The 55,563-nt window shown below is 56.9% G+C and carries 58 protein-coding genes (2 of these 58 only partly in view); 20 read left to right on the forward strand and 38 right to left on the reverse strand.

The window, feature by feature from the left end:
• From EGO56_RS11240 to exaC, 16 genes are all read right to left on the reverse strand, one after another.
• Positions 1 to 407 carry the 5' end (the start) of a hypothetical protein gene (locus EGO56_RS11240; protein ID WP_095707332.1) on the reverse strand. 571 nt of this gene lie to the left of the window's left edge, so 407 of the gene's 978 nt are visible here — the first part of the coding sequence; its start codon is at positions 405 to 407; the stop codon falls past the left edge of the window.
• Positions 408 to 417: 10 nt separating this feature from the next.
• Positions 418 to 1,209: a PP2C family protein-serine/threonine phosphatase gene (locus EGO56_RS11245; RefSeq protein ID WP_013357582.1), complete on the reverse strand. Its 792-nt coding sequence runs from the start codon at positions 1,207 to 1,209 to the stop codon at positions 418 to 420.
• The gene (gene tagH, locus EGO56_RS11250; protein ID WP_135909140.1) at positions 1,206 to 3,068 is read right to left on the reverse strand and encodes a type VI secretion system-associated FHA domain protein TagH; all 1,863 of its coding nucleotides are present in this window, start codon (positions 3,066 to 3,068) and stop codon (positions 1,206 to 1,208) included. Before tagH ends, EGO56_RS11245 begins: the two co-directional genes overlap by 4 nt.
• Before the next feature lie 390 nt (positions 3,069 to 3,458).
• Positions 3,459 to 3,857, reverse strand: coding sequence for a lysozyme inhibitor LprI family protein (locus EGO56_RS11255; protein ID WP_135909142.1), 399 nt, complete (start codon positions 3,855 to 3,857; stop codon positions 3,459 to 3,461).
• A gap of 11 nt (positions 3,858 to 3,868) precedes the next feature.
• Positions 3,869 to 4,750, reverse strand: a complete 882-nt coding sequence (locus EGO56_RS11260) for a pesticin C-terminus-like muramidase (protein ID WP_033732339.1) — start codon at positions 4,748 to 4,750, stop codon at positions 3,869 to 3,871.
• Between the two features lie 124 nt (positions 4,751 to 4,874).
• Positions 4,875 to 5,357 carry an Hcp family type VI secretion system effector gene (locus tag EGO56_RS11265; RefSeq protein ID WP_033732338.1) on the reverse strand — a complete coding sequence of 161 codons (483 nt, stop codon included), beginning with the start codon at positions 5,355 to 5,357 and terminating at the stop codon, positions 4,875 to 4,877.
• A 542-nt stretch (positions 5,358 to 5,899) separates the two neighbouring features.
• Positions 5,900 to 7,399: a type VI secretion system contractile sheath large subunit gene (gene tssC / locus EGO56_RS11275; RefSeq protein WP_013357575.1), complete on the reverse strand. Its 1,500-nt coding sequence runs from the start codon at positions 7,397 to 7,399 to the stop codon at positions 5,900 to 5,902.
• Complete coding sequence (tssB, locus tag EGO56_RS11280) at positions 7,396 to 7,929, reverse strand: type VI secretion system contractile sheath small subunit (protein ID WP_013357574.1); 534 nt, start codon at positions 7,927 to 7,929, stop codon at positions 7,396 to 7,398. The genes tssC and tssB overlap by 4 nt, the downstream gene beginning before the upstream one ends.
• A gap of 79 nt (positions 7,930 to 8,008) precedes the next feature.
• A complete protein-coding gene (gene tssA, locus EGO56_RS11285) occupies positions 8,009 to 9,025 on the reverse strand; it encodes a type VI secretion system protein TssA (RefSeq protein WP_167493451.1) in 1,017 nt (338 codons plus the stop codon).
• 16 nt (positions 9,026 to 9,041) lie between these two features.
• Positions 9,042 to 9,758, reverse strand: coding sequence for a type VI secretion system-associated protein TagF (tagF, locus tag EGO56_RS11290; protein ID WP_013357572.1), 717 nt, complete (start codon positions 9,756 to 9,758; stop codon positions 9,042 to 9,044).
• A 14-nt stretch (positions 9,759 to 9,772) separates the two neighbouring features.
• On the reverse strand, positions 9,773 to 13,402 hold the full coding sequence (gene tssM, locus EGO56_RS11295) for a type VI secretion system membrane subunit TssM (protein WP_135909149.1): 3,630 nt from the start codon (positions 13,400 to 13,402) through the stop codon (positions 9,773 to 9,775).
• A gap of 3 nt (positions 13,403 to 13,405) precedes the next feature.
• Positions 13,406 to 14,644 carry a DotU family type VI secretion system protein gene (locus EGO56_RS11300; RefSeq protein WP_013357570.1) on the reverse strand — a complete coding sequence of 413 codons (1,239 nt, stop codon included), beginning with the start codon at positions 14,642 to 14,644 and terminating at the stop codon, positions 13,406 to 13,408.
• A 17-nt stretch (positions 14,645 to 14,661) separates the two neighbouring features.
• Positions 14,662 to 16,002 carry a type VI secretion system baseplate subunit TssK gene (tssK, locus tag EGO56_RS11305; RefSeq protein WP_135910569.1) on the reverse strand — a complete coding sequence of 447 codons (1,341 nt, stop codon included), beginning with the start codon at positions 16,000 to 16,002 and terminating at the stop codon, positions 14,662 to 14,664.
• A gap of 5 nt (positions 16,003 to 16,007) precedes the next feature.
• The gene (gene tssJ, locus EGO56_RS11310; protein WP_110331750.1) at positions 16,008 to 16,505 is read right to left on the reverse strand and encodes a type VI secretion system lipoprotein TssJ; all 498 of its coding nucleotides are present in this window, start codon (positions 16,503 to 16,505) and stop codon (positions 16,008 to 16,010) included.
• Positions 16,506 to 16,528: 23 nt separating this feature from the next.
• Positions 16,529 to 17,128, reverse strand: a complete 600-nt coding sequence (locus EGO56_RS11315) for an SH3 domain-containing protein (protein WP_135909151.1) — start codon at positions 17,126 to 17,128, stop codon at positions 16,529 to 16,531.
• Between the two features lie 1,047 nt (positions 17,129 to 18,175).
• Positions 18,176 to 19,696, reverse strand: coding sequence for an acetaldehyde dehydrogenase ExaC (gene exaC / locus EGO56_RS11320; RefSeq protein ID WP_135909153.1), 1,521 nt, complete (start codon positions 19,694 to 19,696; stop codon positions 18,176 to 18,178).
• 233 nt (positions 19,697 to 19,929) lie between these two features.
• Here exaC and EGO56_RS11325 point away from each other — a divergent pair, with 233 nt between their 5' ends.
• A complete protein-coding gene (locus tag EGO56_RS11325) occupies positions 19,930 to 20,493 on the forward strand; it encodes a class I SAM-dependent methyltransferase (protein ID WP_135909155.1) in 564 nt (187 codons plus the stop codon).
• Here the strand turns inward: EGO56_RS11325 and EGO56_RS11330 are convergent.
• The gene (locus EGO56_RS11330) at positions 20,481 to 21,206 is read right to left on the reverse strand and encodes a glutamine amidotransferase (RefSeq protein ID WP_135909157.1); all 726 of its coding nucleotides are present in this window, start codon (positions 21,204 to 21,206) and stop codon (positions 20,481 to 20,483) included. The genes EGO56_RS11325 and EGO56_RS11330 overlap by 13 nt on opposite strands.
• A 172-nt stretch (positions 21,207 to 21,378) precedes the next feature.
• Here EGO56_RS11330 and EGO56_RS11335 point away from each other — a divergent pair, with 172 nt between their 5' ends.
• The 3 genes from EGO56_RS11335 to EGO56_RS11345 all read left to right on the forward strand — a co-directional run bounded on the left by EGO56_RS11335 (position 21,379) and on the right by EGO56_RS11345 (position 24,228).
• Positions 21,379 to 22,263, forward strand: a complete 885-nt coding sequence (locus tag EGO56_RS11335) for a DMT family transporter (RefSeq protein ID WP_013357563.1) — start codon at positions 21,379 to 21,381, stop codon at positions 22,261 to 22,263.
• A gap of 46 nt (positions 22,264 to 22,309) precedes the next feature.
• A complete protein-coding gene (locus tag EGO56_RS11340) occupies positions 22,310 to 23,689 on the forward strand; it encodes a CoA transferase (protein ID WP_135909159.1) in 1,380 nt (459 codons plus the stop codon).
• Positions 23,690 to 23,862: 173 nt separating this feature from the next.
• Complete coding sequence (locus EGO56_RS11345) at positions 23,863 to 24,228, forward strand: helix-turn-helix domain-containing protein (protein ID WP_135909161.1); 366 nt, start codon at positions 23,863 to 23,865, stop codon at positions 24,226 to 24,228.
• 114 nt (positions 24,229 to 24,342) lie between these two features.
• Here EGO56_RS11345 and EGO56_RS11350 read toward each other — a convergent pair whose 3' ends face one another.
• The 3 genes from EGO56_RS11350 to ghrA are packed head-to-tail and all read right to left on the reverse strand — an operon-like array spanning position 24,343 to position 26,656.
• Positions 24,343 to 24,909, reverse strand: a complete 567-nt coding sequence (locus tag EGO56_RS11350; protein ID WP_135909163.1) for a TorD/DmsD family molecular chaperone — start codon at positions 24,907 to 24,909, stop codon at positions 24,343 to 24,345.
• 28 nt (positions 24,910 to 24,937) lie between these two features.
• Positions 24,938 to 25,675 carry a phosphatase gene (locus EGO56_RS11355; protein WP_033732325.1) on the reverse strand — a complete coding sequence of 246 codons (738 nt, stop codon included), beginning with the start codon at positions 25,673 to 25,675 and terminating at the stop codon, positions 24,938 to 24,940.
• Positions 25,676 to 25,714: 39 nt separating this feature from the next.
• Positions 25,715 to 26,656 carry a glyoxylate/hydroxypyruvate reductase GhrA gene (ghrA, locus tag EGO56_RS11360; RefSeq protein ID WP_135909165.1) on the reverse strand — a complete coding sequence of 314 codons (942 nt, stop codon included), beginning with the start codon at positions 26,654 to 26,656 and terminating at the stop codon, positions 25,715 to 25,717.
• Between the two features lie 210 nt (positions 26,657 to 26,866).
• Between ghrA and treA the strand changes: the two genes are divergently transcribed.
• Both treA and EGO56_RS11370 read left to right on the forward strand, forming a co-directional pair.
• Positions 26,867 to 28,552 (forward strand): alpha,alpha-trehalase TreA, encoded by a 1,686-nt coding sequence (gene treA, locus EGO56_RS11365; protein WP_135909167.1) that lies wholly within the window; start codon positions 26,867 to 26,869, stop codon positions 28,550 to 28,552.
• A 191-nt stretch (positions 28,553 to 28,743) separates the two neighbouring features.
• On the forward strand, positions 28,744 to 30,843 hold the full coding sequence (locus EGO56_RS11370; RefSeq protein ID WP_135909169.1) for a TonB-dependent siderophore receptor: 2,100 nt from the start codon (positions 28,744 to 28,746) through the stop codon (positions 30,841 to 30,843).
• Positions 30,844 to 30,909: 66 nt separating this feature from the next.
• On the opposite strand, the gene EGO56_RS11375 is transcribed toward EGO56_RS11370, so the two are convergent.
• Complete coding sequence (locus EGO56_RS11375) at positions 30,910 to 31,158, reverse strand: GlsB/YeaQ/YmgE family stress response membrane protein (RefSeq protein WP_013357556.1); 249 nt, start codon at positions 31,156 to 31,158, stop codon at positions 30,910 to 30,912.
• 209 nt (positions 31,159 to 31,367) lie between these two features.
• Here EGO56_RS11375 and EGO56_RS11380 point away from each other — a divergent pair, with 209 nt between their 5' ends.
• Together EGO56_RS11380 and EGO56_RS11385 are read left to right on the forward strand one after the other, a co-directional pair.
• Positions 31,368 to 32,102, forward strand: coding sequence for a flagellar brake protein (locus EGO56_RS11380; RefSeq protein ID WP_135909171.1), 735 nt, complete (start codon positions 31,368 to 31,370; stop codon positions 32,100 to 32,102).
• 96 nt (positions 32,103 to 32,198) lie between these two features.
• Positions 32,199 to 33,329 carry a mechanosensitive ion channel family protein gene (locus EGO56_RS11385; protein WP_135909172.1) on the forward strand — a complete coding sequence of 377 codons (1,131 nt, stop codon included), beginning with the start codon at positions 32,199 to 32,201 and terminating at the stop codon, positions 33,327 to 33,329.
• A 116-nt stretch (positions 33,330 to 33,445) separates the two neighbouring features.
• Here the strand turns inward: EGO56_RS11385 and EGO56_RS11390 are convergent, their stop codons facing one another.
• The 8 genes from EGO56_RS11390 to EGO56_RS11425 form a co-directional block, all read right to left on the reverse strand.
• The gene (locus tag EGO56_RS11390) at positions 33,446 to 34,864 is read right to left on the reverse strand and encodes an L-fucose/L-arabinose isomerase family protein (protein ID WP_135909174.1); all 1,419 of its coding nucleotides are present in this window, start codon (positions 34,862 to 34,864) and stop codon (positions 33,446 to 33,448) included.
• A 20-nt stretch (positions 34,865 to 34,884) separates the two neighbouring features.
• Complete coding sequence (locus tag EGO56_RS11395; protein WP_135909176.1) at positions 34,885 to 36,372, reverse strand: FGGY family carbohydrate kinase; 1,488 nt, start codon at positions 36,370 to 36,372, stop codon at positions 34,885 to 34,887.
• Between the two features lie 2 nt (positions 36,373 to 36,374).
• On the reverse strand, positions 36,375 to 37,319 hold the full coding sequence (locus EGO56_RS11400) for a transketolase family protein (RefSeq protein ID WP_135909178.1): 945 nt from the start codon (positions 37,317 to 37,319) through the stop codon (positions 36,375 to 36,377).
• Positions 37,312 to 38,142: a transketolase gene (locus EGO56_RS11405; protein WP_033732315.1), complete on the reverse strand. Its 831-nt coding sequence runs from the start codon at positions 38,140 to 38,142 to the stop codon at positions 37,312 to 37,314. Before EGO56_RS11405 ends, EGO56_RS11400 begins: the two co-directional genes overlap by 8 nt.
• A 183-nt stretch (positions 38,143 to 38,325) precedes the next feature.
• Positions 38,326 to 39,432 carry an ABC transporter permease gene (locus EGO56_RS11410; protein WP_013357549.1) on the reverse strand — a complete coding sequence of 369 codons (1,107 nt, stop codon included), beginning with the start codon at positions 39,430 to 39,432 and terminating at the stop codon, positions 38,326 to 38,328.
• 2 nt (positions 39,433 to 39,434) lie between these two features.
• Entirely contained in the window at positions 39,435 to 40,949 is a 1,515-nt protein-coding gene (locus EGO56_RS11415; protein ID WP_135909180.1) for a sugar ABC transporter ATP-binding protein, read from the reverse strand.
• Positions 40,949 to 41,548 carry a DUF2291 family protein gene (locus EGO56_RS11420; protein ID WP_135909182.1) on the reverse strand — a complete coding sequence of 200 codons (600 nt, stop codon included), beginning with the start codon at positions 41,546 to 41,548 and terminating at the stop codon, positions 40,949 to 40,951. Before EGO56_RS11420 ends, EGO56_RS11415 begins: the two co-directional genes overlap by 1 nt.
• Before the next feature lie 2 nt (positions 41,549 to 41,550).
• Complete coding sequence (locus EGO56_RS11425) at positions 41,551 to 42,492, reverse strand: D-ribose ABC transporter substrate-binding protein (RefSeq protein WP_135909184.1); 942 nt, start codon at positions 42,490 to 42,492, stop codon at positions 41,551 to 41,553.
• A 183-nt stretch (positions 42,493 to 42,675) separates the two neighbouring features.
• Between EGO56_RS11425 and EGO56_RS11430 the strand changes: the two genes are divergently transcribed.
• Positions 42,676 to 43,632 (forward strand): sugar-binding transcriptional regulator, encoded by a 957-nt coding sequence (locus EGO56_RS11430; RefSeq protein WP_135909186.1) that lies wholly within the window; start codon positions 42,676 to 42,678, stop codon positions 43,630 to 43,632.
• A 10-nt stretch (positions 43,633 to 43,642) separates the two neighbouring features.
• Here the strand turns inward: EGO56_RS11430 and emtA are convergent, their stop codons facing one another.
• Positions 43,643 to 44,272 (reverse strand): membrane-bound lytic murein transglycosylase EmtA, encoded by a 630-nt coding sequence (gene emtA, locus EGO56_RS11435; RefSeq protein WP_098050908.1) that lies wholly within the window; start codon positions 44,270 to 44,272, stop codon positions 43,643 to 43,645.
• 166 nt (positions 44,273 to 44,438) lie between these two features.
• On the opposite strand from emtA, the gene ldcA reads away from it, so the two are divergent.
• The gene (gene ldcA, locus EGO56_RS11440) at positions 44,439 to 45,362 is read left to right on the forward strand and encodes a muramoyltetrapeptide carboxypeptidase (protein WP_135910570.1); all 924 of its coding nucleotides are present in this window, start codon (positions 44,439 to 44,441) and stop codon (positions 45,360 to 45,362) included.
• A 22-nt stretch (positions 45,363 to 45,384) separates the two neighbouring features.
• On the forward strand, positions 45,385 to 46,047 hold the full coding sequence (locus tag EGO56_RS11445) for an MBL fold metallo-hydrolase (protein WP_033782762.1): 663 nt from the start codon (positions 45,385 to 45,387) through the stop codon (positions 46,045 to 46,047).
• Here EGO56_RS11445 and EGO56_RS11450 read toward each other — a convergent pair whose 3' ends face one another.
• The 3 genes from EGO56_RS11450 to EGO56_RS11460 form a co-directional block, all read right to left on the reverse strand.
• Positions 46,048 to 46,461, reverse strand: a complete 414-nt coding sequence (locus EGO56_RS11450; RefSeq protein ID WP_135909188.1) for a GNAT family N-acetyltransferase — start codon at positions 46,459 to 46,461, stop codon at positions 46,048 to 46,050.
• Positions 46,462 to 46,475: 14 nt separating this feature from the next.
• The gene (locus EGO56_RS11455) at positions 46,476 to 46,859 is read right to left on the reverse strand and encodes a hypothetical protein (protein WP_135909190.1); all 384 of its coding nucleotides are present in this window, start codon (positions 46,857 to 46,859) and stop codon (positions 46,476 to 46,478) included.
• Positions 46,860 to 47,045: 186 nt separating this feature from the next.
• Entirely contained in the window at positions 47,046 to 47,225 is a 180-nt protein-coding gene (locus EGO56_RS11460) for a hypothetical protein (RefSeq protein WP_013357539.1), read from the reverse strand.
• 214 nt (positions 47,226 to 47,439) lie between these two features.
• Here EGO56_RS11460 and EGO56_RS11465 point away from each other — a divergent pair, with 214 nt between their 5' ends.
• The 3 genes from EGO56_RS11465 to EGO56_RS11475 all read left to right on the forward strand — a co-directional run bounded on the left by EGO56_RS11465 (position 47,440) and on the right by EGO56_RS11475 (position 49,422).
• Positions 47,440 to 47,769 (forward strand): hypothetical protein, encoded by a 330-nt coding sequence (locus EGO56_RS11465; RefSeq protein ID WP_135909192.1) that lies wholly within the window; start codon positions 47,440 to 47,442, stop codon positions 47,767 to 47,769.
• A gap of 61 nt (positions 47,770 to 47,830) precedes the next feature.
• The gene (locus EGO56_RS11470; protein ID WP_135909193.1) at positions 47,831 to 48,388 is read left to right on the forward strand and encodes a hypothetical protein; all 558 of its coding nucleotides are present in this window, start codon (positions 47,831 to 47,833) and stop codon (positions 48,386 to 48,388) included.
• 23 nt (positions 48,389 to 48,411) lie between these two features.
• The gene (locus EGO56_RS11475; RefSeq protein ID WP_135909195.1) at positions 48,412 to 49,422 is read left to right on the forward strand and encodes a Ppx/GppA phosphatase family protein; all 1,011 of its coding nucleotides are present in this window, start codon (positions 48,412 to 48,414) and stop codon (positions 49,420 to 49,422) included.
• Between the two features lie 19 nt (positions 49,423 to 49,441).
• On the opposite strand, the gene EGO56_RS11480 is transcribed toward EGO56_RS11475, so the two are convergent.
• On the reverse strand, positions 49,442 to 49,654 hold the full coding sequence (locus tag EGO56_RS11480; protein ID WP_013357535.1) for a DUF2767 family protein: 213 nt from the start codon (positions 49,652 to 49,654) through the stop codon (positions 49,442 to 49,444).
• Between the two features lie 180 nt (positions 49,655 to 49,834).
• Here EGO56_RS11480 and EGO56_RS11485 point away from each other — a divergent pair, with 180 nt between their 5' ends.
• The 4 genes from EGO56_RS11485 to EGO56_RS11495 all read left to right on the forward strand — a co-directional run bounded on the left by EGO56_RS11485 (position 49,835) and on the right by EGO56_RS11495 (position 52,165).
• Entirely contained in the window at positions 49,835 to 50,083 is a 249-nt protein-coding gene (locus tag EGO56_RS11485; RefSeq protein ID WP_013357534.1) for an ElaB/YgaM/YqjD family protein, read from the forward strand.
• Between the two features lie 163 nt (positions 50,084 to 50,246).
• Complete coding sequence (locus tag EGO56_RS22300) at positions 50,247 to 50,417, forward strand: hypothetical protein (RefSeq protein WP_013357533.1); 171 nt, start codon at positions 50,247 to 50,249, stop codon at positions 50,415 to 50,417.
• Positions 50,418 to 50,774: 357 nt separating this feature from the next.
• Positions 50,775 to 51,836, forward strand: a complete 1,062-nt coding sequence (locus EGO56_RS11490) for a glycosyltransferase family 9 protein (protein WP_135909197.1) — start codon at positions 50,775 to 50,777, stop codon at positions 51,834 to 51,836.
• Positions 51,836 to 52,165 carry a DUF1493 family protein gene (locus tag EGO56_RS11495; protein WP_135909199.1) on the forward strand — a complete coding sequence of 110 codons (330 nt, stop codon included), beginning with the start codon at positions 51,836 to 51,838 and terminating at the stop codon, positions 52,163 to 52,165. Before EGO56_RS11490 ends, EGO56_RS11495 begins: the two co-directional genes overlap by 1 nt.
• Here the strand turns inward: EGO56_RS11495 and EGO56_RS11500 are convergent.
• From EGO56_RS11500 to EGO56_RS11510, 3 genes are all read right to left on the reverse strand, one after another.
• A complete protein-coding gene (locus EGO56_RS11500; RefSeq protein WP_135909201.1) occupies positions 52,159 to 53,169 on the reverse strand; it encodes a glycosyltransferase family 9 protein in 1,011 nt (336 codons plus the stop codon). The genes EGO56_RS11495 and EGO56_RS11500 overlap by 7 nt on opposite strands.
• 336 nt (positions 53,170 to 53,505) lie before the next feature.
• Positions 53,506 to 53,664, reverse strand: coding sequence for a hypothetical protein (locus EGO56_RS11505; RefSeq protein WP_238348976.1), 159 nt, complete (start codon positions 53,662 to 53,664; stop codon positions 53,506 to 53,508).
• A 164-nt stretch (positions 53,665 to 53,828) separates the two neighbouring features.
• Positions 53,829 to 54,017: a hypothetical protein gene (locus EGO56_RS11510; RefSeq protein ID WP_135909203.1), complete on the reverse strand. Its 189-nt coding sequence runs from the start codon at positions 54,015 to 54,017 to the stop codon at positions 53,829 to 53,831.
• Between the two features lie 357 nt (positions 54,018 to 54,374).
• Between EGO56_RS11510 and EGO56_RS11515 the strand changes: the two genes are divergently transcribed.
• Both EGO56_RS11515 and EGO56_RS11520 read left to right on the forward strand, forming a co-directional pair.
• The gene (locus EGO56_RS11515) at positions 54,375 to 54,902 is read left to right on the forward strand and encodes a DUF2778 domain-containing protein (protein WP_135909205.1); all 528 of its coding nucleotides are present in this window, start codon (positions 54,375 to 54,377) and stop codon (positions 54,900 to 54,902) included.
• The gene (locus tag EGO56_RS11520; protein WP_135909207.1) at positions 54,871 to 55,134 is read left to right on the forward strand and encodes a hypothetical protein; all 264 of its coding nucleotides are present in this window, start codon (positions 54,871 to 54,873) and stop codon (positions 55,132 to 55,134) included. The genes EGO56_RS11515 and EGO56_RS11520 overlap by 32 nt, the downstream gene beginning before the upstream one ends.
• A gap of 36 nt (positions 55,135 to 55,170) precedes the next feature.
• On the opposite strand, the gene EGO56_RS11525 is transcribed toward EGO56_RS11520, so the two are convergent.
• Positions 55,171 to 55,563, reverse strand: the 3' portion of a protein-coding gene (locus EGO56_RS11525; protein ID WP_135909209.1) for an Hcp family type VI secretion system effector. Its footprint extends 93 nt past the window's final position; 393 of the gene's 486 nt are visible here — the last part of the coding sequence; its start codon lies beyond the right edge, outside the window; it ends in the stop codon at positions 55,171 to 55,173.

Below are 55,563 nucleotides of genomic sequence, written 5' to 3' on the forward strand. Positions count from 1 at the left end.
AATGGGTCCGCGGGCACGGCAGCCGTGGCTGGCTGCTGTTGTGCAGGCGGCGCGGGTGGCGTCACCACGGTCTTCCACTGCTGCGCCCGGGCGGCACTGCCGGTGGCGATTTCACTGCCCTCTGTATCGGTCAGCTGCCAGTGCAGCTGCTGCAGCGGTTTACACTGCGACGCCATCAGGCCAGCCACCCGTGGCAGAAACTCTTTCAGCACCGACGCGTTTTTCTCACCCAGGGTGACGATGCGCAGGTTTATGGTGCTGTTACACCAGCTCGACAGCTGATTGTTTTTGACGTCATCAATCCAGACATCCAGTTTCTGTGCCGGGGACTGAACGATGCGATAGTTTTCAGCATAAGCGTGCGTGCTGAGCAGCAGCGCAGCCAGACCCAGTAATCCATATTTCATGTTGGCGTTCTCAATCTCGCAGAGGGAAGAACTGCGCCGCTTCAGAGAGCGAGTGCAGCAAAGTGGTGTCCTGGGGCGATCCGATCCAGACGGCCAGTGCGCTGAAATTATCCTGCTGCCCCTGATCTGACTGATCGTTTTTGATGATTTGCTGCATCAGCGTCAGCCACTCTTCCGGCGTATTCACCATGTGCAGTGACTGCTGCATCTGCTCCAGCGTCACGCCGTGCCAGAAACCATCGGTGCAGAGCAGAAAGGCATCGCCATCTTCAATCCCGACCACGTCGCTGTAGCTGGCGTCGCGCTGCTCATCACCCATACCCAGCGCAAAATAGAGCAGGTTGCTGTTGATGCCTTCGGTGCGATGTCCGGCATCTTTCATCTGCTGCACCAGGCTATGGTCGGTGGTGACCAGATAGAGATAGCCACGGCGGAACAGATAAAGGCGGCTGTCACCGGCATGCGCCCAGCAGGCAAGGTGGTAGTCGCGGTCGATGAACAGGCTGACCAGCGTGGTGCCCATCCGGCTGTGCTCGCTGCTGGCTTTCTGCTGCTGCCGGATAGCGTGATTCGCGTGATTAACGTAGTTGCGAATCGACTGCGCATTGAGGTGCGCATCGCCATCAAACGCTTCCAGCAGGCTGCTGCGGGCGATGGCGGCCGCCCTGTCACCGCCGGGAAACCCGGCCACACCGTCGCACACCACAAAGCAGGCGGAACGCTTACCGATGACATCACCGATCTGATCCTGATTACTGGCGCGATCGCCCTGATTCGACGTCGAGGCAATAGTGATATTCATGCGTCATCCGTGTGGGTTTGTGAGTCTTTGTACTGATTAACTTCCAGGTCATAGGCGTGCAGGAACGCTTCGCCAAACAGGGTGTGGAAATCGTCTTCGATCTCGCCCGCTGTCTCGCCGTAGCGCTCAACAAAATGCTCCCACAGTGCCGCCTTGCGGCTGCCCGGCAGGCCGATACGGGAAACCGATCCTGCCTGACGTGCCTCCTCTTCCAGTTGTTCCGGATTAAAGGATTGCAGCATCGAGGCGATAATGGCGCGGATACCGGCGATCATGCCCAGCTGGTGCGCCTGCAAATCAATCAGCGCATCCCGCACCGCCTGACGTGGTGGCATAAAGCCCGGCATCCGGCTGCCGAACATCTGCATCAGGACGGTTTTGCCCGATGGCAGCAGCTTGAACGGGTTATTGGCGTCGTCGAGGATCACCGTCATGTCAGCCTTAACGCCGCGCTTAAGGATCGAGCGCGATGACAGCAGCGCGACCGTGCCCTGCGAGAACATGCTGAGCATCTGACCAAACTGCAGCATCTGCTCGCGGTCAAACTGTGGCGTCGGCTGCAGATCGCGCAGACCCATGCCTTCCAGCAGCGCGTCCAGCAGTTCGCCTTTCAGGGCGTCGCCGCTGCTCTGGCTGGATGTGGAGGGCTGCACGGCGGCGGCATGCTGGTGACCCGAGGCAACCGGATCAATGCGCAGCCGCCCTTTCGGCGTCGGTGAAGGAGCACGCTGCACCGCCTGGGGAGTCGGCAGCGTAATGCCGCCATAGTCGTTTTGCGGATTAACGGCGTCTGTCTGACCGGATTCCGCCTCATCCGCCAGCAGCGTCGGGCGCGGAGCTTCACTATGAGGAGGCTGGTCATCAACGGGTAAGTCGATGCCGCTGAACAGCGGTGAGTGATCCATTTCGTTCAGGCTGACGGAAGCCTGCTCAGGTGAGCGTGCGGCAACCGGCTCAGGCTTTGTCTCTGGCTGAGGCGGCACATGCAGCGTCGCCGGTTTCGCTGGCTCCGGCTGCGCCAGCGGCACCGCGTTCCCCATCATCAGCCCTAATGGATCATCATGGTTGCGCACATCCGCACTGCTCTCGCCGTCGAACAGGCTCAGTGGATCCAGTTCCGCAGTGGGCGTTTCAGCCTGCTTCGGTGCAGTGTTCTGCTGAGCCGCCAGCGTGCTCGGCGTACGGTCGTCAAAAATGCTCTGCTGCGCGAACAGGGCATCGCCGTCATCAAACAGGCTGCTGTTTTTCGGCTGCTGGCCATAATCCAGCGGCGCATCGTTGATCAGTTGAGCCAGCGGATCTTCCGGATTCCGGTCTGGCATGGCGGGCGTGGTCAGCGGATGGGCATCCGGCAACTCCGGCGCGGCTTTGCGTTTAGAGAGATCGTCGGAAATCGAAAACTCTTTCGCCAGGCTGTCCCAGATTTCGCTGGGGATGGCGGCGGTGGTGCTGGCTTTTTCGGCTACAGGTTCACGAGGAGCCGCGGCAGGCTGGACCGGCTCCGGACGCGGAACCGCCCTTTCAGCCTGCGGTTGCTGTGCACTGTTGAGATCGCTGACCAGCAGCTGATAATCATCGATGCCCAGAATGTCCCCATCCTGCAGCTCAACCTGACGACCGCGTTCCAGCGGAATATCGTTGAGCAGCACGCGCGTCACATTGCCACGGTTAGTCAGGCGACATTCACCGTTTGCGGTGATGTGCACAATGGCCTGCAGCCGGGAGAGCGTTCGGTCGTCATCCGGTAGCACCAGATTGTTATCCACGCCGCGACCAATGGTGCCGCCGGGCGGGAAGAAATCACAATGAGTTTGCGGCGGCTGTTGGCCGGGTTTAGTCGTTATTATCGTAAAGCGCATAACGGATTCCTGCGGTTAGCGGTTCGGCATCTATACCGCGCACCTCTCGGGGAAAGGCGCGGGGTATAGGGAGCGGGAAAGTTTATTTTGGAGTTGGGGTTTATTATTTTTTTGCTGAGTTTATTTATCTATTTAAATAGCAGCACTGCCTTATTTCTTTTAATGACGACATTTCGTCAACACATTAACCCTCAATGAATTGAAGAGGCAAATGATTCAAACAGAGCCGAGGTTGATTATTATAAAAATTAATTGTGAATAACCAGCTTAGATTTAATCGACGCGGAATTATTTACTGAAAATGAATTAATTTGATAACAACGTAATGCAGAGGGTTATCTTATAGAGAATATCGTGCCCAGCCTGTAAAGCCTGAGCACGACGATATAATCAGTAAGGCAGTTGCTTAAGAATAGCAGTACGCTCTTTGTCAATGCGAATAACGCAGAGGTTGGTCGCCACCGCATTCGCATTGCTACCTTCTTCGGCGGCAAAGGCTTCCAGCTTGCACTGACCGTCACGATATTTCAGCCAGCTGCGCTGCGTATCCACCAGCGTAGCGACATAGTCATCAGCCAGTTTTTTCTGCGTGCCGTACATCTGCACAATACGTTTTTTTGCCGTCTGGTACTCTTTGTTCAGGTCATCTTCCGCCAGCTTTTTCTGCTGAACAGTACACTGAAACAACGCACCATCTGAAGGCTGTTTTGCACAGGTATCGTCAGCAAATGCTGAAGCGCTAATGCCAAGAGAGAAAACCGCTAAAGCCAATCCATGTACTAACTTCATACTCACTCCTATTAACGATTTTTACGAAGATAATTTGCACGACGCCTGCCAGTCTCACCTGCACTGATAGCTGGCGTGCTTTCAATATAATGGATCAGTGTATCAAAATCGTTGGTCATGCCCGCCATCATCGGGCGAGGACCTTTAGTCCAGCCCTGATAAACGAAGTCCACCATGATGTCTCTGATAGCAGGATGGAGATTTTCCCAAGCCACTTTACCTGGCTGGTTATCAGTATAATTGTCATAGTTCTTCCGTGCACGTTCGACGTAGCCCGGATAAATCGCTTCAAATAAGTTAATTTGCTGCTGATGACTGATTGTCCCTATAGCGGCCTGGTTGTTACGAACAAACTGACGGGCCTGGTCACCTTTAAGACCTGCACCTTTGGCGATCATGGCGGCCTGACTTGCCGGCAACCCAGCGGCCTGAAGTTGTGCAGAAATACTCGCTTCAGAACGCGATCCCAGATCGTAACCGCGACCCAGCGTCACACCGGACTCCATTTTTTCTGGCCAGTGAATATGACGGCTAAAATAGCGGCTGGTCGGAGAGTCATCCCCTTCAGCATCGAATGTAACCTGTCCGGCACTCACCACCAGCGGCCCGGTGGACGGGTTATTAACTGGCGGCGCTGCTGGCCTTGGTGGGGCATTACCCGGTACGTTTCCGCGCATCAGGCTGCTCCACGTCTTGCCATGGATATCGACAACACCATCCGGGCGAGACATAAAACGGGATTGAAACTGCTTAATCGCCTCAATGGTTTTCGGTCCCATGCGGCCATCCGCACGAAGTTGTGGATATCCATTGCGCTGTAACAACTGCTGTACTGTCTTCACGTCGCCGTATTGATTACGGCCACCGACACCAACCGAGCCAGAAATACTCATTTACTATCTCCGCACAATATTGTTGATTCAGAGAGTCCTTGTAAACTGGCTGGAGAATGAGCATGACGACGCTGCCTTCTCTGGCCAGGAGAAATACGCCTCCGGTGCGGAGGCGTATCGCTTCTTACGCTTCTTTGTTGCCTTTAATATCCCAGCCAGCGCTGGTTTCTGCGCCTTTACCACCGGAAGAGCTCTGCTCCCAGTACTGCTGTTTCACTTTAGAAGCCTGGAAGGCATAAGTTACGCCCAGGGTGTCGTCGTGCTCAGAACCCACAAACTGAACGTTAGTCACCAGCACATCTTCCAACGTGATGCGGGTGTATTCGATTTGTGTGCCGCCCGCTTTGCAAACAGACACTTCGACTTTAGCGACGTGCTTACCGCTGGCGCAGTTCTTCAGCAGCGCGGTGACAGCTTTATCGATTTTGGCGTTGATGTGCAGGTCGTTGAAATTAACTTTCCCCGCACCGCCACCACCGCCTACGCTCATATTGCCTGGCTGGCTGGCACCCCAGGAAAAGGAGTCAATATCGATCCATCCAGTATGATTTGAATCTTTAGATTCACCTGTGACGCCGTCTACCTTCAAATACATATCAATAGCCATTATCTTTCACTCTTTATTGGTTGAGATTATTGCTTTCAAAAAAAGCAAGGATATGGCAAAAAGAAAAGCATGGGGCTGAATAAAACAGTCCATATTTTACCTTTGCCTTGCTTCTGAAATATCGTCAAAAACCATATTTCAGATAGTGCGTTGCCGGGCACCAGGCCGGGCAATGTATTAAATTCCCATGAAGAAAATCGGAATACTGAACAGGGAGTCAGGGAAAACAAAAGCAATTAATACCTTTCCCTTAGCTTGTGCCCGGCCCAGTAAAAACCAAATGACGCAGTGACTGAAAGAGTAGTCAGGATGCCGTTAATTATTTTCCCCATCATCGTGTCATTCCAGTCAAAGACGAAGAGGTAATAACCTGCGCATGTGAATAAAATCAGGGCTGAAATAAAAACCAGCAGATAACGTAGTAAATACAGAGCTGATTTTTTTACCATTCTTTTATCCTCCCTGACATTCACCTCAGCAATCTTTCTGTGAGGCATCAGGCGCAATACCCTTTCGCGCCTGATAACCTTACGACTCAGCCCTTAAGCATTATCATTTTTCAGTGACGGCAGCTTAGAGACCAGTCGCAGCGAAACGGTCAGGCCTTCCAGCTGGTAGTGCGGACGCAGGAAGAACTTCGCGGCGTAATAGCCTGGGTTATCTTCCTGCTCTTCCACATTCACCTCGGCAGCGGCCAGCGGCTTGCGAGACTTGGTCTCCTGTGAGGAGTTAGCCGGATCGCCATCGACGTAGTTCATCACCCAGTCGTTCAGCCAGCGTTCCATCTCATCGCGCTCGCGGAAGGAGCCGATCTTGTCACGCACGATGCACTTCAGGTAATGCGCAAAGCGGCAGCAGGCGAACAGATAAGGCAGACGCGCGGCCAGACGGGCATTGGCGGTGGCATCGGCGTCGTGATATTCCGTCGGCTTCTGCAGTGACTGCGCGCCAATAAAGGCGGCGAAGTCAGAGTTTTTGCGATGCACCAGCGGCATAAAGCCGTTTTTCGCCAGCTCGGCTTCACGGCGATCGCTGATGGCGATTTCGGTCGGACACTTCATGTCCACGCCGCCGTCGTCGCTCGGGAAGGTATGGCACGGCAGGTTCTCAACCGCCCCGCCCGATTCCACGCCGCGGATTGCGGTACACCAGCCATACTCCTTAAAGGAGCGGTTAATGTTGGCGGCCATCGCGTACGCCGCATTGCTCCAGGTGTAGTTGCCGTGATCGGAACCGTCGGTCTGCTCTTCAAAATCGAAGCTGTCGACCGGGTTGGTACGAATGCCATAAGGCAGACGCGCCAGGAAACGCGGCATCACCAGGCCCAGATAGCGTGCATCTTCCGACTCACGCAGGCTGCGCCAGGCGGCATATTCGGTGTTCTGGAAGATTTTGGTCAGATCGCGTGGATTCGCCAGCTCCTGCCAGGACTCCATCTGCATCACTTCCGGCGCGGTGCCGGTGATAAACGGACAGTGTGCCGCCGAACCGATGCGCGCCATTTCACCCAGCAGCTCAACATCCTGCGGGCTGTGGTCGAAGTAGTAGTCGCCCACCAGACAGCCAAACGGCTCGCCGCCGAACTGACCATACTCCTGCTCATAGATCTTCTTGAACAGCGGGCTTTGATCCCAGCCGGCACCTTTATAGCGCTTAAGCGTACGACCCAGCTCCTGCTTGGAGATGCTCATAAAACGGATTTTCAGCATCTCGTCCGTTTCAGTGTTGTTCACCAGATAGCTCAGGCCGCGCCAGGCGCTTTCCAGCGACTGGAACTCCGGATGGTGAATAATCTGGTTAACCTGCTGCGACAGCTTTTCGTCGATCTCCGCGATCAGCGCCTGAATGGTGCGATAGGCGTCGCTGGAAACGGTGACGGTGTTCTCCAGCGCCTGCTGCGCCAGGGTTTTCACTGCGCTTTCGACCGCGGCGCGTGCCTGGTCGCTTTTCGGCCGGAATTCTTTGTTCAGCAGCGCGCTGAACTCATCCTGGCTGAAACTGGCCGCGCCCTGCGACTGGGGTTGTTGTGAAGTCTGCGTCATGCCTGCGGCTCCTTACCTTCAGTGGCCTCATCCTGCTTAGGCAGATGGGTCAGAGCCTGCAGCAGAGTTGGGTCCTGCAGCACTTTACCAATCAGCTCTTCCGCACCGTTTTTGCCGTCCATATAGGTCAGCAGATTTGCCAGCTGGGTACGCGCTTCCAGCAGCTTGCTTAGCGGCTCGACGTTGCGGGCCACGGCATCCGGCGAAAAGTCGTCCATGCTGTCGAAAGTGAGATCGATGTTGAGCTTGCCTTCGCCATTCAGGGTGTTGTCTACCTGGAACGCGGCGCGTGGCTTCAGCGCTTTCATGCGCTCATCGAAGTTGTCGATGTCGATCTCAAGGAATTTGCGGTCGTCGATGCCCGGCTGCGGCTCCAGCGGTTTACCCACCAGATCCGCCAGCACGCCCATCACAAACGGCAGCTGGATTTTGCGTTCCGCGCCATAAATTTCCACGTCATATTCAATCTGAACGCGAGGCGCGCGATTGCGGGCAATGAACTTCTGCCCACTGGATTTGCTTGTTGCCATGGTTTTCTCCATCAATGATGCGCGGATAATGTGTCACAGCAGGCGCGCAGGTCCCGCTGTGTGAGTGGGTCACGCCTGCTTAGTCGCGACGTCCGAATATGGTTTCCAGCTGATGCACGCCATCGGGTGCCAGCTCGCGGATGATCTCCAGGAAGTCGCGCTCGATTAAGCGCTGCACCCGGTCGATCATCAGCGGAGCCGGATGACTCGGCTCATGCTGGGTGAAGTAGAGCTTCACTTTCTCCAGCATCAGCTGGGCATCGGCGCGGGAACTGATCTGTACCGTACGCCAGTCCGCGGCCGCGCGCGGCGCCGTTGCGACCGCCGCCGGGGCCGCCGCTTCTGCGGGTTGTTCCGCCGCTGCGGCAGGAATCAGCTGGCTGATATCGGTGGCCTGGCAGCGTTCGGCGATCAGCGCAATCTGTCTGCGCAGCAGTGCCAGTTCCGGCACCGCCGCGTCGCCCAGCCGTTCGGCTACGGTTTCGCAGATGGTCTGCAGCCGCTCATGAATCTGCAGCACCGCCTCAATGCCGGGCTGGTCGCCACGTGCCAGTTCATCGATCAGACGCGGCAGGCCGCCAGGATAGTCCGCCACTTCGGTTTTGCTGCCGTCGCACAGGGCGGCTGCATCACGCAGCGTGATGCCATCGGACGGGTAGCGCAGCAGCCAGCACTGACGCACCGCGCCACTGAGTTCCGTCTTGTCACCCAGCAGCGCCAGGGCATTAATACGGTAGAACGGGTCCTGCTCGCCGTACTCTTCCAGCCGGGGCCACAGCGGCTCCCAATAGAGCAGCAGCGCCTGTTCAATCAGCTTCAGGCCCTGCGCATAGCCCGGCAGCCCTTTCAGCTCCGTCCAGGCATGGGTCAGCGCCAGCATCACGCGTAAATCTTTACTGCGAGCCAGCAGCGCTATCGCCAGCTTCTCAACTTTGTTCCAGTCGGCGGGTTCCGCCGGAATGATGGTGTTGCCGAACTGCTGTTCCGCTTTACCGGCACTGGCCTGCTCCATGGCCTGAAAATCGGCGTCGTACTCCAGGTTATCGCCGCCGGGATTGTCATCACTGACCGGAGCCAGCAAAGCCTCTGTATTCATCGTCATGGGTGTCGCCTCAGGATTCAAACATCGGGGGATAAAGTCCGTTTCGTCCCGGCTTTGCCCCACCGGCCGGATCAAACAGCAATGAAAAGAGCTGCGCGGTGAAGTTACCGCTATGGACCTGAGTATAAAGCGGGAACCCGTCGCTCTGATTGGTCCACCAGAAACTGGTGTAAAACTGCGGGTCGAAGTTCTCGCCCGGCAGCGTCCAGTTCAGTGTTGAAGGCGTGTCGCCATGCCCGATGACGTTAAGGATATCTGACGGCTCACCCGTCTCCTGCGGCGGTTGCGGCTGCGGAATGCTGATCAGTGCCTGATCCAGCTGCTCCGGCGATCCGCCGCCCTGCACCACCCGCAGCAGCGTATTGCCCACCTGCTGATACCACTCGCCGGAGCGTGCCAGCAGGGCCGGCGACCACTCGGCGGGGGTAAAGTGACGCAGCGCGCAGAGCGGGTAGTTACGTCCCACGCTGTCCCGTGCCGCAATCAGGCAGCCCATCTGGATCAGCTGGCTGCCCAGCATCGGCGGCACCACAAAATTCCAGACCGGCGCGTTGAGGAACGGGCGCGACGGCGCGTTATCCCCCTCCTGACTGCTCTGCCAGTGATGCAGGCCCACCTGAAACCAGCTGGACCATTGGCGATAGAGGACATCAGGAAAGCGGCGCTTCACAAAGTCACCCGCGCTGGGCAATTTGCCGTACCAGCAGGGTGCAGCGTAATGAGTCATTGTCGGGTCCTGTTTCAGGGGCAGCTAAAGCCGGGAAGCTGGAACGGGTTACGAATGCTGCCAGGGGTGAACGACAGCGTGACCTGATGCCCCTCCACGCTGAACGTGGCTTCGCGGGTCAGGCCGCCAGCCGCGGTAACACGGGCGCGATCGAAGAAGCGATTGAGTGCCCAGGGCCCACTGGTAACCAGCGTTGAGGTGGTGCCGTTGGTCAGGCCCAGCTGCATGCGCACCTGGCTGGTGCCGCCCGGACCGGGCCAGCTGACCATCTGTACCGCCTGCGGCCCGTGGCTGTAACGCAACTGCTGTCCATCCACATCCAGCGTCAGGTTAAGAATGTCGTTGTCCATTTTTACGGTGCGCAGCGTGACGCGGAAGCCTGGCGTAGTCGCACCATTGGCAAAGAATGCATCACGAATTGACTGCGCCTGCTGGAACGGACGCAGCAGCGCTTCGCCGCCCGGCAGCGTTTTGCCATCGATACCCGGCGTAAAGCGCCATGAGGCGTTGGTGGTGTCGACTTTGCTGGCCAGGTTGTCGCGGAAGAAGCTGTCCATCATGCCGCTGCCAGGGGCGAACATCCGCGCCAGATCGTCGGGTGTCACCTCACTGCGCGCGGAGCGCACCAGCGGATAACGTCCGGCGATCGCCTGACGACAGAAACTCCCGACTTCCATGGTGATGCGTTTACGGACGTTATCCATGTCGCGGCGCTGCGCATCGCTGCTGGCCCCGACCGCCATACTGGAGACCATATTCTGCAGCGAACCAGGCAGACGTCCGGCGCTGGCCTGCAAACGACTGATCGCATCGCTGGCCGGTGGCGGCATCCCGCTGTTAGCGGCATCCTGCACCGCCGTGAGGTAGCGATAGAGATCGTCAATCTGGTGCAGGAAATCATCCACCGCCAGCACCTTGCTGCCCTGCTGTAACGGCTGAGCCAGCTCAAGCACGGGCGCAAAATGCACGGCAACCGCCTGCTCCGGTGACGCCTGCGCTGCCGCCTGCCCACGCGCCGCAGCCGCTTCAGGCGAGGTAAACAGCGCTTCAAGGGTGCGGGTGGCGCTGTTATCCGACGGCTTTGCCGCCTGCGCGGTTTTCTCATCGGGCTGCGCCCGGTTCAGCGTCAGCAGGTTACTGAGGTTGATGACCAGCTGGCGCAGCGGTGAGTGATTGCCCGATAGCAAGCGCGCGGTGTTAATACGCTGCGAGAGATCGGCGCTGCTGTTGAGCTGGATATCGCTCAGGAACTGCTCCCACTGGCGGATGTAGTCCTGCACATAGAGCTGACGCACCGCAAGATCGGTCTGCTCACTTTTCTGCTGTGGCGCAGCGCCATCCAGCACCCAGAGATCGTCCTGATAAAGCGCCTGGGTTACCGGCCCAATCTGCTTATCCACATGCTGCCAGTAGCCGTCCGGCGTATAGAGACCTGCTACGCCGTCATTGACCGATTTACCGCTTTTGCGGGAAAACACCAGCTCGCTCTGGGGACCGCCCAGCGCCGCCAGCGTCACTGTCTGCAGGCTGTCATCACGTTGCAGCAGGCGCTTCAGCCGTCCATAGACGCGCTGTGACAGCGGCATCTGACTAATCAGCGCCTGCTCGCGCTTTACCAGCGCGTCATCCTTCGCATACGGCGACGAGTGAATCTGCGTCTCCAGCAGCTGTTGCAGATGCCACGCCAGCTGTTTTACCTGCTGTTGTGTCACGTTCTGCGGCAGCTCGCGCGACAGGTTAAGCATCAGCCACGCCTGCAGGAATTTGCCATCGTAGTGCTTCGGCTGATAGAGCATCTGATACGCCTTCAGCGCTTCATAGCTGTAGTCAGCGTCGCTGCCATTGTCATTGCGCAGCCAGCGGGTGATATTCTGCGCCACCTGCGGCAACAGCAGCTGCTTCAGCGCTTTGTCGTAGAGTGCACGCGTCGCATCGCTGACCTCGGTGCCACGATAAAGGCCCATACGACGCGTCAGCGGCGGCGATTCCAGCGAGAAGTCGGCGCTTTCCGGCAGGTGCAACAGGGTGTTGAGATAAGGCACCAGCGCAAAGAGATCGCCGTTGACCTGCTTCTGAAGCTGGTCGCCCAGCTGCTCCACCTGCGGCGCTTTAGCGGCCATCTCCTGCAGATAGGCTTTGTTCTTGCTGTAACTGGTGAGCCACAGACCGCCCGCGACCAGTAGCAGCAACAGCAGCGCCAGATAGCCTGACCAGAGTCCGGCGCGATTGCGCAGCTCCCACCAGCGGTTACTGCCCGCCAGACCCGACTCCTGGAAAACCACGTTTTCCAGCACCCCTTTGAGGAAGAAACTCTGCCCTTTGTTCTGCGGAATGGGAGCGTCTTTATCGACCTGATCCCAGCTGCCCGATTCGCCCGCCTGCTGGCCTGGCAGATTCAGGGCGCGGTTCAGCTCGCCCATTACCCGATCAAACGGCAGACCTTCCTGGGTGCCGCTGGCAAAGTAGATGCCGCGTGGCGCGAACTGGGTTTCAAAATCGGAGCGGGCAAACAGCGTGTCGAGTGCGTCGGCCAGCAACGGACGCAGTGCAGCGAACTCCTGCGGGAAGAGATAGCTTTCGGCACGCGCCTGCGCGTCGCTCTCCGTCAGCAGCCGATCGGCCAGTCCGGCATCGAGCCGCTGTTGCAGCAGTGAATACTCCTGCTGGAACTGGCTGTTCAGCTCGAAATCGGCGGCGGATGCCTTCGCCCATGGAAAGGTGAATCCCCAGATCTGTTCGCGCTGCGCTTTATCCAGCGAGGCGAAGTAGCTGCGGAACCCTTTGAGCAGGTCCGCTTTGGTGACCAGCACATAGACCGGGAAACGGATGCCGAGACGATCGTGCAACTCCATCAGACGCTGACGCAGCGCCAGCGCCTGGTTGCGCAGTGCCTCGGGCGACTGACTCAGCAGATCGGAGACGCTCAGGGTGACGATGACGCCGTTGATCGGCTGACGTCCGCGATATTTACGCAGCAGGTCGAGGAAATGGTGCCATTCGCTGGCATCGCGATCCTGCTGACTCTCCTGGGTACTGTAGCGCCCGGCGGTATCGAGCAGCACGGCGTCATTCGTAAACCACCAGTCGCAGTTGCGGGTGCCGCCAATGCCGCGCAGGGCCGACTTGCCAAACTTATCCGCCAGCGGGAACTGCAGGCCGGAGTTGACCAGCGCGGTGGTTTTACCGGCACCGGGTGCGCCGATGATCATGTACCACGGCAGCTGATAGAGATACTGCCGACCAAAACGCTGCGCCCAGAACGGCGTGCCTTTGCTGCTGTGGCGCTGGAAGTGCGCCTTTCTCAGCATTTCAGTAGCTTCGGAGAAACGCCCCGCCAGCACCTGCTCTTCACTGGTCAGACGCTGACGATCGGCTTCCGGCGCATCGCTTTTGCCGGTTTCCAGACTCGACATCAGCTTGCGGTTAAGCCAGTAGTTGTAGAGCCGCGGGATCGCCTGCCCCAGTCCCCAGACCAGATAGAGCAGCGCGATGCTGATCATGCGGTTCTGCTCTGGCTCAAGCGGCCGCGAATCAACGATAGAGAAGACCGGGCCAATCACCCAGATGATAAAAGAGAGCGCGGTGATGCCGACAAAGCCCCACGCAAGGCGGCTGGTCAGTACCGCAAACAGAATATTCAGCATGGATCAGTTCCCTCTCGCCAGGCCGTTGAGTTCGGCATGCGTCGCATCCGGCGCCACCAGCAGTGTGATTTCAACACGACGGTTACGCGCGCGATTTTCTGCGCTGGTGTTCGGCACCAGCGGATTGCTTTCGCCGCGCCCTTCCGCTTTCACCCGCGACGGCTGCGCCAGCTGCTGTTGCAGCAGGGTCTGCACCGAACGGGCGCGCGCCAGCGACAGCTCAAAGTTAGAGGCGAAGCGCGCGCTGCGGATCGGCACGTTATCGCTGTAGCCAATCACCTGAATCTGGCCGCTGACGTTGTTCATGGCCGCCGCGATGCGCCGGATCACGTCAATGTAGCCGCCGCGCACCTCGGTCGCCGCCGAAGCAAACAGCCCATCCCCTTTCAGCGTCACCACGCTGCGGTCCGCTTCATCACGCACCGCCACCAGCCCGGCATCAATTTCCGGCTTCAGGAAGGCGCGCAGATTCAGCGTGGCAGGCGGAGGCGGCGCCGGGTTGCCGATCTTCACTTCCGGCAGCGCCGTCTGATAGATGCGGGCCAGCACCGGCGAGGTGTAATCACCCAGACGCCAGTTGAGCACGATGTAAAACAGACAGGCGGCCAGCCCGGCCACGGCCGCACAGGCCCACAGCGGGATCATCGGCCGCCACAGCTTGCGCAGCACCGGCTGATCGGTGGGATGCGGTGACAGCGCCGCGGCGTAACTGCCGCGTACGCTTTTGATCATCTGCAGCAGGCGCTGTTTGATGGTCTCCAGCTGCGAGCGGCCATTGTCCAGCACCCGGTAGCGTCCTTCGAACCCCAGCAGCAGGCAGAAGTAAATCAGCTCCAGCATCAGAATGTGACGTCTCGGGTTCTGCGACAGCTTCGCCAGCAGCTGGAAAAACTTCTCGCCGCCCCAGGTTTCGTTGTGAAAGGTGACCAGCAGACCGTTGCTGGTCCAGACGCCGCGACTGCCCCACGGTGTCAGCGCCGCTGCCTCATCCAGCGCGGTACAGAGACAGTAGCGCGCGCCGATGATCACTTCGTAGCCGAGGCCCGACTGCTGGCAGCTCAGCTCAAAGCGGCGGATCTGGTCGATTAGCTGCTGACGCAGTTGCGCCGGGTCTTCATGCGACACCGAATGGCGGATCTGTGGAATCGCGTTAATCAGGGGGTTGGCCGCCGCAACCAGCACATTCTGGTGGCTGGCATCCGGCGCAAGATCGCTGTGTGAATGTTGTTGTTCCTGCATCATGCTGCGTGCTCAGTTTATTATTCTGACTGACTGCGGATGGCCCAGAACTCCATGTTCAGGCCCGGAAACTCACCGGCAAGATGCAGCGCAAAAGCGCCCGAGCGCTCCATCTCTTTCCATAGCTCGCTGTTCTTATCCAGTTCGAAATAGCTGTATCCGGCATGCCACGGGATCTGCGGCGGCGCGCCGGGCATCGCCCGAAGTGCCAGACCCGGCAACTGCAGCTGCACCAGATCGCGGATTTTGCTGACCGGCGCGACTTTCATCTGGGCCGGGAAATGGGTTTTCAGGGTGTCGGCCGGCACGCTGGCTTTCACCGCCAGCACAAAGCCGAACTCATGCACCATGCTGCTCTCCGGCACGGTAGCGACGTTAAGGCCGTGCGAACGCTGCGTCAGCGGCAGCTGAATGGCGCTCTCCTCCATCACCTGCGACAGACCCTGACGCAGCAGCAGCGACAGACAGCTGAAGCAGTTATGCAGGTCATCATGATCGTAGAGCGGCAGTCCTTCCGGTGCGCGCGCGGGCGTCCAGGTACTCAGCTCTGCGGCCAGTTGCAGCCAGTGGCTGTAGAGGGTTTCAGGATGCAGCAGCGGCAGATGTTGCAGATGGCTGTGCAGGCCAAGCTGACGATTGAGCAGCGCCAGCAGCATAAAATCGACCATATCGGCGCTGTTGAAACGGCCGGTGCCGGGTGCACGCTGACTCAGCTGCTGGCTGCGCTGCTGGATCAGCCCGTGCAGGTCGTTAAACATGTTTTGCAGCGGACGGCTGCTGTTCAGAGTCAGCATCGGCGGGATGTAGTCGCTGTCGAGCCGGATATGGTTGTCGCTGCGTTTTTCAATCACCTGCGCAACGCCCATCGCGGTCCACTCGGCGGTCAGATCCTGCTCCAGCATCAGCCGCAGGCGCAGCTTGCCGAACTGTACCGTCGCGCTGCCCACGGCCTGTGCGTTGTCATCTTCCACTTCCGCTTCCCAGGCCAGATAGCGCGCCAGAGAATCCTGCGACTCCTGGAAGGCGACGGCTTCGCGGCCATTGCGACGGGTCGGTATCGCCAGCACCACTTTGCTGCGGTCAACAGAGGCCGGCAGATCAAGCGGTGCCGGGCCATGCTGTGGCTGACTGAAGGCGAAAAACGTGCCATCTGGCAGACAGCCGCTGGCCGCACTCAGCGCCAGTTTGCCCTGACGCAGCAGCGCTTCATCAAACTCCAGATCGTAAAAGCCCCAGGTGTAGACGCGCTGTGACTGACCCCATTCACGCAGGGTGCTGAGAAGATAATTTTCTGACTGCTGGAAATGGTGAGGACGCAGAAACATCCCCTCGGTCCAGACGACCTTTTCGGCTCTGTTCATCGGCATCACTGTTTTTCCACGCGAAGGCCATTAATTCCCGCCACGATGCGCGCATTCAGCTCGCTATCGTCACGTTTCCAGAATGCCCAGAATGAGGGCGACTCCCCTTCGGGAACCGGCAGCGACAGTCGCCACACCTTGCCATCCAGCGCCTGATATTCCGCCATGATGCCGATGAAGCGCGCCTCAGGCAGGCTCTTAATCCGCAGCGTTTTGCTGCGCTGCTCTGGCGTCAGGAAGAATTGCTGGGTGTTAAGCTGCGCACTGCCCAGCACCGTTGCGGACTGGTTTTGCAGGGAGAAGAAGTCTGCTGACATGAACTCCGCATCGGAACTCAGTAACACCACACGAACCTTCAGCGGTGCACCGCCGTTAAGCTGATTCTGCCCCTGAACGTCCAGGTTGTAGTAAGCCACCGGCGGCGTACTGCTGCTGCTGCAGGCCGTCAGCAGCCACATCAGCAGCACGATCAGCCCACCGCGCAGTTGTGTTGTTCTCATCATCCAGCCCTCCCTGCTCAGTGCGATTAGTTAATGATCCAGGTTCCGTTGGTGCTGTTCTGACAGGCGGTGCTGTCACCGTTAACCGCGACGCAGGTTTTCTTCTTGCTGCTACTGCTGCGCACGCGGCGTTTCGGCTGATCGGCTTTGACGGTCTGATCGTAGAGTGCGCTTTTCACCACGGCGCGGAATGGCACATAGCCTGTCAGCTGGACGGTTGACTGCGGCGCGGCAGACTGAGGCGCATCTTTGACACTGGCGGTAGCATTGTCTGGTTGAGGCTCTGCTGCCTGAGCCGGTTCACCCAGCGCCAGCCAGTTATTCTCGACCTGACCAATCACGGTGTAGCTTTCGCCGGTTTTCAGCGTCTCTACCACCTTGCCGCCGTAGCCTGGCTGGCTCATCACCGAGCCAGGATAGAGCGCGCGATAGGTTTCATTGACCGGGCTGAACTGCGCTGGCGGTTTTACGGCATAACGGTGACTGATCGCCACACCGTCCACCGTGCTGGTGACCAGGGTGTCATCGGTCATTTTTGGCGGGGTTTTACAACCGGCGACTGAAAAAACAAACATCAGGCCTAACGCAACGCGGAGCTTCACCATTTTTTTCATGTTGTGTTCCATTCATACCTTGGAGAGTGGCCAGAGGCCGGGTGTCAGTAATGAAAATCGGAGATGTCATCTGCACAGGAAGCCACTTAGTGCCAGATTAAAAAATAATCCTTAAACAAAAAGCGCCTAAGCGTCTTGCTGCGAAAAGTTAACCGATCAGCAAAAGTTAAGTATAAAAAAGCAACATCGGGGACGTAAACGGGAAAAGGGAGGAATCTGACCTGGCAAACAACGATCAGAAACATGATCAATTTTTTCCCGGCAAATTTAAGAAGGTGGGGTAAACCCAAGCTTTCCTTATGCCATCCCTGGTCGAAAAACCGTCGGATTGAATTAAGCCGATAACAGTGAGTCAATTATCCGGCAGTAAGAAATGACACATTACGTCCGAATAATTTTCATTATATTGGTTTATTTTCAACACTTTATAACTTTAGCGAAATTTCATAGCTACCGCACGAGTCAGGTAGATCCTGCCCGTGGGTCTGAAATTACAATCCATGTGTAAATATTAGCTGCGAGTTTACAGAAGATTGACAAAATTTCAACGGCCCACTTTCAGAAGAATTTACTTAAGTAAGGTTTAACTAATTAAGTTAATACAAATAGGTGTTACTTTTTAGCATGCGGTTAGGACTAATCTTAACAACATACGAAAATATGAAGTTTTTTTACACATAAATAAGTTTGTTCTGAGAATGGCATTAAAAGCACTCATGTTTTGAATGGTTCTGATTTAAGCCAAATCAAAAGACGTTCATATCGTGCAGGCAGCCATACTCAGCGCTTTGCGTCAGTCAGTAGCGCGATAAATGCCTGATTATCAGATGGTTAAGCAGCCATGAGCCTGGCGTGGCGCAGACCGGGAAGGGATAGCGATTAAGACGCAATAAGCGAAGCGTGAACCCTGTCAGGCCCGCTTTAAGAACAGACTGATTAATTGCGCTTTACCGGCTCGCTTAGTCAGCAGCTCACAGCTCCGACAGAGCATAAAAAAACCACGCCGTAGCGTGGTTTAGCGAGAAAACGTGCCGCATTAAGCCGGCACGACTGAGACCATCAGAAAAAGCCCAGCGGTTCGATACTGTAGCTGACCAGCAGGTTTTTCGTCTGCTGATAGTGATCGAGCATCATTTTGTGAGTTTCACGCCCGATGCCCGACTTCTTGTAGCCGCCAAAGGCAGCGTGCGCCGGATAGAGGTGATAACAGTTTGTCCAGACGCGCCCCGCTTTGATCGCCCTGCCCACCCGATAGGCACGGTTGATATCGCGGGTCCAGACGCCGGCACCCAGGCCATAAATCGAGTCGTTGGCGATGCTGATCGCTTCCGCCTCATCTTTAAAGGTGGTGATGCCGATCACCGGGCCAAAGATCTCCTCCTGGAACACCCGCATGCTGTTGTTACCTTTTAGCAGGGTTGGCTGGATGTAGTAACCGCTGTTGAGTGAGTCATCCAGCTTCTCTACGCCACCGCCTACCAGCACTTCTGCGCCCTCCTGCCGTGCTACCTCAAGATAAGAGAGGATTTTGTCGAACTGCTGCTGCGACGCCTGCGCGCCTACCATGGTATCGGTATCCAGCGGGTCACCGCGTTTGATGGTTTTCACCCGCTTCATCACCGCCGCCATAAACGGCTCGTAGATCGACTCCTGCACCAGCGCACGCGATGGACAGGTACAGACTTCACCCTGATTCAGGAAGCCCAGTACCACGCCTTCGGCCGCTTTCTCAATAAAGCTCTCCTCCGCCTGCATGATGTCTTCAAAGAAGATGTTCGGTGACTTGCCACCCAGTTCGACCGTCGAGGGGATCAGACTTTTGGCGGCCAGCTCCAGAATGTGCCCGCCGGTAGCGGTAGAGCCGGTAAAGGCGACCTTGGCGATACCGGAGTGGGACGCCAGCGCTTCACCCGCCTCTTTACCAAAGCCGTGCACCACATTCAGCACGCCCGGCGGCAGCAAATCTTTAATCAGATCGACAAAGATAGTGATCGACAGCGGCGTCTGTTCAGCCGGTTTCAGCACCACACAGTTCCCTGCGCCCAGCGCCGGAGCCAGTTTCCAGGCCGCCATCAACAGCGGGAAGTTCCACGGAATAATCTGCGCCACCACGCCCAGCGGCTCGTGGAAATGGTAGGCAGCAGTGAACTCATCAATCTCTGCCGCGCTGCCCTCCTGCGCCCGGACGCAACCGGCAAAGTAGCGGAAGTGATCGACCGCCAGCGGCATATCGGCCGCCAGCGTTTCGCGCACTGGTTTACCGTTATCCCAGGTTTCATAGACCGCCATGGTCTCCAGATGCTGTTCCAGCCGATCGGCAATTTTCAGTAGCAGCAGCGCGCGTTGTTGCGGTGAGGTCTTACCCCAGGCGTCCGCTGCCGCTGCCGCGGCGGCCACCGCGTTATCCACATCGGCCGCGTCTGAGCGCGGGAACTCACCGGCCGCAGAGCCGTTTACCGGCGAGGTGTTAGTAAAGTAGTTACCCTTCACCGGCGCGACGAATTCACCATTAATGAAGTTGCCATAATTCTTCTGTAGCGTAATCAGAGAACCCTGTTCTCCGGGGGCAGCGTAACGCATGATCATTCTCCTGACAGGTGACTGACGTAACAATGATAAAACTTATTATTAACATGAAGGATCATTGTGAGCATGTCAGGTCTGTTAACCGGAAACTGTGACCGCCCCGAAGGAATAGGTGTTTACGCTGCGCTTAGAGAAAATTCCGACTTTTTCCCGAAAGCGTAGTCAGCGAGAAACTTGTGCGGCACAAAGGGGGTCAACCTGAGGATGAATTCATTCCGGAGATAAGCATGCTGGCTTCAGCTTTTACCCAGATGCGCGCTAAAGCCAATTTCGTGCATCAGTTTATACGCAATCCGCGCAAGATGGGCAGCATTACCCCCTCGTCAGAGGCGTTGTGCCGGACGATGATTACGTCAGTGAAATGGCCTGAAGTGTCGCGCATAGCGGAACTTGGCGCGGGTGATGGCGTACTGACCCGGCAGATACTGGCACAGATGGCACCCGACGCCACGCTGGACGCCTTTGAAATCTGCACTACGCTGGCAGACAAGCTAACCGCACTGGAGGACCCGCGCATGACCGTGCGTACCTGCTCTGCGGAGTATCTGAACGGCAACTATGACGTGATCTTCTCCGGCCTGCCGCTGCTCTCATTACCGCCCGAACTGCGTGAAGCCATTCTCCGAGCGGTCTATAACGCCCTTGGCCCGGACGGTGTTTTTGTGCAGTTCCAGTACACCTCGCTGACCCAGCCCGATCTGTCGCGTTACTTCACCTGGGAGCGCCAGCGGGTGCTGAAAAACGTGCCACCCGCGTGGGTCTATCGCTGCACGCGTCACTACGCGCCCTGAGCACGCTCCACTGCCGGGCGCGTCTGTTGCCAGAACGTCACCAGCAACTCGCGCGCCCAGTCTTTGCCCTCTATCTCGTTGGCCCCATCCTCTTTGCAGCCTGGCGGCGTACAGACACTCATAATGTGCCGTGAAAACTCGGGATGAAACTGTACCGAGAGCGCCTGCGGTGAATAACGCACAATCTGACAGCCATCGCGCGCAGAAGCGGCCAGCACCTGTGCCCCGGACGGCGCGCTGACGACCGACTGACGATGCGACAGCCAGACGCTGAAGTCGGCGGGCAGCTTCTGCAGCAGCGGATCGCGCTGTGTCTGATCGGAGCAGCGAATGGGTAACAGACCGCGTTCCCAGCCGTTGGGATTGTCTGCCACTTCACCGCCCAGCGCATATGCCATCAGTTGATGGCCGTAACAGACACCAAGCAGCGGCAGACCCTGATCAATCGCCGCTCTGACCCAGGCGGCGCTGCGCTCACTCCAGTCGGCGTGATCGGTGACCATCGCCCAGGAACCGCTGAGGATCGCGCCGGAAATCTGATCAAAATCGGGTAACGCTTCGCCCAGATGAGGCCGCACAATCAGGTACTCATCGGGTTGCAGATTCAGTGCATCAATAAACCAGCGCGGCTGTTCACCAATCTCTGAAACGACGTTTGCGGGTGGGACTTCAAGCTGAATCAACGCAAGGGGTAAGGCGGACGTATAGGTCATACCGAATCGGTTCCTTTAAGAAGTCGTTTCAAATCAGTCTGCCAGCATCACGCCCGAAAGTCTCATCGGGCTGCACCGCAATTGCAGAAAATTTCTCACTGCGATTGGCTGGAGTGCCGCAGTTCGTGCCATCATTAGCGGGCTAAGCAAAAATCATCGAAAGGATATTATCGTGGCTGTGCGGCATTTTTTTCTGATTCTGATGGTGGTTTCCATCTGGGCCTTCAACAACGTGGCGGTGAAATGGGGGCTGCTGGAATTGCCGCCGCTGTTTCTGACGTTTATGCGCTTTGTGGTCGTCGCCATCGTGCTGGTGCCGTTCTGCCGTATTAACCGTCAGCAGTTGCCCTGGCTGCTGTTGCTGGCTTTTACCTTCGGCTTTATGCACTTCTCGCTGCTGTTTGTCGGCCTGCGCTATACCGATGCCGGTACCGGCGCGATTGTGGTGCAGCTGGGCACACCGATTGCGATGTTGCTGGCGATGGTGGTACTGAAAGAGAAGCTGAAGCTGGTACAGCTGCTGGGCATTATGATTTCGCTGAGCGGCGTGGTGGTGCTCTCTGGCAGTCCGACCATTCCCTCGTGGTGGGTGCTCTGTCTGCTGTTGTGCAGCGCCACCGGCTGGGCCGTCAGTAACCTGATAGTGAAAAAGTCGCCGCCGATTAAACCGCTGACCATGACCGGCTGGATTGCGTTTCTGGCGATTCCCATCGTCGGCGGCTCCAGTCTGGTGATGGAATCCCATCAGCTTTATGCGCTGCAGCATGCAGGCTGGCGCGGCTGGTTTGCCATTCTTTATAGCGCCATCGCCTCGTCGATTGTGGCCTATACGCTGTGGTATATGCTGCTGAAGAAATATAACGTCAATCTGATCATGCCCTACTCGCTGCTGACGCCGGTTTTATCGGTGGTGATGGGGATTATCGTGCTGGGTGACAGCCTCAACAGCTTCAAGATTATCGGCGCCTCGCTGGTGATCCTGGGCACGGCTATCGCGGTGCTTAACCTGCGTAACCTGCGGATGCATGCGCGCTTCCCGCGCCTGCGGCGGCGTTAATCCTGCGTGTTATGCTTGAGAAATCTCCCCTCTCAGGAAGCACAAGATGGACTCACAGCTTGCCGCCGCGCTCTGGCAGCAGATGCAGCAGGGATTGCGGGGTCGCGACGACGCCTTGCCTCTTCCTGCCTTCCTTGAGCGCGCCACCTTCGCTTCTGCTTTTGCCGTCAGTGAACTGGCGGCCACCAGCATCGGTCTGGCAACCCAGGCTACCGCCGCACTGATTGCCGCCTCCCACCCTGAATATCTCTCTCCACCCGTCGCTGTCAATGTGCGCCTGGCGTCGCGCTGGTTTCAGCAGAGCTTTATCCCGCTGAACCGTGCTGCGCCCGCGATGTGGGATGCGTTTGCCGGTGACTATCGCAGCCGCGATGGCTGGATCCGCCTGCACACCAACGCCGCGCATCACCGGCTGGCGATGGAACAGGTGCTGGGCGCGCACGCCGATCGCGCGGCGCTGGCACAGCAGGTGCAACAGTGGCAGGCCAGCGAACTGGAGCAGGCGATTATTGATGCCGGTGGCTGTGCTGCTGAAATGCGCAGTGCCGCCGCCTGGCAGCAGCATCCCCAGGGCCAGGCCGCGCAGCATGAGCCGCTGTTTAGCTGGAAAACCACACTCGCGGCACCCGCTCCGGCGTGGCCGCTGGCCGAAGCGCGCCCATTACTGGGTATCAGGGTACTGGATCTGACACGGATTATTGCCGGGCCGGTCGCCACGCGGTTTCTGTCCAGCCTGGGGGCCAGTGTGCTGCGCATCGATCCGCCAGGCTGGCAGGAGCCGACGCTGGATGAGGAGATGAGCTGCGGCAAACGTCGGGCGGTGCTCGACCTGACGCAGCCCGCCGATCGCGATCAGTTTATCCGCCTGCTGCGTGAAGCGGACGTGCTGGTGCATGGCTACCGGGCTGATGCGCTGGAGCGGCTCGGGTTTGATGCAGAGACGCTTCAGTCACTCTCGCCCGGTCTGGTTGATGCGGGTCTGAATGCCTGGGGCTGGCAGGGTCCGTGGCGCAACCGCCGGGGTTTCGACAGTCTGGTGCAGATGGGGTGCGGCATTGCTGAACGCGGCATGCAGTGGCAGCAGAGCGACAAACCGGTCCCGCTGCCGGTACAGGCGCTGGACCATGCCACCGGCTATCTGCTGGCGGCGGCGGTGCTGGAAGGATTGCGGCGGCGCGTGACGCAAGGAGATGGCAGTCAGGTACGGCTGTCGCTGGCACGCACCGCGTGGCTGTTGCAGCAGTTTCCCACCGGGCAGTGCGCGGGTTCTGGCATTACGCCGCGGGTTAAAGACAACCTGCCCTGTTACGAGTTAACGCCATGGGGGCTTGGGGTCAGGCTCAGGGCAGCCGCCTGGCTACCCGGCACCCCGCAGCTTTGCGCAACACCAGGCTGTGCGCCGGGTTCGCACCCGGCGAGGTGGTGAAACGATACATTAGATAATTAGAAATAAACCCCGATATTAGGTTATTATCTTATCAACGGGCCATTAATCAGGGACGTCGGTCATTTACTGATATTTGTTCACGTCCGGCAGTGTGGTCCACAGCCCCATGCATCCATAACCCCTGCATCGACTTACAGAGTCCCGGATAAACTATGTCAAAACAGTACATCTATGATGAAGCAGGCAAACCTCAGTATGTGGTCTTGCCGGTGGCGGAATATGAAAAGCTGCTCTTGGCCAGCGATGACGCGTGGGAAACGATTCCCGTAGAAACTGACGAGCACGATGATGAGACGATCCCGCATGACGTTACAGGGATTATGATTGAGCAGGAAGTGAGTCTTCAGGCGGCATGGCGTATATTGCGGGGTTTAAGCCAGCAGGATGTGGCTCAACAGCTAGGCACCACGCAGAGTGCGATTTCTCAACTGGAACGACCCGATAGTAAGCCGCAGAAAAAGACGCGTGAGCGTCTCGCAAAACTTTATGGCTGCCGACCAGAGCACCTGATCCTGTAAACCGTCAGAACAAACGCGATTCTGGTTTCAGCGGATAATCACGCTGTATCTGGAGAATTTTCTTAAGCTCCCGGCAATTAAGTGCGCCAGGTTCACACCCGGCGCAGTAGTGAATCAGGCGTCTGGCGCTTCTTCGCTGCTCTCAAGCAGTTCGTTGTACATCGCCTGAATTGCTTCGCGGCTCAGCATCGCCAGGGTGCGATAAAACGCAGTAGTCGCGTGTGCTTCCACTTTGCCCAGGAACGTTCCGCACCACGGCAGCAGGTACTCCTCAAACAGTGCCAGCTGCGCCGCGCTCTCATCTGCCGCTGACTGATCTTCCAGCCAGGATGCGGCCAGCAGCAGCACGCCAAAATGGTCAGCAGGCGCATCGCTCAGCGGCATGCCGCGTGAGGTTAAGAACGCACGTACTTCCGGCTCCGTTTTGCCTTCCGGCCACTGTGAGGCGTATGGCGGCACATTACAGTCGCTGCCGACAAACAGCGCATTGTAATCGGCGGCCAGCGCCTGCGGATCGCTGTTCTGTTGCAGACGCGTCAGCAGCTCATCCTGCTCCAGCGGCCACTGCGACTGCAGTTTGCCTTCACGCAGCAGTGTGAACAGCGGCACCAGCAGCGGGTCCTGCGGCTGACGATTAAACAGTGAGCCGATCACGCGGCACAGAATGGAAAACTCATTCATGAGTCAGATTTCCTTGAGGCAAAATAAATTAAAAGTCAGCCAGTTCAGCAATATGTTTGCCGCTACGCATTTCCAGAAAGTCGAGCAGGCGACGCGGCGTGACATTTAACACTCGATCCTCAGGAAAATCCACCTCACGGGCAATCCGCAGGCAGTGATCGAAATGGCCCAGCGTAAACGCGGTGTGGGAATCGGAGCCGAATGCCAGCCGTCCACCCGCATCGCGCACGGCGGCGGCGATAGCGCGGCAGTTGGGTTCGCTGCCCGGACGCGAATGGGTAAAGGAGGAGTTGTTCAGCTCCAGCGCCACGTCATAGTGTGCTGCTGCCTCGGCAATCGCCGGAATATCGACCGGGAATTTTGGGTTGCCCGGATGACTGATGATATGAACCAGCCCGCCCGCCATGGCGGCGATCATCGCGTCTGTGTGATGCTTTCTGTCACGCGGCGCATAAACCGGCTCGTGAAAACCGGCGACGATTAAATCCAGTGCATCAAGCATCGGGCCGGAACAGTCGATCTCACCCTGCTGGTTTTTAATGTTGGCTTCGATACCGCGCAGAATCCCCACGCCATCGATGACGCGCGGCCAGACGCGCATGTTAATGAAGTGCCAGTAGTGCGGCGCGTCCGCCATGTCGGGGCCGTGGTCGGTAATGGCAAACAGCTTCATGCCGGTTTGTTTCGCCTGGGTCACGTAGTCGTGCAGCGTGCTGTAAGCATGCGTGCTGGCGATGGTGTGCATATGCAGATCTACCGGATACATCCTCTTCTCCTGCTGAGTGCCCCTGCCGGGGCCGGTTCATTAATAGCCGCGCTGACGATCTACCCTGCCCTGCGGCGGCTCGCCTGCCTGATCCTGGGTGATGGCGCGGGCGATGTAATCGATAGCTTCGTCGATCAAGGTTACCGCCGCATTATGGGGCGTGATCGTGACGCGCGGATGTGACCAGAGCGGATGCGCTTCGGGCAGCGGTTCAACCTGAAACACATCCAGCGCCGCCGCTTTCAGCTGACCGCTATTGAGCGCGGCCAGCAGATCCGCTTCCACCACCTGTGCGCCACGCGCGATGTTGAGGAAGAACGCGCCGTGCGGCAGCTGCTCTAAAAAGTCATGGTCGATAAGATTAATGGTCTCGTGCGTGCTCGGCAGCAGGTTGATCACTACCCGCGTCTCCTGCAGGAAGGCGGGCAAGGCATCGCGTCCGGCAAAGCTGGTCACGCCGTCGATGGCTTTTGGTGAACGGCTCCAGACGCGTAGCGGGAATCCCCAGGGTTTGAGGCTCTCTGCCACGCTCTGTCCCAGCACGCCCGCGCCCAGAATCCCGACGGTGAAGCTTTCACGCGGGTAAGCAGGCAGCGGCTGCCAGCACTGTTGCTGCTGCTGAAGACGGTAGTCATCAAAACGACGGAACCAGTTCAGTACGCTATGGACAGCATACTCCTGCATCTGACGCGCCATCCCGGTATCTTCCAGCCGATAAAGCGGCACGCTGTCGGGCAGCATCTCAGGGTGCTGCTGCAACTGTTTGAGAATCTCGTCAACGCCTGCACCCAGCGCAAAGACGCCGCGCAGTGTGGCGCGTCCCTGCAGCATCTCTGCGGGGGGTGAACGAACCAGCGCATAATCTGCCGGTCCGTTGTCGCCTGGCTGCCAGGCACGCACACGCGCATGTGGCAGACGCTGTTGTAAACCGTTAATCCAGGCCGCTGCAGACTGCGACGGGTGATACCAGATGATCTCCATCCTGCTCTCCTTTTTTTCTTTCAGCGTCGGGGAAAAGTGAGGTGAGAGCAAGAAAAAACCCGCGTGAAAAAGCGGTTTTTTCCATAAAAATAATTCCCGTGGCTTCACATTTCCGGCTCGCTTCAGGGTGAAGTGGACAGATAAGGTCTAAAGTTGGTCCTGTGGTCAATGCGTTACGCGCGGCCGCATTTCGGACAAGGAGAAAAACCGATGACAAAAATTGAGGTAAACGCCGACTCACGGCGTCAGCGTTATGCGCCCTTTCTGCTCACGTTGCTGCTGAGCGTACCCGCTTTCACCGCCCATGCCGACGACAACAGCCGCATGCTGAATAATCAGCCGCAGCCGCCGGACGTTCGTTTAGGGCCGCTGTTTAATGCCGTGCAGCAGGCAAAGTTCTATCCCGATCAGAAGACCTTTGCCGATGCGGTGCCGAAATTTGATCCCGCTTCGATTCTTGCCGACTGGCAGATGCAGAAGAAACAGCGCAATTTCGATCTCAAACGTTTTGTTGACGCTAACTTTACCCTGCCCGCTGCGGGCGACAAATATGTGCCGCCCGCCGGACAAAACCTGCGTGAGCACATTGATGGCCTGTGGCCGGTGCTGACGCGCACCACCAGCAGCGCCGGTAAATATGACTCGCTGCTGCCGCTGCCTAAGCCCTATGTGGTGCCGGGCGGGCGTTTCCGCGAAGTCTATTACTGGGACAGCTACTTCACCATGCTGGGGCTGGCCGAGAGCGGACACTGGGATAAAGTCCAGGATATGACGGATAACTTCGCCTCGCTGCTTGACCGTTATGGCCACATCCCCAACGGCAACCGCAGCTACTACCTGAGCCGTTCACAGCCGCCGTTCTTCAGCCTGATGGTCGACCTGCTGGCGACGCACGATGACGGCAAAGCTTATACCCACTACCTGCCGCAGCTGCAGAAAGAGTATGACTACTGGATGGCCGACAGCGATAACGTCGCGGCGGGCGCAGCCAGCAAGCGTGTGATTAAGCTGGCAGATGGCACCCTGCTCAACCGCTACTGGGATGCGCGCGATGTACCACGCACCGAATCCTGGATGGACGATATTGCTACTGCGCAGAAAGCGCCGCAGCGCAATAAAGCTGAACTTTACCGCGATCTGCGTTCCGGTGCCGCATCGGGCTGGGATTTCAGTTCACGCTGGTTTACCGACGCGCACAACCTGTCGACGATCCGCACCACCCAGCTGGCGCCGGTTGACCTGAACAGCCTGCTGTTCCATCTGGAGCAGACCCTGTCGAAAGGCTACCAGATGAACAAACAGAGCGATCTGGCGAAGCAGTATGCCGATCGCGCAGAGAAGCGCCAGGCGGCGATCAACCGCTATCTGTGGGACAGTAAACAGAACTGGTATGCCGACTATGACTGGCAGAAAAAGCAGGTTCATCCGCAGCTGACGGCTGCCGCGCTGTTCCCGCTCTATCTGCAGGTCGCCAGTGATAAGCAGGCTGAAAGCACTGCCAGCGCAGTTGAAAAGCAGCTGCTGAAGCCCGGCGGTCTGGTGACCACCACCGTGAACAACGGCCAGCAGTGGGATGCACCGAATGGCTGGGCACCGCTGCAGTGGGTTGCCGTGGAAGGCCTGGAGCATTACAACCAGCCAAAACTGGCGAAAGAGGTAGGCTTACGCTTCCTGCAAAACGTCCAGACAACCTATGACCGTGAGCATAAGCTGGTGGAGAAATATGTCGTCGACGGCAAAAATCTTGGCGGCGGTGGCGGCGGTGAGTATCCGCTGCAGGACGGCTTTGGCTGGACCAACGGCGTCACGCTGAAACTGCTCGATAAGTATTGCCCGAAAGAGAAGACCTGTAACAGCGCCCACGATATTCCGCAGGCGTCAGCCTCACAACCTTAACCCTCTCTGGATACCTCTGGCCTCACCGGAGGTATCCGCACGCCTTTTCAGCGAATTTTACTTGACCTTCTTACATCAACAGGCAAAATTGCAGCCAATTTACAAAAGGTAATAATTCTCATTATGATAATGAGATTACCTATTAACAACTTTACTCACCTGCCTTAATCTTTGCTATGAAAGGAACTCCGATGAAACTGTCACTGTCGCTGAGAGGGTATATTCGCCTCTGCACCCTGGCGCTGACCGCGCCTGCTCTGAGTTTCGCTGCCGATATGGTGGTGACTGCACAACCGCAGGAAGACTCAACTTCACCGACCCAGGGCTATCTGGCGACGACCAGCCAGGGCGCAACCAAAAGCGATCGTCCGTTGATCACCACGCCGCAGTCGATATCCGTGGTCACCCGCCAGCAGATGCAGGATCAGGGCGCCCTGACCCTGAACCAGGCACTCGGCTACAGCTCCGGCGTCTTCACCAACTTTGGCGGTGCCGCGACCCGTTACGACACCATTGCGCTGCGCGGCTTCCACGGCGGTGATGTCGATAACACCTTCCTCGACGGCATGCGGCTGATGAGCGACGGCGGCAGTTTCAACGTATTGCAGGTCGATAACGCTTTCCTTGAGCGCATCGATGTGATCAAAGGCCCCTCTTCTGCCCTTTATGGTCAGACGGTGCCAGGCGGCCTGGTCAATATGGTGACCAAACGTCCGCAGTTCAGCGAAGAGGGTCACATCCAGCTGCAGGCAGGCAGTAATGCCACCACCGGCACGATGTTTGACTATACCAATGCGATCAACGACCAGTGGGCGTTTCGCCTGACCGGCGTGACCCGCAACAGCGATACGCAGTACGATCACACCCGCGAAGAGAAATATGCGCTGATGCCGCAACTGATGTGGCAGCCGGATGAAGATACCCATCTGATCCTGAAAGCCTATCTGCAGAAAGATCCTTCAGGTGGTTACCACGGTTCCGTACCGGGTGACGGCAGCCTCACCGAACACAACGGCTACAAGCTGAGCAATGGCTTTTATGAGGGCAATAGCGACCTCGATCAGTTCAAGCGTCGCGAGCAGATCTACAGCTTCGACTTCGCCCATCGCTTTAACGACGTCTGGTCATTCTCCTCAACCGGCAGCTACAGCCACTCGAATGTCGATCTCGATCAGGTTTATCAGATTGGCTGGGATGAAAATAATCCCGATCTGCTGAACCGCTACTACTCCGGGGAGCGCTCGTCGCTCTCCGCCTGGTCCACCGATAACCGTTTAACGGCAGAGTTCAACACCGGCGAACTGGAGCACCGCGTGACGCTGGGTGCCGAGTATCACCGTTATAAAAATGAGATCAGCGCGGCGGGCGGTTCAGCCAACCAGCTGAATGCCCTGACCGGCGAACAGGTGGGCGATATGCCGGATTACACCTGGGCGGATAAAACCCGTCGCTACTATCAGACCGGTCTCTATCTGCAGGATGAGATGAAGCTGGATCGCTGGCACCTGGATCTCTCCGGTCGTTATGACCGCATCGTCGCCAACAACAGCGGCAGCGATCGTCGTCAGGACGATCACATCAGCGGACGTGCAGCACTGCTCTATGCGTTCGACAACGGTATCTCACCTTACGTGAGCTGGAGCCAGGCGATTACTCCGACCGCGCTCACCGATCCCAACAATAATCTGCTGAAGCCGACCACCGCCGAGCAGTATGAAGCCGGGGTGAAATATCAGCCCAATGGCACCCGCGATCTCTATAGCGTGGCGGTCTATGACCTGACGCAGAAAGATGTGGCGAACCGCAACGTGCTGACGGCGACCTATTCGCCATCGGGCAAAGTTCACTCACAGGGTATCGAGCTGGAAGCACGTAATCAGCTCACCCCGCGTCTGAGCACCGTGGCGAGCTATACGCTGAATCATCTGCGCTTTAAAGATTCGGTGGATGGCAACAGCGGACATACTCCATACGTTACTCCCAACAGCATGGCGGCACTCTGGGGTCACTATCAGTTTGATTACGGTCTGAGTGCGGGTGCAGGCGTGCGTTACATCGGCAAACAGTGGGCGGACAATGCAAACACCACACGTGTGCCGTCAGTAACGCTGTTTGATGCATCAGTGCGGGCCGATCTTGGCGTCTGGAACAGCAGCCTGAAAGGGGCCTGGGTTCAGGTCAACGCCAACAACCTGACCGATCGTACTTATGTGGCGGGCTGCTACGGCACAGGCTACTGCTACTGGGGTGCGGAACGCAGCGTGATGGCGACCGTTGGTTACGATTTCTGATTAAAAGTAAAAGATAAAAAAAGGGGACGAATCGCTTCGTCCCCTTTTCTGTTGAAACCGTTACGGTTAACTGCGTACTTTGCGGTATACGAACAGCACCACGATGGCACCGATAACAGCGACCACAAAGCTTCCGAAGTTAAACCCATCGACGCGGCCGAAGCCAAACAGCGTACTGATCCAGCCACCCACTACGGCACCGATAATACCCAGAACGATAGTCAGAATGAAACCGCCACCGTCTTTACCCGGCATAATCCACTTCGCCAGAATACCCGCGATTAAGCCAAAGACGATCCAGGAAATAATACCCATCTGTTGCTCCTTCCTTTTTATGATTAAAGCGTGAACGCCTGATTTATCAAGCGGTTTACCGCGATAAGTATAGCCAGCTTTTTGTAAAACGCCTCACGGGTCACACTATTTTTTAAGAATTCACCGGCTAAAGCTTTTTTTTGCCGCGCCGATAACCGGGATGAGGCAAAAAAACAGCATAAATACAGTAACCCCTTGCGGAGCAGGACGTGAAAGAAGCCGACCAGGAACAATATTTAAAACGTGGCACGCTGGCGGTTCTGGGCGTAATGAAAGATCTGCTGCGCCTGCAGACGCCACTACTGGTGCGCTTCGCGCGCGGGCAGTTTATCAGCCGGATGCTGAATGCCGATAAAGATCGCCTGCTGTTTGACCTCGGCAGTAATAACCTGGATAACGAATACGCCCTGACCAGCGACGATCTCAGTATCACCGCTGAAACCTTCGGCGCGAAGGTAGAGTTCAGCCTCGCCTCGCTGGAAAAAGTGGAGTTTGAAGGCTTACCCGCCTTCAGCGCGCCGCTGCCGGACCTGCTGTGGCAGATTCAGCGACGGGAATTCTTCCGCGTCTGCGCCCCGATGGAGCCGCAGTTCTGGTGTCATACCCTGTGGCCGGATGGCCGTAAAACGCGCCTGCGATTGCAGGATCTCTCCCTGGGCGGTCTGGGCGTGCTGGTAGATGAGCCGCTGCCGGACGGATTGCAGAATGGCGATAGCTTCAATCAATTTCGGGTTGAGCTGGGCGAATATGGCATTTTTGACGTGCCGGTGAAGCTGCTGAATATTGGCGAGCGCTGCGTTGTTACCCGCAAAAACGAAACCCTTGTGACACCGCGCCTGAGCTTTCGCTTTGCCACGCTGAACCCGGCGCAGGAGCGGCAGCTTCAGCAGATTATTTTTGCTCTTGAGCGACTGGCTCGCGATAAATCGACCCGTTTCCAGTAACGTCTTCAGGGATGCGCCACACAGGTGGGCCGCATCCAGGCTATGCTTCTTGCTTGTTTTCTTTTAAACCGGAACCCAGCAAGGAGACCCTCCCCAATGGAAAACTGGCTCTCTTCACGTCGTTTTCACTCCCTCTTTTTTAATCAGGAACTCTGGCTCAACAGCGCCATCGTGGTGGTTTCCACGCTGGTGATTTACTGGGTATTACGTACCCTGATTCGCTTTATCTCCAACCGGATTGCGCTTTACAGCGAACATCGTCATGTCCGCGCGACCGCGATTCTGGTGGAGATACTGCGCAGCACCAGCCAGACCCTGCTGCTGATCTTTTCGCTGCTGATTGCCCTGAAGTTTGTTGACCTGCCCGAATCCTGGAGCGTGACCATCGCACACGGCTGGTTCCTGGCGCTGATCGTACAGCTCGCGCTGTGGATCGACTGCGGCATCCGGCTCTGGCTGAAAAGCCTGCTGCGCGACCCGCTGCATGTGCGGAATCCGGTGACGACGGTGATCCTCGGGATTCTGCTGCGGGTCGTGGTCTGGATCATGATGTTCCTGGCCATTCTGTCGAACATGGGCATCAATATTACCGCGCTGGTCGCCAGCCTGGGCGTTGGCGGTATCGCGATTGCGCTGGCGATTCAGACTGTGCTGAGCGATGTGTTTGCGTCGCTGGCGATAGGCTTCGATAAGCCGTTCGAGCATGGCGATTTTATTGTCTTTGGTGATATTGCCGGTTCCATTGAGCATATCGGCCTGAAAACCACCCGGCTGCGCAGCCTGAGTGGTGAGCAGATCGTCTGCTCAAACACCATTCTGTTGCAGCAGACCATCCACAACTACAAGCGCATGCAGCAGCGCCGCATCGTGTTTAAGTTTGGCATCAGCTATGCCACGCCTTCTGAGCAGGTGCGCGAGATCAGCCCGCTGGTGAAAGAGATTATCCAGGGTGTTGAGACCACCCGTTTTGACCGCGCCCACTTCCTGGCTTTCGAGGACTCGAAGCTGACTTTTGAAGTGGTCTATTTTGTACTGGATGCGGATTACAACAAGTACATGGATATTCAGCAGGAGATTAACCTGCAGCTCATGGCGGCTCTTGAAGAGCGCAATATCCGCTTCGCCTTCCCGATCCGTCAGGTTGAGTTCAGCGGGGGTAGTCTGCCGCCGGTGGATCTGGTTGCCGTGGAAAGTGACGATGGCGAAGTGCGCAGAATGGCGCGCTAGCATGCCGCCCTCCTGTCCTGCGGATGGCGGGCCATGAAGCCGATGTGGCCAGAAACCGTGGTCGCATCGGCTGCGCCGCATTGCCCTTATCGCGTTCTGCGATTCACTCTTATCGCTTACTGATGCCGATAGCAGCTCACGCCGAGATACTCACTGAAAGCTTCCTGCAGCACACCGGCCGTGGCCGAGTGGTTCATCGCCACGTGGTGCTCAAAGCCATTGCGGCAGATCCATGCCAGCAGCGTCTCCAGCTGCGGCACCTGTATGACCGCACGACAGCCGACCGTGTCCAGCGGATCGGTGACTGATAGCCCCTCACCCACATAGGCTTTGATTTCGCCGCTGAAGTCGTCGGTCGAGAGGCGGAAATAGGTGAGGTCGCCCTGCTTCATCCGGCCATGCACCGCACCGCAGGTGTTCTCTTTGCCCACGGTGGTGCCAATAATATCCGCCGTGCCCATGGTCGGTGACTCCAGGCTGGCGCTGGCAAAATTCCCGCAGTGAAACAGCACGCATTTGTCCCGCTCATCGCCAAAGTTGTTGTTCCAGTCCGCCAGTGAAGCAGGACTCAGCGAACAGCTGGCGAGCGCATACATCGACAGCGCGCCCATCACGTCCACTTCACAGGCGCTGGGCATCAGCTGACCCGACATCACGCTCATGATTGAGCAGACGTTGATGCCCAGGTTTTCCTGCAGCGACGTCCAGCACTGAATGGCAGTCGTGTCGATATCGTTGTCACTGATCCACTCGCTGATCACCACAAACAGTTTGGCCATAGTCACCAGTTTGTCGCCCGGAATGCCGCGCGCATCGGCGTTGGCTTCCAGGATCTCGCGCTTCTCTGCCACACGGATATCGTCATCACGCAGCCGGTTTGTGCGGGTAAAAATCTCCGACAGATCCAGGGTTTCTACCGCGATGCCCATCTTCTCCAGCAGCTTTTCGCTGTAGCGGACGGTGTTGAATCCGGCGGGCCGCGCACCAATCGCGCCGACGCGAACCCGCCGCATCGCATTCACGACCCGGCAGAGCTGGCTGAAGCGCTGTAAATCCTGCTGGAAAACCTCGCCGCTCAGGGCACAGACGTGCTGGCGGGTCAGGGTAAACGGAATGCCGTACTGCCGCAGGTTGTTGCAGAGCGATATTTTGCCGCAGAAACTGTCACGGCGGGTCGCCAGCCCCATTTTATCCAGGTTGTCCTCTTCCGCCTGCACCAGTACCGGCACATTCAGCCCGGCCAGACGCAGCGCTTCGGCAATGGCCTTTTCATCACCAAAGTTAGGCAGCAGTACCACAATGCCGTGAATCGCTTCGCGATGCTGACGAAACAGCGCAGCACAGGTTTTGGCCTCCTGCCGCGTCTCGACGCCGCCCAGATTGGTCTGGGTTTCATCCAGCATCACCGTATTGATGTTCATCTTTTCAAACAGCGCAACCGCCTGCTGGCGCGCCTCGCCCACCAGATAGCTGGGAAAAAATCCCCGGTTGCCAATGATGACACCGAAGGTTAACTGCTGAGGAAGTGTTGACATGGCTCTGCTCCGGTTAAGGATTAATGTGGCTGATAACGACAGCGTGCAACGGCGTCGATCCAGCCTTTATAGTTTTCCTGCATACGCTGCGCATGCTCTTCACGTGGCATGATGACGCTGCCGCCCTGCAGCGCCTGCATATCACTGCCCTGCTGCCACCATCCCAGTACTTTGCCCGCCAGCAGCGCCGCGCCCAGCGCGGAAACTTCGGCAGTCGGCACCCGCTGCAGCGGCCGCTGTAACACATCCGCCTGTAACTGCATCAGCCAGCTGTTTTCGGTGGCGCTGCCATCCACACAGAGGGCCGGGAGCTGCTGGCCGCTGGCCTGCTCCATCGCAAAAAAGACGTCGGCAATTTGCCAGACGATCGACTCTAGCGCGACACGCGCCAGTACCTCGGGCGTGGCGGCGTCCGTCAGTCCGCATACCATGCCGCGCGCCTGCAGATCCCACCAGGGCGCGCCCAGGCCGGAGAGCGCCGGGACAAAATAGATGCCCTGATTGTCGTCGCAGCGCTGCGCCATGGCGGTCAGCACACGCGGATCCTGCACGCCGAGCAGTTTGCCCAGCCAGGCGGCACCGGAACCGGTATGGGTGATGTTGCCTTCAAACGCATAACGCAGCGTGCCGTCGTGCCAGGCCACGGTGGTGCTGAGGCCATTTTCCGTCAGCAGCGGCGTCGCCATCGACATCATCAGTGAAGAGCCGGTGCCGTAGGTGGCTTTCACCACTTCTGACTCGCCGCGCCGCTGCGCCTGCAGCGCAGCATGGGAGTCACCGATGCGCGCCAGAATGGGCGTACCGGGCGCTAAGCCGGGAATGTCACGCACCGCGACCACGCCCTGTTCGCTAGCGGAAGAGGTAATACGTGGCAGCGCGGCGCGCGGTAGCTGAAACAGCGTCAGCAGCTCCTCGTCCCAGTCATTAAGATGCAGACTATAAAGTTGAGTGCGGGCGGCGTTGGCGTGATCGGTAACGAATACCTCACCTGCGCTGAGCTGCCAGCTGAGCCAGCTGTCGACGGTGCCGATGCAAAGCTCACCAGCTGCGGCCCGCGCCGCGCCGTCGGGAATGGCGGCCAGCATCCCGGTCAGCTTGGCGGCCGGAAACATTGGATCAACGGCCAGCCCGGTTAAGCCGGTAATACGTGGCGCTTTGCCCGCCTGATGCAGATCGCGACAGAATGCCTCTGAGCGTCGATCCTGCCAGCTCACCAGTGGCGTCAGCGGCTGACCATCACGCCGCTGCCAGATCAGCACCGACTCGCGCTGATTGCTGATCGCCACGGCCGCGACAGGCGCGCCATCACAGGCTGACAGACACTGGATGATCGCCTGTTTTACCGCCTGCCAGATCGCCACAGGGTCTTGCTCCGCCAGTCCGGGCTGCGGATGTTGCAGGGTTAAACTCTGGCTGCCGCGCGCCACGACGCGGCCACTGCGATCAACCGCAATCGCCTTGGCGTTGGTGGTGCCTTCGTCGATCGCCAGAATCAGGGGTCCCACCATGTTTATGCTCCTGCGCAGATGCGTGCTGCACTGTTGACTACGCTGCTGGCATCAATGCCATGACGGGCGCGGGTCGAGGCGCGATCGCCGGCAATCGCATATTCGCCATCCGGAATGCCGAGCCGTAACAGCGGGATGCCGCAGCCGCCTTCCGCCAGCACTTCGGCCACCAGGCTGCCGACACCCCCATTGACGTTGTGCTCTTCTACGGTAATCACCGCTGGGTAGTGATTTAACAGGTTCCGCAGCTGTTGGGTATCACAGGGACGAATCGATGGAACCGCGATCACACCGGCTGAAATGCCCTTTTCAGCCAGTTGCTCAGCGGCGTGAACCACCTCGTGAACCGTTGAGCCCATTGCCACCAGCGCGATGTCGCTGCCTTCCCGCAACAGGTCGATCGCACCCGGACTGAACCGGTAGCTTTCGTCGTGCAGCTGCGGCAGATCTTTGCCGTCCAGACGGATATAGACCGGGCCGACATGCTCAAGGGCGTAGTCGATGATCTGGCGGCACTCCAGCGGGCAGGAAGGCGCATAGATCTCGATATTGCCGAAACCGCGCATCACCGCGATATCATCAATGCTGTGGTGGGTGCTGGCTAACGGACCATAGCTGGCCCCGGCATTCAGCCCGAAAAGTTTGACGTTGGTGTTGTTGTAACAGACGTCCACTTTCACCTGCTCATTGGCGCGTGATACCAGAAACGGCGCGGCGTTACAGGTCACCGCAACTTTGCCGCCCAGCGCCAGCCCGGCCGCTGTGCCCACCAGCGTCTGCTCGGCGATACCGACGTTGATCAGACGGTCGGGAAACGCCTTGATAAAGGGGGCGATTTTGGCGGTTGAGGTGGAGTCAGCTACCACCGGCACCAGATCCACGCCGCGATTCACCGCGTCGATGAAAGCCGTCACCATGACGCTTGCTAAATGTTGTGCATTACTCATCTTTCAGTTCCTCCAGTGCCAGCGCGATCTCTTCGCCTTTCGGCACCCGGTGATGCCATTCGGCTTTGCTCTGAATAAAGGAGATACCAAAGCCCTTTTCGGTATGTGCCACAATCACCTGCGGCTTGCCGTTCTTCGGCAGGTTTTCAATGGTGTCGACGACCGCCGCCATCTCATTGCCGTTGCATTCGGTGACCTCCAGCCCGAAGGCACGCCATTTTTCCGGCAGCGGATCGGTGTTCATGATGTCGCGGGTCGCCCCCGCCAGTTGCAGCTTGTTCTTGTCATTAATGATGATCAGGTTGTCGAGGCCGTAATGCGCTGCGACCAGTGCTGCCTCCCAGTTGCTGCCTTCGGCCAGTTCCCCGTCGCCGGTCACCACAAAGATGCGGCGCGAGCTGTTATCTTTTTTCGCTGCGATAGCGATGCCCACCGCCACCGGCAGTCCGTGTCCCAGTGCGCCGGTATTCAGCTCAACGCCAGGCGTTTTCTGCCGCACCGGATGGCCGGGCAGATGCGAGTCGGCATGCTGATAGGTTGCCAGCCAGTCGGTCGGAAAGTAGCCCGCTTCCGCCAGCACGCAGTAATAACCGCCCACCGCGTGACCTTTGGACTGGATGTAGATGTCACGCTGATCGTCGTCCGTGCGATCCGGGGCGCAGTTCAGAATACGGAAGTAAAGCGCGGTGAGGATCTCCACCTGCGACAGATCGGCACCGGTATGGCCGCCTGCCGGGCTGCCCGCATTCAGCTGGATAATGCGACGACGGATAGCACGCGCCCGACGCTCAAGGTCTTCGACCGGAAGATTGAAAGGATTCATACACTACCTCTGAATTTTAAATCGGTTATGAATATATATTCACATCGGTTAAAAAAATTTCTGCCAGAAAAGGCGTGCCTTACACGGGCACTCCCCTTTGTCTGCCACTCTGCCCGTTAATCCGGGCAGGCCATCCCCGTGAGCAGAAACATGCAGCAGTCCCGCCTGCCTGGCTCAGCGCATTCAGGATTTTGCCGGTGAGCCCTCCTCGATTAATGCTTTCTGTGCCACCACCGCCGCCTTCTGCTGCATCCGGCTCTGAGTCTGGTCGATAATGACCGCGATGATGATGACAATGCCCTTAATGACCATCTGCCAGAATTCGCTGACGCCCATCATGATCAGGCCATCCGCCAGAAAGCCGATGACAAACGCCCCAATCAGTGTGCCGACAATGGTGCCGCGTCCGCCCGCCAGCGAGGTGCCGCCCAGCACCACGGCGGCAATCGCGTTCATCTCAAACGCGGTGCCGTTCGCCGGATGGCTGGCGACCAGCTGCGATGAGACCACGATGCCGGCAATGGCTGCGCAGAAGCCCGACAGGGTGTAGACCAGAATTTTCACCTGCCGGGTTTTCACCCCCGACAGTTCAGCGGCACGCTCGTTGTCGCCGATGGCATAGACCTGACGGCCAAACGGCAGACGACGGGCGATATAGGCGATGACCAGCGCCAGCAGCACCATCATCCAGATGGCATACGGCAGCCCGAGAAACGTCCCCGCACCAATCCTGTCGAAACCGGTATTGCCCAGTAGCGGATTACCCTGCAAACCGGGAAAGGTCTCGCCGCCGGAGGTGAGCATTGCCGCGCCGCGCAGGATGTACATGGTGCCGAGGGTGCAGATAAAGGGGGCCACATTGTAGCGGGTAATGATCCAGCCGTTGCCCGCGCCAATCAGCGCGCCGACCAACAGCACAACCGGCACAATCACCCAGACGCTGGGAAAGATAGCGATGCCAAACATCGGCAGCACAATGCCTTTAGTGATCAGCCAGCCGGCGATCATGCCGCACAGCCCTAAGGTGGCCCCAATCGACAGGTCAATGCCTGCGGTGATAATGACAAAGGTGATGCCCAGCGCCAGAAAGGCGTTGATGGCGATATGTTTCACCATGATCACCAGGCTGCCGGTGGCGAGAAAGTCCGGCACGGTGATGGCGAAGAAGCCGACAATCAGAATCAGCGCAATAAAGGTGCGCAGTTTCAGAAGCAGCAGCAGAATGCTTTCGCGTGAACTGAACGCTTTAGCCGGAAGTGTGTTCAGCGCGACGCTGTTATTGCTTTTCATGCTCAGAACCCCTGCGCACTTGCTTTCACCAGCGCTGCCTCTTCCGCCTGGTCGCGGGGAAGATCAGCCGTAAGTTTGCCGCCCGACATCACCAGGATGCGATCGGCTACCGCCATAATTTCTTTCAGGTCTGAGGTGGAGAACAGCACGGCGATGCCCTGCTGCGACAGCGCTACCATGGTGCGAAACACCTCGGCTTTGGCCCCGACGTCAATGCCGCGGCTCGGCTCATCCAGCAGCAGCAGACGTGGATTGGTCAGCAGCGCACGGCCAATCACCACTTTCTGCTGATTGCCGCCGCTGAGTGCACTGATGGCGACGTCCGGCGACGAGATTTTGATCGCCAGGTTGCCCACCGTCTGGTTCACCGCCTGCTGCTCCGCCTGATGCGCAATGGCAAAACGGTGCGACAGTCGCCGCCACAGGCTGGCGATGGTGAGATTACTGGCGACCGACGAGACCGGGAAAATCCCGGCGCGTTTGCGATCTTCCGGCACCAGGCTCATGCCCATACGGATGCGATCGGCGGTCGGCAGACGGGTTGGCAGTGGTTTACTGTCGAGCCACAGCCTGCCGAGATAGTGGCGCTGGCTGCCGAGCAGACACTCAAAAAGTTCGGTGCGACCCGCGCCCATCAGTCCGTAGATCCCGACAATTTCCCCGGCCCGCACCTGAAAACTGACGTCATCCACCAGCGTATTGCCGTTAGGGCTGACGCAGGTAATATGCTGCGCCTCCAGCACCGGTGCGCCAAATTCACGCTCATCCGGCAAAAAGGTCGTGACCGGCTCACTGCCCAGCATCTCGCGCACGATCCACGGCACATCGATGGTGCTCACCGGGGCTTCCGCCTGGAAACGTCCGTCGCGCAGAATGGTAATCACGTCACCAATCGCCATCAGCTCCTCCAGCCGGTGGGAGATATAGATGAGGGTCACGCCCTGCTGCGTCAGGTCGCGGATCACCCGGAACAGGATCTCCACTTCGGTTTTGCTCAGCGCGGAGGTCGGCTCGTCGAGGATCAGAATGTCTGCATCTTCCGCCAGCGCTTTGGCGATCTCCACCAGCTGCTGCTGACCCACTTTGAGATTGCCGACCCGCTCAGTGGGCGAGATCGGCTGATCGAGCCGCGCCATCAGTGCGGCGGTGCGGCGTGCCTGCTCCGCCTCATTGATGGGTGACAGGCCGCGCTGGATCTCCCGGCCCAGAAAGAGGTTCTCCGCCACCGTGAGGTTTTCAAACAGGTTCAGCTCCTGGTGCACCATGCCGATACCGTGCCGGGCAGCGTCACGGGTGCTGCTCAGCGTCAGCGGCTCGCCATTCAGGAACAGCGAACCGGCGGTGGGCTGCTGCACCCCGGCCAGAATCTTCATCAGGGTCGATTTTCCCGCCCCGTTTTCACCGATGATGACGTTAACTTTGCCGCGCCAGACCCGGTAGTCGACGCGATCCAGCGCCAGCGTGCCGGGAAACAGCATCGATATCTGTTCGGCCCGCAGAATGATCTCATCGTTCATCAGTGCGTCCCCCGCTTCAGCTCCACCGCCACCACCTTTTCAACGCTGTTGTGACCGATGCTCACCGCCAGCAGCGCCTGCACCGGCTGGTTGACCCAGCTGGCATCCAGCGGCGGCAGCTGCTTCACCGCGTGACGGTTCAGCGCCCGCGTCAGCTGGGCGTACTGCACCTGATTCGTAAACTCCTCGAAACGGAACCCGGCGGCGTCGCGAATAGCGTTGCTGCGCAGCACCGGCCCGACGCTGACTGCCACCGGTTTACCGTTGATCGTCAGCGTCAGCGTGCGTTCACGCGGATTACTCTCATCCAGGGCGCTGGCCGTCCCGCTGGCCCGTACGAAGACGCTTTCACGCCCCCCGGGTTTAACCGTCTGACTTTTCGCCTCCATGTCCGCCCAGCTCAGTGCGTGGCTGTTCGCGGTGGTCATGACCCGCGGCTGCCAGGTCTCCTCCGCAATCTGCTGCGGCGTCTGGGTGGTATAGCTGGGCTTCGCGTGCGGATCTTTCGGCAGAATCGGGTTACCGTCCGCATCCAGATCCACCACGGTGCAGGCGCTGAGCAGCGCCATACCGGTCAATACCGCCACTATCCGTTTCATAGTTATTTCGCCAGGTTGAAGTTTTTCAGCTTAGCGGCGTTGCTGTCGTCAATCAGCACACAGTCCATCAGCTGCTTCTCCTGTTTCTGCGCTTTGCCGTTCTTCAGGTAGTAGTCCGCCTGCGTGACCGCCATCTGCGCCTGATCCCAGCCCGGTTGGAGTACCGTCGCTTTGATGTTGCCTTTGTTGAGGATCGAATCGCGGGTGTAGTCGCTGCCGTCAAAGCCCACCACGATCACCGAGGTTTGCCCGGCGGCTTTCAGCGCGGCTTCCGCGCCCAGCGCCATAGTGTCGTTACCGGAGATCACGCCGACGATGTTGGGGTGCTTCTGCAGCAGGGTTTCCATGCGGCTGAAGGCTTCGGTCTGGCTCCAGTTCGCGCTCTGCTGCGCCACCATTTTCAGGTCGGTGTAGTCATCCAGCACGTCGTGATAGCCCTGCGACCGCACGCCCGCATTGGTGTCAGACTCCTTGCCCAGCAGTTCAACGTACTCGCCTTTGCCGCCCAGCAACTTTGCAAATTTCTCTGCACCCAGCTGCGCGCCCTGATAGTTATTGGAGACAATCTGCGCCACGGCGATACCGGTTTTGTTGATCTCACGGTCAATCAGAAAGGTCGGGATACCGGCATCTTTGGCTTTCTGCACCGGCCCGACGGTGGCGTCCGCGCCGGCGTTATCCAGAATGATCGCTTTCGCTTTGCGCGCAATCGCGGTCTCAATCAGCTGGTTTTGCTTGTTAACGTCATCGTCGTGCGACGCCACCAGCGTGGCGTAACCCAGCTCTTTGGCTTTGGCTAACGCGCCTTCTGCCTCGGCTTTGAAAAACGGGTTGTCATGGGATGGGGTAATAATCGCCAGCAGGCCTTGCTCTACCGCCAGCGCCGTTGCAGAAAAAGCGAACATCGAAGCCAGCAGGGTCAGTTTAATCAGAGGACGAGTCATTATTTTTCTCCGCTTGAATATATATTCACACGCGATTTTATATGCATAATGACTATGCGCCTGCGCTGACGCGCCGTCCAATGCGCGATCGTTAAAAAGCGAAAACGATCACAAATTAGCCTGCGTTGTGATTTTGATCATCCTGGTTAACAATACCGGGCAGATTCAGAGAGGGAAAAACCGATGGCAAAACAGGATGAACAGCGACTGATGGTGAAGATTGCCACGCTTTACTATGTCGAAGGGCTGAAGCAGTCAGAGATCGCGCAGTCGCTGACCCTATCGCAGTCGTTTGTCTCACGCATTCTTAATCGCAGCGTGAAAGAGGGTGTGGTCAAGATTAGCGTGGTGCCACCGGCCAACGTCTATCCGGAACTGGAAAAGGCGATTGAGCAGACCTACAACCTGCCGCAGGCGATTGTGGTGGATGTGCCGGATCAGGCGTCGCCGCTGCAGATTAAGCAGGCGATTGGATCGGCGGCCGCTCACTATCTGGAGACCCGGCTGCGCAACGATGAGCTGATTGGTATTTCGTCTTGGAGCGGCACTATCCGGGCGATGGTGGATGCGCTGCATCCGCTTAACAGCGCCTGTAAGGGCGTGATCCAGCTGCTGGGCGGCGTCGGTGCCAACGGCAACGTGCAGGCCACCATTCTGACCCAGAATCTGGCGGCGCTGCTGAACTGCCCCGCCTGGCTGCTGCCGTCGCAGTCGATTGAGCATTCGGTCAGCGATCGCCAGCGGCTGTCGGCCAATGCAGAGGTTGCCGAGGTGCTGAGTAAATTTGAGCAGGTCGATCTGGCGATTGTCGGCATCGGCGATCTGGAGCCGTCGGCGCTGCTGCGCAATTCTGGCAACTACTACGATGGCAAAATGCTGCAGACGCTGGCGGCACGCGGTGCGGTCGGTGATATCTGCCTGCACTATTTTGACGCCTGCGGCCAGCCGGTGTTGAAAGCGGAAGAAGATCCGGTGATCGGAATGGAGCTGGCGCAGGTGAAACAGTGCCCGCAGGTCGTCGGGCTGGCTGGGGGACGGGAGAAAGCGCAGGCGATTCGCGGTGCGCTATTGGGCGGTTATATCAAGGTACTGATTATTGACTATCCCACGGCGCGGCTGCTGCTCACGCCGCAGGCGTAGTCAAAACCGGTCAGATGGTGCGGTAAGCGGTGGTGACTTTCCAGAGGTAGCGCGGTGCCTGCGCCGCCGGATGCCTGTTCTGCACATGCTGATAGAACTCATCCGGTGACATGGCATTGATCATCGCAATAGCCCGATCGCGATCGCGTGAAAATGTTCGCAGCAGCGCACCGGCACCGTTGGCATAAGAGACGATGGTGGCGTAACGCAGGGTCAGCGGATCGCGGATGCCCGACAGCGCAGAGTCCTGCAGGATGCGGATATAGGCGGTGCCGATATCAATATTTTTGGCCGGATCGCGCAACTCGGCATTAGACGGCTGACCGCGGCGGCCCAGCGTGCGATAGACTTCGCGCCCCGCGGTCGACGCTTTAATCTGCATCAGCCCTACCGCATTGGAGCGGCTCACTACGCCCGGATTTCCACCCGATTCGACACTGATAATGGCGCTGATCAACTTCTCATCAACGCCATAATGACTGGCGGCATCTTCGGTAAACATGGCCCAGGTTCCATTGACGCTGGAAGGCGGTGCCTGCGTTAACGGCGTGTTGCGCTGCTTAACGGCATGGTGCGGTGGCTCGCTGGCACAGCCAGTCAGGAGTAAAGCCGGGAGTATAAGGTGTCGGATTTTCAGCAATTTTTCGTCTCATCGCGGTTGTGGCGAATGCTATCATACCCAGGCAGCCTGAGAGCAAAATTACCGTTTATCCTAAATACACGATTATGCGGCGCGCACCGTGACTTCAGCGGGGCTTTTTGCCATCATCGCCGTCAGTCATGAGCGCTAACAGCAGGAAAGTATGATGATTTCACGTTCAGTTCGTCTTATCTCCCCCTCCGGTTACTGTCATAATCAGCCTGCGGCGCTGCAGGGCATTGCTCGACTGCGCGCGGCGGGCCATCAGGTGGAGAACGAGCAGGTGATCACCCGCCGTTTTCAGCGCTTCGCCGGCACCGACGCGGAACGGCTGGCGGATATCAACCAGCTTGCCAGCCTCACTACGCTGCCCGACGTGGTGCTGGCGGTGCGCGGCGGTTATGGGGCCAGCCGGTTACTGGCATCCATCGACTATGTTGGCCTGCAACGCCGTCTGCTGAATCAGCCGCTGGCGCTGTGCGGCCATAGCGACTTCACCGCAATTCAGCTGGCACTGCTGGCACAGGTTGGCCTGATTACCTTCAGTGCACCGATGCTGGCCGGTAACTTCGGTGCCGCGACCTTATCTGAATTTACCCTGCACCACTTCTGGCAGGCACTGACATCACCTACAGTAGAGGTGAAATGGCAGAGCGAAACGCCAGACCAGGGCGACTGGCAGGGTACGCTGTGGGGCGGAAACCTGGCGATGATCTGCTCGCTGATCGGCACGCCGTGGATGCCGCAGATTGAGAACGGCATTCTGGTGATAGAAGATGTGAATGAGCATCCGTTCCGCATTGAACGCATGCTGATTCAGCTGGAGCAGAGCGGCATTCTGGCGCGACAGCGGGCAATCGTCACCGGCAGCTTCACCAGCACGGCCCTGTCGGACTATGACAATGGTTTTGACTTCGATACCGTCTGGCAGCGCGTGCGTGATACTACCGGTCTGCCGGTGATCTGTGGATTAGATTTTGGTCATGCCGCTGACACCGTCACACTGCCGCTGGGCGCCAGCGCACGATTAGCGGTCAGCCAGGGCAACGCCCATTTGCAGGCGACCGGGCATCCCGTCCTGCGGGATTAGAGAGCGTTTCAGGAGATCGACATTGAAGCCGTTGTATGACGATTTGTGGATCTCAACCCCGGAATTCCCGGTGGAAGATGCCGTTAATGACCTGATGATGCATGGCTTTATGCTGCGTCACCCGCGCGGCAATCTGCTGATTGGCCGCGTAGAAAACCCGCTCGATCATGAAGTGATTGCCGATACCGGCGGCGTGATCCGTCACTATCTGACCCACTGGCACGAATCCGCGCCCGGAGCGGCGGTGATCCAGCAGCGTTTCAGCAGCGCGCTTTACTGCCACAGCCGCTCATTAGGCCCCATCAGCCGTTTTGCTGAGCCTGATGACACCTTTTCGCAGCCGGAGACGCACTTCGGCGATTTCCATCTGCTGCCGACGCCCGGACACACGCCGGGCAGTTGCAGCTTTCTCTATACCTCGCCGCTCGGGCTGACCTATCTGTTTGTCGGTGATACCGTGACCCGTTCTCATGACAACTGGATCACGGTGCTGGTGCCGGACAGTAATCCGGCTGAGCTGAGTCAGACGCTGGAATTTTACCGCTCGCTGCGCCCCGACGTGGTGCTGATGAGCACCACGCGCGGGCATCTTTCCTGGAAAAAAGTGACGCTGCAAAGCTGGCTGGCTGCCATCGATGAAGCTGAACAGCATCCACTGGATCTGCGGGAAAATCCGCTGTTCTGATTACAGTTCTTTGGTCAGATAGTGCCGCTGATAATGATCTATGTAGTTCGCCAGCGTGAGCCGCAGGGTGTAGCCGAGTTTTTCATAAAATGGCCGCGCCTGAAAACTGGCGGTATCCACCTGTGCATAACGGCAGCCGCGATCCCGCGCCTCCTGCTCGGCAGCCTGTATCAGCCTGCTGCCTGCCCCCTGCCCGCGTAGCGCCTCACTCACCCAGAGCATATCAATCCGCAGCCAGTTACCGGTGGTTGAGCCGGTCAGCCCGGCCACCTTTTTGCCCTGCTCATCACGGATAAACACCCCCATTGACCTGATCGTATTCACATCAATAAATTTGCTGTTGAAGGCATTGAGACCCAGCCTGACCTCATCCAGATCCTGCGCGGTAACGTTGTCGGTAATCTCAGGTTGCATAGTGGCTCCCGGGGTTAACTGTCGGAACGCTGACGATCGTCGTAGCGTTCCAGGGTCAGCGCATCGACATCGCGTTTTTCGCTGCGGCTGCAGGGCAGCAGTTTATCGCTGTCGCGGTATACAAAGAAGGTTGCCTGGCTGCGCTGGTTCACAATCAGCTGATCGCCATTGCGAAAGCGGGTAATCGCCACCTGATCGCCTGCTTCTAAGCGGGTTCGCTGCTGACCGGCGGCAATCTGGAAGTGATTTTCCGGCCACATCAGGGTGGTTAAACCATATTCGGCACGCGAAACCGTCATGGTCGGCCGGCCGGGACAGTTAAGCTGAAATTCGGTTTCACTCCAGGCGGGTGCGATGTGACAGGCCAGCAGGCCCAGGGCAATTAACGCTGCCTTCATGCTGTGTCTCCACTGATTTCATTGAGAATTTTCTTAGCTTAACATATAAAAACCAGAGGAGAGACGTGAGGCGAGCGTGACTGAGACCATTAAAAGGTGGAATCGGTGTGCGAAAAAACCTGAAAGTTGAGAAAAGATAAAGTAATCCGGCCAGCCTGACAGCGTGCCTGCCTGGCCGGATAGTGACTATTCGGCTGCCACCTCGGCGGCCACTAACATCAGCGCCAGCCCGGCATTTTCGCTATCATAAGCCTGCATGGCTGCACGAATATTCGCTGAGCAGGCGAGCACCTGTTGCTTCTTATCGGCTTCCAGCTCGTCAATCGCGTGGCGAATAATCATTAGACTTGCTTCTTCTTCTTTCATAATTTATCCCTGGATTTGCCTAAGTGGTGCGCAAAGGAGCCAAGAATAACGTTTATTGATAAGCAAAGTCACCCCTTTACATTCCTGTTGCTTAACGATCAAACAAATCACAAACAGGAAGCGTAGCGGAAACTGCTATAATTAAGTGATTGGTGGTGCAACAGGATAGACTCTGCGCCACAACACTCCCAGGGATTGAAGCAGGTAGAAAATCATGATGCGACTCAGCATTTTAATCCTCATCGCGATGATGACTGGATGTTCATCTGGCCCGAAAGGGGTGGAATGTCCGGGTGAGGTTTCGACAATTTATGGTCAGTCGATGGGACAGACTCAGGGCGTGATTTTTGACCTGGTTAACAGCTTTACCGTGACACGGGACAATGTCAGCGTAAACAGTGGCCCGCTGCAGTCACTGGATCGGTTTAAATATGTGCCCTCCGCCGTAACGCGTGAAGGTTACTATGCGCAGCGCCTGTCAGATAAGCAGTTCCGCCTGATTAATCCTTACCAGGACACCCAAATTACCTGGACCTGTCCATAAGGGATGAATCCTGCTGCCAGATGGTTTATTGTCAGGAAACGTCAAGCAGCAGGGCTCCCCGATGGAAAAGCGTCTGGATAACAACGGTTATATCGACTTCCCCTTCCCCGCTACGCGCAATGCGGATGGCTCTGCTAATCCCTGTGGCTTTGATCTGACGCTGGAAACCGGTCGCCTTGAAGAGATTGTCGTGCTGAATCGCTCAGCGAATCTGCGGCGACTGGTCGAGGAGGTTAACCTGCAGGAGGGGTTGTTTATGACTCTGGCCTGTGACTGGCAGCAGCAGGAAAAGGCGGTCTGTGGTTTTATCGATGTGGCTTTTCGTCCCGACCTGCCACAGCACGACTTTGAGGAAGCCCTGCAGCTGGAAGCGAGCTTTCATCGTTACCTGACCGGACAGGAGCAGCAGGAGCAGCTGCCTGCCGGGACACTGGTCAACTATGCCCGTTCAGTGCTCGACTGGAGCTGGTCGCCGCTGCGTCAGCGTCAGCGCGATTACGAAAAAATTACCATCCAGTTCTATTGTCCGCTGGCTGATGACGCCGAATGGTGCTTTGACCATCTGCGTCATTTCCTGGTGAGCGTCTACCCGACCTGCATCGCCACCCGTTCACTCTGATCCCCTTTGCTCCCGGAGTCGCTATGCGTCCTGCTGCGCTGTCTGTTTTTACGCTGTTCTGCTCGCTGTTTTTTGTCGCATCGGCCCAGGCCGATCGCCGCCAGCAAATCCGCGCCGGTCTGGATATCGGTTCCGGTACCACCAAAATTGCGGTGGCGCGCGTCAATGTCTGCCAGCAGCGCATTGAAAAAGTGCTGTATCAGGATCAGCGCGCCGTGGCCTGGAACGACGCATTAGCCCATTCAGCGGATAACCAGCTGAGTCCGTCAGTAACCCATGAAGGTGCCGCCGCACTGCAGCAGCTGGTGGCGCATGCACAGCGCTTTCATCCGCAGCGAATCAGCGGCGTGGCGACGGCGGTGTTTCGCAACGCCAGCAACGGTCAGGCCGTCATTGAACAGTTGCAGCGCCAGAGCAGTGCACAAATCAGCATTATTTCGCAGCAGCAGGAGGCGACGCTTGGCTTTCTCTCTGCCAGAGCCGCGCTTAACGATCCAATGGTCCGGGATGAGCAGTTACTGGTCTGGGATATCGGCGGCGGGTCAATGCAGATGACTGCATGGCGGCAGCAGGCGGGCAAGCCGGTAGCGGATATCTACCAGGGCCGACTGGCTTCGGTGACGCTGAAAAACTTTATCCTGACGGTGCTCAAGAACAGCCCGAAGGCGGAATCCCCCAATCCCATTGGTTCCTGGCGGCAGTCGGTGCTGCGCTTTGTGCAGTTTTATGCGACTAACGAAGTCAGCCCGCAGATCAAACAGGATGTGGCCGGTCGTCGGGTAATTGGCATCGGGGGCGTGCACGGTTTTTCGATTCGCAATCAGTTACCGGGCAAACCCGACCACTATACGCTGGCGACCCTGAGCCAGCTCTCGCAGCAGCAGGTCTGGAAAGGCGACAGTGAGCTGTCTGGCGACTATCGCGCCACGGACGTGAGTAATCTGTTACTGGTGGAAGGATATATGCAGGCGCTGAAAATCAATGAGGTGGAGATTGTTGAAGCCAGCCTGATTCAGGGCGTGCTGCTGCAGTAGCGCAACGCTCCCACATTCGCTAAACGTCGGGCTTAACCAGCCGGATAGCGTGATCCAGCATTCGCTGCTCATCCCGTTCACTGTGGGCGCGCTGCTGCCGGGTCCGTTTAAGCAGGTCATAGATTTCGCCACGCCGGGTATCATGACCGCGCTCCATCAGCACAATGACTGCATCGCCAATAACGCGGCAGACTTCATCATAGTCATCATCATTCAGTGCATCACGTTTCATCGTTTCTCCTCCGGCTGTGACTCTCTTCTCAAAAGGCTAGACAGGAAATGGCTGGCCCGCAAACGCAGCGCTATTAACAGCCAGAAATGATTTTTTAACGCCTTATCGGGCGCTGGCGGAGCAGAACTCTCTATCTTTGCTACGCTTTGAGAGTCTTACTCAAAACCAAGGAGCATTTAAATGTCAGGAAAAATCGAAGATAAAGTAAAAGAAGCCGCTGGCGCAGTTCAGGAACAATGGGGTGCAGCAACCGGTTCATCCGAGCATCAGGCTAAGGGCGCAGCGCGTCGTTACACCAACCAGGCAAGCTATGCTGCACGTGATGCTGCTGAGACCATTCGCGATCAGGTTCAGTCCAATCCTGCTGCAGGTCTGGCCATTGCTGCAGGCGTTGGCGTATTTATCGGCTTCCTGCTGGGTCGCAAGTAATACCGCCACACGTCAACAGAACGGGAGCCACTGGCTTCCGTTTTTTTTGGCTTTAGCTGACCGTATGCTGAGAAACATCTGAAAGATAAGCCTTCGCAGGCCAGCGCACGGTGAGTCTTCAGTCTTAATTACGTTCTCTTTCTGACAACATCAAGGTGACCTCATGAAAACAATTCCTGCTCTGCTGCTGGTGGCAGCGACCTTAACCTCTCTGGCGGGCTGCTCGCATAAAAGCGACGCGATTAAAGAAGATGGCCGTCCCCATGCGCCAAGTGGCCAGTCTTCCCCGGGCGGCACCCTGGGTTCAGGCCCGGTGGGTCAGCCTCAGTCGTAATTCCCTGCCCCGGCACACGTGCCGGGGTTTATTTCTTTTTTTATATTCAATAGCTCCCGTAAAATAAATTCGCTAATAGTTAACCTGCTAGTAATTAAGGGCGGAATTAAAAAAATCCTGAAATATTATTATTATAAGAATCATCCCAACTCTTTTCGAAAATTGCCTACCTCTTTTACACAATTCTGTATATATACCCTGAATAAACAACACTAAAATTGTGGAAACAGTTTAAACAAATATTCTACGACCAATAAAAAATATTTCCCCCTGCTGAACTTTAGACGTAAAGATATTCTCTAATAATGCACAACACCTTTTGTTAAATATTATTGATACGTTCAAGAGAATTCAGACGTGAAGAAAAAAAAGATTTATCTGATAGACCGACTTTTAACGCTTTATTCTCGATTTTCAGGCAGAACAGAACCACAGGCCCTGCAGGCGCTGACACCCGGCACAGTAGTGATTTACTCCACTACGGCACTGGGCGATTTTCTGATGAATACACCGGCTATCTGGAGCCTGAAGAATCGCTTTCCCACCAGCAAATTTATTCTGGTTTCCAGTAAGAAAAATAAGGACCTGGTCAGCCGATATAACTGGTTTGATAAGATCTATATCTGGGATAACAAAGTGGCTAATTTCCTGCCGCTATTTTTCAAACTGCGTCGCCAGAAACCGGATTTATCAGTGATATTACACGCTCATTTTCCCTACGATATTATGAGCTCAGTACTGACCGGCAGTAAGGCGATTGTGCGCGATCATTACGGCAGCGAATCCCCGGTGCTGAATAAATATCTTGATCACTATTCAGGCTATTTCGACGATCACACCATCAAGCGCAAGCTGAAGCTGATCGAAGCGCTGGGCGCAAAGACAGAGCAGACCCGGATGCATCTGCCCGAGGTAAATAGTCGCCCTGCTGCAACGGCCAGCCATCGCCGTATCGGTTTTCAGTTAGGGGCATCGAAAGATATCCGCCGCTGGCCGCTGGCTTCATTCAGCCAGCTGGCGACTGCGTTGCTCGAACGCTGGCCTGACGCTGAAATTATTGTCACCGGTACAGCTGCTGAGCAGTCTCTTGAGAAACAATTTATCGAAAGCCTGCCGCTGCACTGCCGTAAGCGTGTGACGCCAATGGCAGGCAAAACGAATCTCAGCGGCCTGATTACCCTGATCCGCACGCTGGACCTGCTGGTCACTGGCGATACCGGTCCACTGCACATCGCGGTGGCGGCACAGACGCCAACGGTCAGCCTGTTCTCTACTGCCAATCCACGCTATACCGGCCCCTGCCAGGACAGCGATCGCCATATTGTTATTCATCGCCCGGATAAAACGGCGTCACAGCATCCGATGGCGTCGATTAAGGCCGAAGAAGTCGAGCAGGCCGTGGCGAAACTGGTGGGGTAATGAACGATCTTTCTCACGCTATTATTGCGCTGATTGAATACCACAATCAGCCAACCGCCCTGGGCAGGTTCCGGAAAGTGGATCGGGCGGGTTTTCATCTGCAGCAGCTGCCGCTGAATGAGGTGGAGTTCGCGATTCTGATGAATGATTTTTTTGCCACGTTCAACGTCTGCTCTGAGCATTATGATGATGCCCGCTATTTTCCGGCGGCGCACCCGCGGCATATGACACCGATGAAGTGGTTTAAATCTGGCGGATATTGTCCCGTAACGATCACGATGCTATGTGAAGCGGCCAGCCGTAGACGCTGGCCTGAAGCAGATTACTGAATAATCGTTTGGACAAAGGCGTCATAAACCTCGCGGCTGCTCAGCGCGTTGACCTCACGTGAAGCCGGTTGCAGTACCTGATAGTTGACCTGCCACGGATGCCAGCACGCCGGATCGCTGTCACCAAACAGCGCTACCACCGGCAGGCCCAGTGCGGCACCGATGTGCATTGCCCCGCCATCACTGCTCACCAGCCCCTGACACAATGACATAGCCGCAATCAGCTGCGGCAGGCTGGTAGTCGCCACCGCCTTTATCGGCAGGTGCGGGCAGAGCGCCATGATTTCACGCGCTTTTTCATCATCCCCCGGATGACGCGGATTATCGCGGCTGCCAGGTGACCAGAGCAGCATGATCTGGCAGGGATGATGCGCCGCAATTTTCTCAGCCAGCCCGGCAAATCGGGCGGCGTCCCACTGCTGACTCGGCTTGCGGGCGCTGATCTGGAGTGCATAGACCGGAAGAGTGGGATCAATCGCACAGGTGTCTCGCAGGCTGGCCGCTATAGCCGCATCCGGCCGCAGCGTCAGTTTACCTGGCGCGGTGGCGCTGAGATGCAAATTCCGTCCAAGGCTAAACAGGGTGTCGCTGATATGACAGGGTGACTGGCCGGGCGGCGGCAGTAAATCGGTGATCAGCGGATGCGGCTGCTGCCCCAGCGCGATCACTCTGGCGGGACGCACGATTTTAACCCACTTCAGGCCATGCTGATCCCAGCGGCTTTTGGCCAGAATCACTATGTCGTAACGCTGCTTTTTCAGATTCAGCATCAGCTTCAGTCGCTGTAACACACAGGCCAGTCGTCCCTGCCCTGCCTCACGGTGATGCAGCTTGGTGTAAAAGAAGAGCTGCCGGATATCGGGATTATGCTGCAACACGGGCGCAGCGTAGTTGTTGGTCAGTACATCGACCTGATACTGGCCCGACTGCGCCAGCGCACTGATGAGTGGCGTGGTCAGCAACGTATCGCCAATATTATCCCGACAAATAATTAAAACCCGCATGTCTGACATCCTCTGCGCACTGGCTACGCCGTTCTGGCTGAATAAAAGTGAGACTCGCCCGATTAACGGCCCGGAAGCGTTAACGTAACGGCATAAATCAGCAAATTAGTCAGCGCATTGTCAGATTGGTTCCATCATTGCGATTGCGGAATTGTTAAAAACGATGGGCGTTTTCAGGCAAGTGAAATGCCTGACGCATCAGCCGGATGATTGATTTAACAAAACCCGTGCAGGACTGTCAGCGTAAAGAAGGAGAAAAGGCCGCGAATGGCGGCCTGACGTGGTGGTTACATTACCGTTAGCTGTCGCTATTTTTCAGCAGGCTGATAGCCAGCCTCATAACGGGTTCAGGCTCAATGCCGGTGAACATCCGTTGAATTTTTCAGTAATGGTCTCGCGGGTTACCGGCTTATCCTCAGCCACAATTTCCATCACAGCCTGACCAAACAGTAGTCGACATGCCGCAATGGCATCACTTACAGCCTCATCATCCATAATATTCTCCCTGTGTATCGGCAGAAGAGTACACCCCTGCGGCGGCGGGATCATGCTGAACTGTTTATTTTGCGGCACAGATTACAAAAATGAATCCGGTGAAACGAGCTGATAGCCTGGCGCGTCACCGTCAATGCCGGGCACTTACCTGAAGCAGAGGGTTATTAGTCGTTCAACAGATCAAGAGCGACGTTATAAATCAGCGCAGGCTGCGCATCAGGTAACATCACCTTTATTTTTGCTTCCAGAGCGCGGTTAGTGACCGGCTGATTATCTGCTAATAATTCCAGCACAGCCTGCCCAAACATCAGGCGACAGATATAAATCGCGTCTTTTGTATAATTAGCGTCCATAAATCCTCCTTATGAGTGAGGTATTACAGTAACGATATTCAGCCACAGACAGATGCCAGTTGTGCGTTCACTGTTTCTTTTGTAGTGGCATCGGATGATGCAATTTGCAGAAATATTAAAATGTTCTGAAACATGTTGCATGTTTGCCATACTGGTGAGGACTATTCAAATTTTATCAAGATGAAGTTGAAGTCTGTTCACATGAAAAATTTGTTGACTATAGGAAATGCAGATATTATTGATTGTTACTGAAATACGGCTCGCATCGTCAACTTTTATTTATAAAGAAGCATGCCATTTACTTATAGCCACGTAAGCTCCATAGTATGTGGGACTATTTATGCTTAAGGAGAAGCAATGGCACTTCACGGAAAATTTATTGTTAACGACGCAGATTTTTCGCCACTTTATATCTATGGCGTCGGCACTTATCTGGCATATTCCGGTAAAGACATGTATCGCAACCGTACTGGCTGTATTGGAATTCCCAGTCTCGGCCCCATTCCGGATGGACGCTATTATATTGTCAAGCGACCAACAGGCGGCTGGAAAGGGATCATTCGTGCGGACCTTCACGATTTTTATTCATGGCCGACTGGCAGACCTGTAATCAAATACGAGTGGTTTGCACTGTTTCGGGATGATGGAAAAGTTGATGACCGCACCTGGATAAAGGGCGTTGAACGTGGCAACTTCAGATTGCATCCACCAGGACCTGCTGGCGTGTCACTTGGCTGTATCACATTGCAGCACCGTGCTGACTTTTTATCCATACGCCAGGCGCTACTGAGCACCCAGCAGGTAAAACTTGCTAATGGTCTGATCTCTTATGGTGTGATTGAGGTGATTCTGAATGGTAGCAAAACGTGTTTCCCGGGGCGTTAAACTCGCCCTATGGTCTTTTTTATACGTTCTGATATTTTTTATATCGACCCCATCTGTTCCCATGTCTGAAGGAACATATCAATTCTGGAATAATGCAGCGGCTTTTTTTGATGAAGTTGACGTGGAAGGGTTTATCGGGGTAGCCCTTATAGGCAGCAGCGCAGTGTTTTCAACGATTATCTACATGATAGCTATTAAATTGATTGAGAAGAGGATCCTGAATAAATCCTGAATGCCGCCGGGTAATGCCCGGCGGTTCATGCCATCGTTAAGTTCTTTCCTCCCAGCTATCAGTAAAGAGGATGTTACCATCACAGTACTTCCAGGTAATTTTTTCGTACATTAACGATACAGATTCCATATGATTAATATGCGACACCCCAGCCATTTTTGCGTTGGGCATACCGGGATTCACCGACACTACTATTACGCCCTCCAGCAGCATATTAAAATATTCTTCCTCCTGTCCAGCATCGTTGATTCGATACCATTTAAACTCGGCGCTTTTTAACGTATTCCCTCTTGATACCGCCTTATAAAGATAAGGGCTGGAGGAATCAAATTCTTTTTCAAAAGAGATCGGAGCGTGATTACGCTTCCCGGTAATTTTACCCGTAGTTGAATCATAAGGCAGATTGACACCGTGCGAGAAGGCAATAAC

The sequence above is a fragment of the Pantoea vagans genome, from assembly GCF_004792415.1.
In the GTDB taxonomy this organism is placed as follows: domain Bacteria; phylum Pseudomonadota; class Gammaproteobacteria; order Enterobacterales; family Enterobacteriaceae; genus Pantoea; species Pantoea vagans.

Coding starts and splice junctions, on each gene's coding strand:
- EGO56_RS11245 (WP_013357582.1), bottom strand. CDS start 1,209: ATGAATATCACTATTGCCTCGACGTCGAATCAGGGCGATCGCGCCAGT.
- tagH (WP_135909140.1), bottom strand. CDS start 3,068: ATGCGCTTTACGATAATAACGACTAAACCCGGCCAACAGCCGCCGCAA.
- EGO56_RS11255 (WP_135909142.1), bottom strand. CDS start 3,857: ATGAAGTTAGTACATGGATTGGCTTTAGCGGTTTTCTCTCTTGGCATT.
- EGO56_RS11260 (WP_033732339.1), bottom strand. CDS start 4,750: ATGAGTATTTCTGGCTCGGTTGGTGTCGGTGGCCGTAATCAATACGGC.
- EGO56_RS11265 (WP_033732338.1), bottom strand. CDS start 5,357: ATGGCTATTGATATGTATTTGAAGGTAGACGGCGTCACAGGTGAATCT.
- tssC (WP_013357575.1), bottom strand. CDS start 7,399: ATGACGCAGACTTCACAACAACCCCAGTCGCAGGGCGCGGCCAGTTTC.
- tssB (WP_013357574.1), bottom strand. CDS start 7,929: ATGGCAACAAGCAAATCCAGTGGGCAGAAGTTCATTGCCCGCAATCGC.
- tssA (WP_167493451.1), bottom strand. CDS start 9,025: ATGAATACAGAGGCTTTGCTGGCTCCGGTCAGTGATGACAATCCCGGC.
- tagF (WP_013357572.1), bottom strand. CDS start 9,758: ATGACTCATTACGCTGCACCCTGCTGGTACGGCAAATTGCCCAGCGCG.
- tssM (WP_135909149.1), bottom strand. CDS start 13,402: ATGCTGAATATTCTGTTTGCGGTACTGACCAGCCGCCTTGCGTGGGGC.
- EGO56_RS11300 (WP_013357570.1), bottom strand. CDS start 14,644: ATGATGCAGGAACAACAACATTCACACAGCGATCTTGCGCCGGATGCC.
- tssK (WP_135910569.1), bottom strand. CDS start 16,002: ATGAACAGAGCCGAAAAGGTCGTCTGGACCGAGGGGATGTTTCTGCGT.
- tssJ (WP_110331750.1), bottom strand. CDS start 16,505: ATGATGAGAACAACACAACTGCGCGGTGGGCTGATCGTGCTGCTGATG.
- EGO56_RS11315 (WP_135909151.1), bottom strand. CDS start 17,128: ATGGAACACAACATGAAAAAAATGGTGAAGCTCCGCGTTGCGTTAGGC.
- exaC (WP_135909153.1), bottom strand. CDS start 19,696: ATGCGTTACGCTGCCCCCGGAGAACAGGGTTCTCTGATTACGCTACAG.
- EGO56_RS11325 (WP_135909155.1), top strand. CDS start 19,930: ATGCTGGCTTCAGCTTTTACCCAGATGCGCGCTAAAGCCAATTTCGTG.
- EGO56_RS11330 (WP_135909157.1), bottom strand. CDS start 21,206: ATGACCTATACGTCCGCCTTACCCCTTGCGTTGATTCAGCTTGAAGTC.
- EGO56_RS11340 (WP_135909159.1), top strand. CDS start 22,310: ATGGACTCACAGCTTGCCGCCGCGCTCTGGCAGCAGATGCAGCAGGGA.
- EGO56_RS11345 (WP_135909161.1), top strand. CDS start 23,863: ATGTCAAAACAGTACATCTATGATGAAGCAGGCAAACCTCAGTATGTG.
- EGO56_RS11350 (WP_135909163.1), bottom strand. CDS start 24,909: ATGAATGAGTTTTCCATTCTGTGCCGCGTGATCGGCTCACTGTTTAAT.
- EGO56_RS11355 (WP_033732325.1), bottom strand. CDS start 25,675: ATGTATCCGGTAGATCTGCATATGCACACCATCGCCAGCACGCATGCT.
- ghrA (WP_135909165.1), bottom strand. CDS start 26,656: ATGGAGATCATCTGGTATCACCCGTCGCAGTCTGCAGCGGCCTGGATT.
- treA (WP_135909167.1), top strand. CDS start 26,867: ATGACAAAAATTGAGGTAAACGCCGACTCACGGCGTCAGCGTTATGCG.
- EGO56_RS11370 (WP_135909169.1), top strand. CDS start 28,744: ATGAAACTGTCACTGTCGCTGAGAGGGTATATTCGCCTCTGCACCCTG.
- EGO56_RS11375 (WP_013357556.1), bottom strand. CDS start 31,158: ATGGGTATTATTTCCTGGATCGTCTTTGGCTTAATCGCGGGTATTCTG.
- EGO56_RS11385 (WP_135909172.1), top strand. CDS start 32,199: ATGGAAAACTGGCTCTCTTCACGTCGTTTTCACTCCCTCTTTTTTAAT.
- EGO56_RS11390 (WP_135909174.1), bottom strand. CDS start 34,864: ATGTCAACACTTCCTCAGCAGTTAACCTTCGGTGTCATCATTGGCAAC.
- EGO56_RS11395 (WP_135909176.1), bottom strand. CDS start 36,372: ATGGTGGGACCCCTGATTCTGGCGATCGACGAAGGCACCACCAACGCC.
- EGO56_RS11400 (WP_135909178.1), bottom strand. CDS start 37,319: ATGAGTAATGCACAACATTTAGCAAGCGTCATGGTGACGGCTTTCATC.
- EGO56_RS11405 (WP_033732315.1), bottom strand. CDS start 38,142: ATGAATCCTTTCAATCTTCCGGTCGAAGACCTTGAGCGTCGGGCGCGT.
- EGO56_RS11410 (WP_013357549.1), bottom strand. CDS start 39,432: ATGAAAAGCAATAACAGCGTCGCGCTGAACACACTTCCGGCTAAAGCG.
- EGO56_RS11415 (WP_135909180.1), bottom strand. CDS start 40,949: ATGAACGATGAGATCATTCTGCGGGCCGAACAGATATCGATGCTGTTT.
- EGO56_RS11420 (WP_135909182.1), bottom strand. CDS start 41,548: ATGAAACGGATAGTGGCGGTATTGACCGGTATGGCGCTGCTCAGCGCC.
- EGO56_RS11425 (WP_135909184.1), bottom strand. CDS start 42,492: ATGACTCGTCCTCTGATTAAACTGACCCTGCTGGCTTCGATGTTCGCT.
- EGO56_RS11430 (WP_135909186.1), top strand. CDS start 42,676: ATGGCAAAACAGGATGAACAGCGACTGATGGTGAAGATTGCCACGCTT.
- ldcA (WP_135910570.1), top strand. CDS start 44,439: ATGATTTCACGTTCAGTTCGTCTTATCTCCCCCTCCGGTTACTGTCAT.
- EGO56_RS11450 (WP_135909188.1), bottom strand. CDS start 46,461: ATGCAACCTGAGATTACCGACAACGTTACCGCGCAGGATCTGGATGAG.
- EGO56_RS11455 (WP_135909190.1), bottom strand. CDS start 46,859: ATGAAGGCAGCGTTAATTGCCCTGGGCCTGCTGGCCTGTCACATCGCA.
- EGO56_RS11460 (WP_013357539.1), bottom strand. CDS start 47,225: ATGAAAGAAGAAGAAGCAAGTCTAATGATTATTCGCCACGCGATTGAC.
- EGO56_RS11465 (WP_135909192.1), top strand. CDS start 47,440: ATGATGCGACTCAGCATTTTAATCCTCATCGCGATGATGACTGGATGT.
- EGO56_RS11470 (WP_135909193.1), top strand. CDS start 47,831: ATGGAAAAGCGTCTGGATAACAACGGTTATATCGACTTCCCCTTCCCC.
- EGO56_RS11475 (WP_135909195.1), top strand. CDS start 48,412: ATGCGTCCTGCTGCGCTGTCTGTTTTTACGCTGTTCTGCTCGCTGTTT.
- EGO56_RS11480 (WP_013357535.1), bottom strand. CDS start 49,654: ATGAAACGTGATGCACTGAATGATGATGACTATGATGAAGTCTGCCGC.
- EGO56_RS11485 (WP_013357534.1), top strand. CDS start 49,835: ATGTCAGGAAAAATCGAAGATAAAGTAAAAGAAGCCGCTGGCGCAGTT.
- EGO56_RS22300 (WP_013357533.1), top strand. CDS start 50,247: ATGAAAACAATTCCTGCTCTGCTGCTGGTGGCAGCGACCTTAACCTCT.
- EGO56_RS11495 (WP_135909199.1), top strand. CDS start 51,836: ATGAACGATCTTTCTCACGCTATTATTGCGCTGATTGAATACCACAAT.
- EGO56_RS11500 (WP_135909201.1), bottom strand. CDS start 53,169: ATGCGGGTTTTAATTATTTGTCGGGATAATATTGGCGATACGTTGCTG.
- EGO56_RS11505 (WP_238348976.1), bottom strand. CDS start 53,664: ATGGATGATGAGGCTGTAAGTGATGCCATTGCGGCATGTCGACTACTG.
- EGO56_RS11510 (WP_135909203.1), bottom strand. CDS start 54,017: ATGGACGCTAATTATACAAAAGACGCGATTTATATCTGTCGCCTGATG.
- EGO56_RS11515 (WP_135909205.1), top strand. CDS start 54,375: ATGGCACTTCACGGAAAATTTATTGTTAACGACGCAGATTTTTCGCCA.
- EGO56_RS11520 (WP_135909207.1), top strand. CDS start 54,871: ATGGTAGCAAAACGTGTTTCCCGGGGCGTTAAACTCGCCCTATGGTCT.